The sequence below is a fragment of the Longimicrobium sp. genome, assembly GCA_036387335.1.
GTDB lineage: Bacteria > Gemmatimonadota > Gemmatimonadetes > Longimicrobiales > Longimicrobiaceae > Longimicrobium.
The window spans coordinates 1-47,678 of record DASVTZ010000151.1 but is presented as its reverse complement, the minus strand read 5'-3'; the positions used below and the strand labels follow the sequence as shown (position 1 = coordinate 47,678).

Annotated in this window: 40 protein-coding genes; 2 read left to right on the top strand and 38 right to left on the bottom strand. The window is 71.6% G+C overall.

All coding sequences use genetic code 11. The annotated features are described in order from the left end of the window. Positions 1–135 precede the first annotated feature (135 nt). The 38 genes from VF647_14355 to VF647_14170 form a co-directional block, all read right to left on the bottom strand. A complete protein-coding gene (locus VF647_14355; protein HEX8453281.1) occupies positions 136–1,269 on the bottom strand; it encodes a nucleotidyltransferase family protein in 1,134 nt (377 codons plus the stop codon). 31 nt (positions 1,270–1,300) lie between these two features. Next, positions 1,301–1,672, bottom strand: coding sequence for a cupin domain-containing protein (locus VF647_14350; protein ID HEX8453280.1), 372 nt, complete (start codon positions 1,670–1,672; stop codon positions 1,301–1,303). Positions 1,673–1,710: 38 nt separating this feature from the next. Next, positions 1,711–2,682 carry a GDP-mannose 4,6-dehydratase gene (locus VF647_14345; GenBank protein HEX8453279.1) on the bottom strand — a complete coding sequence of 324 codons (972 nt, stop codon included), beginning with the start codon at positions 2,680–2,682 and terminating at the stop codon, positions 1,711–1,713. Positions 2,683–2,687: 5 nt separating this feature from the next. Then, positions 2,688–3,647 carry a UDP-glucuronic acid decarboxylase family protein gene (locus tag VF647_14340; GenBank protein HEX8453278.1) on the bottom strand — a complete coding sequence of 320 codons (960 nt, stop codon included), beginning with the start codon at positions 3,645–3,647 and terminating at the stop codon, positions 2,688–2,690. Between the two features lie 10 nt (positions 3,648–3,657). Then, positions 3,658–5,022 (bottom strand): UDP-glucose/GDP-mannose dehydrogenase family protein, encoded by a 1,365-nt coding sequence (locus tag VF647_14335; GenBank protein ID HEX8453277.1) that lies wholly within the window; start codon positions 5,020–5,022, stop codon positions 3,658–3,660. 511 nt (positions 5,023–5,533) lie between these two features. Beyond that, a complete protein-coding gene (locus VF647_14330; protein HEX8453276.1) occupies positions 5,534–5,767 on the bottom strand; it encodes a hypothetical protein in 234 nt (77 codons plus the stop codon). A 217-nt stretch (positions 5,768–5,984) separates the two neighbouring features. Further along, a complete protein-coding gene (locus VF647_14325) occupies positions 5,985–6,212 on the bottom strand; it encodes a hypothetical protein (protein HEX8453275.1) in 228 nt (75 codons plus the stop codon). A gap of 294 nt (positions 6,213–6,506) precedes the next feature. Further along, entirely contained in the window at positions 6,507–7,643 is a 1,137-nt protein-coding gene (locus tag VF647_14320; protein HEX8453274.1) for an aminotransferase class I/II-fold pyridoxal phosphate-dependent enzyme, read from the bottom strand. Between the two features lie 38 nt (positions 7,644–7,681). Next, the gene (locus VF647_14315) at positions 7,682–8,752 is read right to left on the bottom strand and encodes a GNAT family N-acetyltransferase (GenBank protein ID HEX8453273.1); all 1,071 of its coding nucleotides are present in this window, start codon (positions 8,750–8,752) and stop codon (positions 7,682–7,684) included. 211 nt (positions 8,753–8,963) lie between these two features. After that, a complete protein-coding gene (locus tag VF647_14310) occupies positions 8,964–9,899 on the bottom strand; it encodes a DegT/DnrJ/EryC1/StrS family aminotransferase (protein ID HEX8453272.1) in 936 nt (311 codons plus the stop codon). Between the two features lie 21 nt (positions 9,900–9,920). Further along, a complete protein-coding gene (locus tag VF647_14305) occupies positions 9,921–10,718 on the bottom strand; it encodes a GNAT family N-acetyltransferase (protein ID HEX8453271.1) in 798 nt (265 codons plus the stop codon). Next, positions 10,715–11,488, bottom strand: a complete 774-nt coding sequence (locus tag VF647_14300; GenBank protein ID HEX8453270.1) for a formyl transferase — start codon at positions 11,486–11,488, stop codon at positions 10,715–10,717. Before VF647_14300 ends, VF647_14305 begins: the two co-directional genes overlap by 4 nt. Next, positions 11,485–12,492 carry a polysaccharide deacetylase family protein gene (locus tag VF647_14295; protein HEX8453269.1) on the bottom strand — a complete coding sequence of 336 codons (1,008 nt, stop codon included), beginning with the start codon at positions 12,490–12,492 and terminating at the stop codon, positions 11,485–11,487. The genes VF647_14300 and VF647_14295 overlap by 4 nt, the downstream gene beginning before the upstream one ends. A 70-nt stretch (positions 12,493–12,562) precedes the next feature. Next, entirely contained in the window at positions 12,563–13,186 is a 624-nt protein-coding gene (locus tag VF647_14290; protein HEX8453268.1) for a sugar transferase, read from the bottom strand. Continuing rightward, positions 13,183–14,340, bottom strand: a complete 1,158-nt coding sequence (locus VF647_14285; protein HEX8453267.1) for a glycosyltransferase family 4 protein — start codon at positions 14,338–14,340, stop codon at positions 13,183–13,185. The genes VF647_14290 and VF647_14285 overlap by 4 nt, the downstream gene beginning before the upstream one ends. Continuing rightward, a complete protein-coding gene (gene asnB / locus VF647_14280; protein ID HEX8453266.1) occupies positions 14,328–16,304 on the bottom strand; it encodes an asparagine synthase (glutamine-hydrolyzing) in 1,977 nt (658 codons plus the stop codon). The genes VF647_14285 and asnB overlap by 13 nt, the downstream gene beginning before the upstream one ends. Positions 16,305–16,514: 210 nt before the next feature. Further along, complete coding sequence (locus VF647_14275; protein ID HEX8453265.1) at positions 16,515–17,537, bottom strand: SDR family oxidoreductase; 1,023 nt, start codon at positions 17,535–17,537, stop codon at positions 16,515–16,517. 44 nt (positions 17,538–17,581) lie between these two features. Continuing rightward, positions 17,582–18,766, bottom strand: coding sequence for a glycosyltransferase family 1 protein (locus tag VF647_14270; protein HEX8453264.1), 1,185 nt, complete (start codon positions 18,764–18,766; stop codon positions 17,582–17,584). Then, positions 18,759–20,018 (bottom strand): O-antigen ligase family protein, encoded by a 1,260-nt coding sequence (locus VF647_14265; protein HEX8453263.1) that lies wholly within the window; start codon positions 20,016–20,018, stop codon positions 18,759–18,761. Before VF647_14265 ends, VF647_14270 begins: the two co-directional genes overlap by 8 nt. Positions 20,019–20,021: 3 nt before the next feature. Beyond that, positions 20,022–21,194 (bottom strand): glycosyltransferase family 4 protein, encoded by a 1,173-nt coding sequence (locus VF647_14260; protein ID HEX8453262.1) that lies wholly within the window; start codon positions 21,192–21,194, stop codon positions 20,022–20,024. 12 nt (positions 21,195–21,206) lie between these two features. Further along, entirely contained in the window at positions 21,207–22,364 is a 1,158-nt protein-coding gene (locus VF647_14255; protein ID HEX8453261.1) for a glycosyltransferase family 1 protein, read from the bottom strand. A gap of 144 nt (positions 22,365–22,508) precedes the next feature. After that, on the bottom strand, positions 22,509–23,801 hold the full coding sequence (locus VF647_14250; GenBank protein ID HEX8453260.1) for a glycosyltransferase family 1 protein: 1,293 nt from the start codon (positions 23,799–23,801) through the stop codon (positions 22,509–22,511). After that, on the bottom strand, positions 23,798–25,009 hold the full coding sequence (locus VF647_14245; protein ID HEX8453259.1) for a glycosyltransferase family 4 protein: 1,212 nt from the start codon (positions 25,007–25,009) through the stop codon (positions 23,798–23,800). Before VF647_14245 ends, VF647_14250 begins: the two co-directional genes overlap by 4 nt. 5 nt (positions 25,010–25,014) lie before the next feature. Continuing rightward, positions 25,015–26,208 (bottom strand): glycosyltransferase family 4 protein, encoded by a 1,194-nt coding sequence (locus VF647_14240; protein HEX8453258.1) that lies wholly within the window; start codon positions 26,206–26,208, stop codon positions 25,015–25,017. A 16-nt stretch (positions 26,209–26,224) separates the two neighbouring features. Further along, complete coding sequence (locus VF647_14235; GenBank protein ID HEX8453257.1) at positions 26,225–26,875, bottom strand: methyltransferase domain-containing protein; 651 nt, start codon at positions 26,873–26,875, stop codon at positions 26,225–26,227. Next, positions 26,872–28,242, bottom strand: a complete 1,371-nt coding sequence (locus tag VF647_14230) for an ABC transporter ATP-binding protein (GenBank protein ID HEX8453256.1) — start codon at positions 28,240–28,242, stop codon at positions 26,872–26,874. The genes VF647_14235 and VF647_14230 overlap by 4 nt, the downstream gene beginning before the upstream one ends. A 23-nt stretch (positions 28,243–28,265) precedes the next feature. Continuing rightward, positions 28,266–29,123 (bottom strand): ABC transporter permease, encoded by an 858-nt coding sequence (locus VF647_14225; protein ID HEX8453255.1) that lies wholly within the window; start codon positions 29,121–29,123, stop codon positions 28,266–28,268. A gap of 169 nt (positions 29,124–29,292) precedes the next feature. After that, entirely contained in the window at positions 29,293–30,024 is a 732-nt protein-coding gene (locus tag VF647_14220; GenBank protein ID HEX8453254.1) for a methyltransferase domain-containing protein, read from the bottom strand. Positions 30,025–30,111: 87 nt separating this feature from the next. Next, positions 30,112–31,338: a GNVR domain-containing protein gene (locus VF647_14215; protein ID HEX8453253.1), complete on the bottom strand. Its 1,227-nt coding sequence runs from the start codon at positions 31,336–31,338 to the stop codon at positions 30,112–30,114. 70 nt (positions 31,339–31,408) lie between these two features. Beyond that, complete coding sequence (locus VF647_14210; GenBank protein HEX8453252.1) at positions 31,409–33,055, bottom strand: SLBB domain-containing protein; 1,647 nt, start codon at positions 33,053–33,055, stop codon at positions 31,409–31,411. 181 nt (positions 33,056–33,236) lie between these two features. Further along, positions 33,237–34,643, bottom strand: coding sequence for a nucleotide sugar dehydrogenase (locus VF647_14205; GenBank protein ID HEX8453251.1), 1,407 nt, complete (start codon positions 34,641–34,643; stop codon positions 33,237–33,239). Positions 34,644–34,755: 112 nt separating this feature from the next. Continuing rightward, positions 34,756–36,642 carry a nucleoside-diphosphate sugar epimerase/dehydratase gene (locus tag VF647_14200; GenBank protein ID HEX8453250.1) on the bottom strand — a complete coding sequence of 629 codons (1,887 nt, stop codon included), beginning with the start codon at positions 36,640–36,642 and terminating at the stop codon, positions 34,756–34,758. Between the two features lie 552 nt (positions 36,643–37,194). Continuing rightward, entirely contained in the window at positions 37,195–38,082 is an 888-nt protein-coding gene (gene rfbD, locus VF647_14195; GenBank protein ID HEX8453249.1) for a dTDP-4-dehydrorhamnose reductase, read from the bottom strand. After that, a complete protein-coding gene (rfbC, locus tag VF647_14190) occupies positions 38,079–38,642 on the bottom strand; it encodes a dTDP-4-dehydrorhamnose 3,5-epimerase (protein ID HEX8453248.1) in 564 nt (187 codons plus the stop codon). Before rfbC ends, rfbD begins: the two co-directional genes overlap by 4 nt. Then, positions 38,639–39,517: a glucose-1-phosphate thymidylyltransferase RfbA gene (gene rfbA / locus VF647_14185; protein HEX8453247.1), complete on the bottom strand. Its 879-nt coding sequence runs from the start codon at positions 39,515–39,517 to the stop codon at positions 38,639–38,641. Before rfbA ends, rfbC begins: the two co-directional genes overlap by 4 nt. Beyond that, the gene (gene rfbB, locus VF647_14180; GenBank protein ID HEX8453246.1) at positions 39,514–40,578 is read right to left on the bottom strand and encodes a dTDP-glucose 4,6-dehydratase; all 1,065 of its coding nucleotides are present in this window, start codon (positions 40,576–40,578) and stop codon (positions 39,514–39,516) included. The genes rfbA and rfbB overlap by 4 nt, the downstream gene beginning before the upstream one ends. Before the next feature lie 41 nt (positions 40,579–40,619). Further along, a complete protein-coding gene (locus tag VF647_14175; protein HEX8453245.1) occupies positions 40,620–41,288 on the bottom strand; it encodes a polysaccharide biosynthesis/export family protein in 669 nt (222 codons plus the stop codon). Positions 41,289–41,324: 36 nt separating this feature from the next. Then, complete coding sequence (locus VF647_14170; GenBank protein ID HEX8453244.1) at positions 41,325–42,929, bottom strand: capsule assembly Wzi family protein; 1,605 nt, start codon at positions 42,927–42,929, stop codon at positions 41,325–41,327. Positions 42,930–43,187: 258 nt separating this feature from the next. Here VF647_14170 and VF647_14165 point away from each other — a divergent pair, with 258 nt between their 5' ends. Then, a complete protein-coding gene (locus VF647_14165) occupies positions 43,188–44,849 on the top strand; it encodes a capsule assembly Wzi family protein (GenBank protein ID HEX8453243.1) in 1,662 nt (553 codons plus the stop codon). Between the two features lie 182 nt (positions 44,850–45,031). Continuing rightward, complete coding sequence (locus VF647_14160; protein HEX8453242.1) at positions 45,032–47,377, top strand: polysaccharide biosynthesis tyrosine autokinase; 2,346 nt, start codon at positions 45,032–45,034, stop codon at positions 47,375–47,377. Positions 47,378–47,678: the final 301 nt, after the last annotated feature.

Sequence of the window (47,678 nt, the reverse complement as noted above, 5' to 3'; positions counted from 1 at the left end):
GAAGAGAGAGCATCATGGGCCGGACGCGGATGTTTACAGCAAAGCCTCACACAGAGAACACGGAGAGAACTACAAGCCACAGAGGAAGCCTTGATCTGTTCTCTCTGCGCCTCCGCGCCTCCGCGTGAGACTTTTTCAGCCCGCGCGCTGCACGGCGCGCGCGGCGGCGCGGGCCGCGGCGGCGCCCACCGGGTACAGCGCCCACTCCGGGCCCATTCGGATGGCGAGGCGCGCGAGCCGCTCGGCCCGGGGCACGCGGCGCCGCATCCAGGCGAGGAGGGGATAGCCGGAGGGGAGGTCCAGCGTGGCGCTTCCCTGGTCGCAGGGAAAGCCGCCGCGGCGCGCGACCCCCGCGATGATGGAGCGCGACAGCACGATGCGCAGCGTCTCGTGCGCCGGCGTGCGCGCCATCCATCCCACGGCCACGTATCTGCCCGCGGCGTCCAGGCGGAACGGGTCCGCGGGGGCGCCCTCGCGGCGGCGGAGCCCGTCGGCCATCCGCAGCACCCGGCGGAAGAGCTCGGGACGCCAGTGCTCGGCCGTCCAGCGGTCTACCTCGCGGCGGTCGTCGGGCGTGCAGGCGTCCATGGCGTCCGCGAGGACCAGGAGGTCGCGGAGGGCGCCGCGCCGCTCCGCGTGCTGCTCGGTGGCGTGGTGGAGAACGTACCAGAGGTGGTCAGCCGGGTGGAGGACGTACAGCCCGGGCAGCGAGGGAGCCGGCACCAGGCGCCGCTCCGGGGCTCCGTGCGTCCCCGGAATGGAGGTGTGGACCTCGACCGGGAGCGAGTCGTCCGTCGCGCGCAGCCGCAGGGCGTGGGCACCCGGCGCGCCCACCGCGCGGTAGCCCAGGCCGTCGATCTCCTCCGCCAGCACCGCGGCCTCGGCGGCGCTCGCGTAGACGTCCACGTCCGACAGGTCGGGGGCGCCGCGCCGCAGCACGGCCACCGCGCCCTTCATCACCGCCACCGTGAGCCCCCGCCGCCGCGCGATGGACCGGATCTGCTGCAGCGCCGCCCGTGCAGAGAGCACGCGCTGGAGCTCGGTCATGCGCGCGCGGCGCAGCACCGCCGCGTGCTCTTCGCCGGGGGACTGCGCATCCAGCGCGTCCGCCAGCGGGATCGCCATCCGCTCCACGCGCAGGAAGAGCTCCCACGCGGCCGGTGAGGCCGGCGGGAGCGGCGGAGGGGCGCCGGGGGACGCGAGCACGTGCAGGGCCCAGCCGCGGAGCCGCAGGGCCCCGTCGATGGCGGACTCGGCGGGTTGTGTCATCGAGGAGCCGGGCAGCGTCCCGGCGGCGCGCTCAGCCCCGGCCGTAGCGGTCTTCCAGGCGGATGACGTCGTCCAGCTCGGGGGTGCTGACCTCGAGGATGACGGCATCCTCCAGCGCCTCGATGCGGTGCACGTCGCCGGGGCGCACCGTGATGCACTGGCCCGGCTCCATCTCGAAGTCGACGCCGTTGAAGTGGTACAGCAGGCGCCCGGACTGCAGGTACATCGTCTCCTGCTTGCGCTCGTGCTTCTGCAGCGAGAGCGCGTGGCCGCGGGTGACCTCCAGGATCTTGCCGGCGTAGCGTTCTTCGTGCGCGTACCACACTTCGCGCCCCCAGGGCTTGTCGACGATCTTGGGCTGCGTGAGGGGAGCTGCGTTGGTGTGCACGTTTGCCTCGGTCATGGAAGTTTCGATCTTGAAATCAGTTGCTTTCGCGCCGGTCAGCTCCCGGCGGCCTGCCCGCTCCGGAACCACTCCACGAAGCGGGGGATCCCCTCCTCGATGGGAACGCGCGGAGTATAACCCAGCAGGGCACGCGCGCGCGAGATGTCCGCGTAGGTCCGCTCCACGTCGCCGGGCTGGGCGGGGAGGCGCTGCAGGGTGGGGCTCACCCCCATGGCGGCGCCCAGCAGCTCCACCAGGCGCGCCAGCGGCACCGTGTCGCTCTCGCCCAGGTTGAAGACCTCGAACGAGGCATCGCGCGCCGCGGCGTAGGCGATGGCGCCCTCGATGCCCTGCACGATGTCGTCTACGTAGGTGTAGTCGCGCCGCGTGGAGCCGTCGCCGAAGAAGGGGATCGGCTCCCCCGCCGCCATCAGCCGCGCGAACTTGTGGATCGCCAGGTCCGGGCGCTGCCGAGGGCCGTACACGGTAAAGAAGCGCAGGCACACCACCGCCAGCCCGTGCAGGTGCGCGTAGGCGTGGCAGAGCAGCTCGCCCGCGCGCTTGCTGGCCGCGTAGGGCGAGATCGGGGTGGCAGCGGGCTCGTCCTCGCGAAAGGGCACGGCCGACGTGTCGCCGTACACGCTGGACGATGAGCCGAAGACGAACGGCTTCACCCCCAGCCGCCGCGCCAGCTCCAGCATGGCGACGGTGCCCTCCACGTTGACCTGCGTGTAGAGGACGGGGTCTTCGATGGAGGGCCGCACCCCCGCGCGCGCGGCCAGGTGCACGATCGCGCCGACGCCTTCGCCCGCGAGCTCGCGCTCCAGCCCGGCGAGGTCGCGGATGTCGCCCTCCACCAGCCGGAAGCGCGGCGACCGGGCCAGCGCGGCCGCGGTCCCGCGCTTGATCGCCGGGTCGTAGAAGCTGTCGAAGCTGTCGACGCACACCACTTCGTCGCCGCGGTCCAGCAGGCGCTGGCAGAGGTGGCCGCCGATGAACCCGGCGCCACCGGTCACGAGCACCTTCACGCGCCCTACAGCGTGCGGGCCGCCATCGCTCCCGCTTCCACCACGCCGCGGAAGTAGGGGATGGTGCGGCGGAGCCCTTCTTCCAGGTCCACCGTGGGCTCCCACCCCAGCACCGCGCGCGCCACCGTGATGTCGGGCTTGCGCACCTTGGGGTCATCCTGCGGCAGCGGGTGCCAGGCGATGGCGGACTCGCTCTCCGTGAGCGCCAGCACCCGATCCGCCAGCTCGCGCACGGTGAACTCGCCGGGGTTGCCGATGTTGGTGGGCTCCGCGCGGTCGCTGTGGAAGAGGCGGTAGATCCCCTCCACCAGGTCGTCCACGTAGGTGAAGGAGCGCGTCTGGTTGCCGTCGCCGTACACGGAGAGCGAGTCGCCGCGCAGCGCCTGCACGATGAAGTTGGAGACGACGCGCCCGTCCTCCGGCCGCATGCGCGGGCCGTAGGTGTTGAAGATGCGCACGATGCGCGTCTCCACCCCGTGGAAGCGGTGGTACGCCATCGTCATCGCCTCGGCGAACCGCTTGGCCTCGTCGTACACGCCGCGCGGCCCCACGGGGTTCACGTTCCCCCAGTACGTCTCCGGCTGCGGGTGCTCCAGCGGGTCGCCGTACACCTCGCTGGTGGATGCAAGGAGGAAGCGCGCCCCCTTGGCCTTGGCCAGCCCCAGCGCCTTGTGCGTCCCCAGCGACCCCACCTTGAGCGTCTGGATCGGCATCTCCAGGTAGTCCACCGGCGACGCGGGCGAGGCGAAGTGCAGCACCCCGTCCAGCGGCCCCTCCACCTCCATGTGCTCGGTGACGTCCTGCCTGATGAAGGAGAAGTCGCCGTTCCCGTCCAGGTGCGCCAGGTTCTCGGGACGCCCGGTGAGGTAGTTGTCCACCCCCACCACCTGGTGTCCCTCGGCCAGGAAGCGGTCGCACAGGTGCGAGCCCAGGAAGCCCGCCGCGCCGGTGATCAGGATGCGCATCGCCGGCTCCTCAGGCGGTGGCGGCGGCCGGCGCCGCCGCGGGGGTGGGCGCCGGGCGGCCGATCGACTGGTAGCGGAAGCCCATGGCGGCCATGCGCGCCGGGTCCCACAGGTTGCGCCCGTCGAAGACCACCGGCTCGCCCAGGGTGGAGCGGATGCGGTCGAAGTCCGGCGTGCGGTACGGGCCCCACTCGGTGAGCACCAGCAGCGCGTCGGCCCCGTTGAGGCAGTCGTAGTTGTGCTCGCACAGGGAGAGCGCGCCGGTCGCGATCAGGTCCGCGAAGTAGCGCCCCGCTTCGTGCCGCGCCTCGGGGTCGTGCGCGCTCACCGTGGCGCCGCGCTCGCACAGCCCGCGAACCACCGTAAGGCTGGGCGCCTCGCGCATGTCGTCCGTCTCGGGCTTGAAGGAGAGCCCCCACACGGCGAAGCGGCGGCCGGTGAGGTCGTCGCCGTACTGGGCCACCACGCGCTCCAGCAGCACCCGCTTCTGCGCCGCGTTCACCTGCTCCACGCCTTCCAGGATCGCGGCGTCCACCCCGGTCTCGCGCAGGGTGTGCACCAGCGCCTTCACGTCCTTGGGAAAGCAGGAGCCGCCGTAGCCGATCCCCGCGAAGAGGAACCCCGGCCCGATGCGCTCGTCCGTGCCGATCCCCTTGCGCACGTGGCTCACGTCCGCGCCCACCGCCTCGCACAGCCCGGCGATGGTGTTCATGAAGGAGATGCGGGTGGCCAGCATGGCGTTGGCCGCGTACTTGGTGATCTCGGCCGACGCGATGTCCATGAAGAGCACCGGGTTGCCCGAGCGCACGTACGGCGCGTACAGTTCCGCCAGGCGGGCGCGCGCGTGCTCCGAGTCCACGCCGACGACCACGCGGTCCGGGCGCATGAAGTCCTGCACCGCGGCGCCTTCCTTGAGGAACTCCGGGTTGGAGCAGACGTGGAAGGGGCGCGCGGTGTGGCGGGCGATCGCCTCCCTCACCTTGTTGGCCGTCCCCACGGGCACGGTGCTCTTGGTGATGACGATCTTCTCCGGCCCGTCGGCCGGCATGTTGCGGCCGATGGTCTCGGCCACGGCCAGCACGTGCTGCAGGTCCGCCGAGCCGTCCTCGCCCGGGGGGGTGCCCACGGCGATGAAGATGACCTCGGCCTCCGCCGCGGCACCCGCCACGTCGGTGGTGAAGGTGAGGCGGCCTTCCTTGAGGTTCCGCTCCACCAGCGGCTCCAGGCCCGGCTCGTAGATGGGGATCTCGCCGTTGTTCAGCCGGTCGATCTTCCCCGCGTCGATGTCGCAGCAGACCACGTCGTTGCCCGTCTCGGCGAGGCACGCGCCGGCCACCAGGCCCACATAACCCGTTCCAACGACTGCGATATGCATGAAGTCCCGAGGTCTTGAGAATTCACCTGTCCGCGGCGCGGCGCTTCGCCTTCGCCGGGGGGAACAGGCCAACTGAACGGATCCGCTCTAGCGGCTCCGCCGCGCGCGCGGATAAGCCGTTAACTCTAGCCATACCCGCGCCCCCTGGCAACTTCGGGGCCGGGTGCCGGGGGTGCCATTCGGCCCGCCGGTGTATTGAATTGCCAGCCAACAGACGGCCGTGGGGCGGCCACTAAGACCGCCCCACTTCAATGGGATCGTTCCTTGATCTCACATCTTAGTCGATCAGGCGCAGGCGGGTCGGGCTTTCCGTGCGCCCCGCCGAAGTAGCGACTCCAACGCTACGAGTATCCTTCACGCTGAGCAAGACGGTCCGCGAACGCCTCCGCATCGCGCACGGTGTTAAAAGGCCCGTGCTCGGGCACGTTCACGATCGTCAGGTAGTCCGGCAAGCTTGGCCGCGCTCTCCGGCCCCGCTTTCGTTTCAATTTGAAATCAGGGTGATCTTGACTCAAGGCTTCTTGTTGGTCCTGGTCTTACCAACGACGAACACTCCCATAAGGGCAGCGAGCGATGCCAGAGCGGTGCTCACGCCCGCCCAATCCGTGATATACCCCTGCGCCGCCGCATAGAGGCCGCCCACAACCCCGCAGATCCCGATCGTGCCCGCGAACATTACGCCCAGCGTCGAATTGAGTCCGCTGAACCAGAGGTGGCGCGACTGGAGATCGAGCGTTCGGTCCATCCTGCCACGTCTAGAATGCGCCTCCTCGGCGGCGAGCTGCTTGAACCAGTCGATCGTGCCCGGACTCAACGCCTCTAGCCGCTCCAGCTCCTCTGCGGGAGGGAGGACACTATCGTACGTGACCTGCTGAGACTCGAATCGGGCGACAAAGCCGCCCGATTGGGTCTGTGAATTCTGGTTCGGGGATGATCCAGCGGCGTTCGTACGCGTGACCTGGTTATGGCGTCTGCCCATCGACGGTTTCGAGCACGCTAGAGTAGGCGTTGAAGCAGTCCTCGCGAAGCGCTTCGCGGTCAGACGCCAACATCTCGGCGTCCGTCGGAAGGCGCACGAAGTCCTCAGCGGAGAGGTCGTACTCGTCGAGCGTGTTACCCAGATCCAGGGCGCGTGCCATTCCCGTAAGGAACGACAGCGGCGTCTGCGTCAGTTGCTTCAACGTGTGCATTCTGTACCGTCCAGGTGTCTGAGGCGTACAATCTACACGGTAACCCGCGTCACGTTCCGACGCCAGACATTCCCGTCTAGGGCCTCGTCCGCCGCAAACTCAGGGCCATGCGCTGGTATTGCGAAACGAACCGCCAGATAAGTAGATGATCTCGCAGTGAGCGATCCAGGCTGCTCGCCTGTGGCGGTAGCGCACCTGAAGACTGCCGAGCACGCCTAGATGGACGGGGTTAACGCGCTGCTGCGTGGGTGCGGCGTAGAGCACCATTCGGCAGGCGAGGTTTTCGACACGGTTTTAGCGCGCCATCCGGCGCACCACGTCGCACACCCGTTCCAGGTCGCTCGTCTCCAGGTTGGAGCCGGAGGGGAGGCAGAGCCCGCGCTCGAAGAGGTCCGCGGCCACTTCGCCGCCCACGCTGTCGTGCGAGGCGAAGATGGGCTGCAGGTGCATGGGCTTCCACACGGGGCGCGCCTCGATGTTCTCGTTCTCGAAGGCGAGCCGCAGCGCCTCGCGGTCCGCGCCGAAGGCCGCGGGGTCGATTGTGAGGCAGGTGAGCCAGCGGCTGTGCGTGCCCCACGGCGCCTCGGGCATGAGCTCCACGCCGGGAAGGCCGCCCAGCTCTCGCGCGTAGAAGTCGAAGTTGCGGCGCCGCGCGGCCACGCGGTCGGCCAGCACGCGTAGCTGCCCGCGCCCGATAGCCGCGAGCACGTTGCTGAGCCGGTAGTTGTAGCCGATCTCGGAGTGCTCGTAGTGCGGAGCCGGGTCGCGCGCCTGCGTGGCGAGCTTGCGCGCCTTGGCGATCAGCGCCGCGTCGTCCGACACCAGCATCCCGCCGCCGGAGGTGGTGATGACCTTGTTCCCGTTGAAGGAAAAGATCCCCGTCTGCCCCAGCGTGCCCGGGCTGCGCCCCCTGTAGCTGGCGCCGAGCGCCTCCGCCGCGTCCTCGATCAGCGTGACGCCGTGCTCGCGGCACGTCTCCACGATGGGGTCCAGGTCCGCGCTCTGCCCGTACAGGTGCACCACGACCACCGCCCTGGGCAGCCGCCCGGCGCGTGCCCGGTCGCGCAGCGCCTGCGCCAGGAGCGCGGGGTCCATGTTCCACGAGGCGCGATCGCAATCGATGAAGACCGGCGTGGCGCCCACGTACAGGATGGGGTTCACGCTCGCGGAGAAGGTGAGCGACGACACAACCACTTCGTCGCCCCTGCCCACCCCCGCCAGGATCAGCGCCAAGTGGATGGCCGCGGTGCCGGAGCTCAGCGCGGCGGCGTGGGGGCTCCCCACGATGTCGGCGAACTCGCGCTCGAATGCGTCCACGTGCGGGCCGAGCGGCGCGATCCAGTTGGTCGCGAACGCGTCCGCGACCAGCTCCTGCTCCGCGCCTCCCATGTGGGGGCTCGACAGATAGATACGCTCTCGCGGTTCGTTCATTCGGTCATGACCTGTAAGAGCCGCCTGGGCGGAAAACGCTAGGCCCGGTACGCGGGAAAGTAGCCGCCGGCGGACGCTTCGGGCACCGGCTCGCCCGGCCGGTTGCGCGACAGGGCGGCGTACAGCTCCGGGTCCAGCACGCGGTATCCCACGTGGTACGGCGTGGCCCCGCCGGGCGCGAACGCCAGCTTGTACCGGTAGATGCCATCATCCTTTTGATAGCCGCCCCCCAGCACGAAGCGCCGCTTTCCCTCGCCCGCCGCCCAGCGGATGATCTCGTGCTTGAGCAGGTCGTTGGGGCGCGTGGCGAACGCCTCCGGATCGGTGCCGCCCAGAAAGGAGTACACGTTCTCCGCGGACACGAGCACCAGCTCGGTGGAGACCACCTCGCCGCCCAGCAGCGCGTGGAAGTACATGTACTGCCCCGCCAGGCCGCGCTGGAGCCGCTCAAAGTAGCTCCGCGGGAAGTAGTAGCGCGAATCGGCCTCCCGCCGGTCCATCGTCGACTGGTAGATGCGGAGGAAGTCGCCGAGCCGCGCGCCGTCCGGGTCCAGCTCCACGGTTACGCCGCTGCGCTGCGCCCGCTTGACGTTCTTGCGAACCTTGTGCTCGAAGTCCATCCACATCCGCTCCTCGTCCAGATCCAGCGAGCGGACGACGTTGTCCTGCCGCTCCTCGCGGGTGCCGGGATAGTCGAGCAGGATCTCCCGGAAGAGCGAGAAGCGGACGAACTCGGACACCACCTTTTCCCCGCGTGCCCATTCGTCGAAGCGCACCCAGAAGTTGGCCGCGAGGTCCGCGGGCGCGTCGCCCCACGCGTAGGCGCCGCCGTAGCCGTAGGGGCTGATCAGGTCGCTCGCGGGCCCCACGGACGGATCCCAGAACTTCTCGCCGCGCAGGTCGCGCTGGACGAACGGGTAGAGCACGGACGCGCCGCCGGAGCGCAGGACGGCGCAGCGCGCGCGCCCGGTGCCCTCTTCCGCGTAGAGCGCCACGTAGTCCGGATGCGCGAACACCTCGCGCAGCGGCCACGCCTCCCACATCCCGAGCCACTCCCGCCGTTCTTCCTCGACCGCCGCGTCCAGAACCGTGAAACCGCTGTCGCTCATCCGATCCCCGCGAAAGATTGCTCTGGCAGCAGAGTAGCGGCGGAAGATAGCGCGGCGCCGCACCTCACACCACCTGCCAGAAAGGTCTCACGCGGAGGCGCGGCGACCCGCGGAGAACGGCAACAGCATGGCTCACACAGAGACACAGAGACACAGAGGAAAATCGATTGAAGTTCTCTCTCTGTGTCTCTGTGTCTCTGTGTGAGACCATTCAGTCCGTCTGGGGGAGCGCCCTCACCTGGCGGCCCAGCTCCTCCATCATCGCCCGGATCTGGTGCGGCTCGGCATCCTGGTGCACGGGAAGGTTCATGATCCGCCGCGCGAGCTGGTGCGATGCGGGAAAGTCGTCCACCGACAGCTCCTTCACCAGCGTGTGGTACAGGCTCACGACGCCGAAGCCCGCCTCGTTCATGCGGAAGTAGAGGTCGTTCCGCGACGCGCGCCGGATCACCACGGGGTAGGTCTGCGGCACCACACCGTCGGGGAGCCCCGGCCAGAGCGGGACCACCTCGTCCGCAAGCTCCGGGAGCAGCTCCTCGACCAATGCCGCGTTGCGCACCCGCCGCCGCGCGATGCCGGCAAAGTCGAAATCGAGGGCACCGGGCGCGGCGGGCGCTCCGATGCGGCCCAGCATCTCGTGCCGTGGTGAGTTGAAGACGAGCGCGCCGCCCGTGGCCACGGGAAACAGCTTGTGGAGCGACACGATGCACGCGTCGCCCTCGCGCCCACAGATGGCGCCCACCCAGTCGCTGAGCATGGCGTGCGCCTCGTCTTCCAGCACCAGCCGAGCGCCGTGCTCGCGCGCCAGCTCAACCAGCACGGGGTAGGCGGGATCGACGTAGCCGAAGTAGTGCACCAGGATCACGACGCCGACTCGCTCCCTGCGCAGCAGCTCCGCGAAGGCATCGACGTCCACGCGCAGGTCGGCCGTGACCGGGTAGAAGCGGTACGCCAGCCCCAGGTTCTGGATGGGATCGAACAGCCCGGACCCCTCGCGCGCCGACCAGCCGATGAACGCCGGAAGGAGGACCACCTCGTCCTCGGCCAGCCGCGCCGCTTCCAGGAACACCTGCTGCGCCTCGCGCGCCGTTCCGTAGGGGAGCACGGGGCGCAGGAACCGCTGCTCACGCGCGAGCTTTTCGATCACCGGGATCACGGGTACGGGGAATCAGCGGGCCTGCCGCAGCCGGCCGAGGAGCTCGGGGATGGCGATGGACATCCGCACGCTCTCCGTCAGCCGGACGGCGCCGGGGGCGGCCTCGGCGGGGAGCTGCCCTTCGGGAAGGATCAGGAGCAGCCCGCGCGCGGGGTCCAGCAGCCGAAGCGTGGCGAGCAGTGCGGGGTCGCGCAGGGCGGCCGCCTGCGACAGGCGGAACCACTTCGCTCCCATGCGGCCCACGGCGTAGCTGCCGTCCGGCGTGGCGACGTCGAGCTGCGAGAAGCCGAAGCGGAGCTGCGACGCCTGCGCCTGTGGGAAGCCGTTCACGACGGCGTGCGGCGCACCGGGGGCGGCGTCCGGCATCGGCACGCTCCACCACGCCGCGCGGTCGGACCCGGCGAGGCCCAGCCGCTGGTACCAGCCCCGCGCCACGTCGTTGTCGGTGAAGACGTCCAGCGCCAGGGTGCCGTAGCGCTCGCCGCCCGCCTGCACGATGGCCTCCAGCAGGAGCCGTCGCGCGACGCCCGACGAGCGCAGCTCCGCGGCCACCGCGATGTAGTTGAGGATGAGCGTGCCCGGCAGGCGGCGCAGCTCCACGCACCCCAGCACGCGCCCGTCCCGCTCCGCCACGGTGTACGTGCGGTCGCAGAGGTCAGCGGGAAGCTCCAGCTCGTCGCGGATGAAGCGGTCCATCCCCGCGCACCCGTAGATCATGGCGTCGAGCAGCTCGGGCGCGAAGCCCTCGCGGATCACCGCCACCATCGCCCCGGCGTCGTCCGCCGTGGCGGGGCGCACCCGCACGCTCACCGCACCCCGCGCAGGCGCGCCGCGGCGTACCCCCAGAGCGTGGGGTGCGTGCGCAGGCGGGAGGCCAGCCCCTCCGGAATGGGGTCGCGCTGGAGGTTGCCGTCCAGAATGCCGCGGACGGTGCGCACCAGGAGCGGGACACCCGCGGCCAGGTGCAGGTAGGGGTACGTGGCGAAGGAGTCCTCCGGCGTCACGCTGAAGCGGCCCTGCGCGATGATGCCGCCGGTGTCGATCCCCTCGTCCACGAAGTGGATCGTTGTGCCCGCCAGCTCGGGGCGCCCCTCCGCCAGCGCCCAGTAGCCGCCGTGCACGCCGCGGTAGGCGGGGGTGATGCCGGCGTGCATGTTCACGAACGGCGCCGCCACGCAGTCCAGCGTCTTGCGGGCGATGATGCGCGTGCCGTTGACCACTACCACCGCCGGGTCCAGCCGCCGCAGCACCTCGCGCGCCTCGTCCGTGTTGACGGAGGGGACGTGGGTGATGGGGCCCTGGATGGGGGAGTCGTCCAGCCCGTGCTCGCGCTTGATCGCCTCGATGCGCCCGGCGCTGGCGCGGCGCAGGAGGGGAACCACCGCCGCCTGGAAGGGGAGCTGCCCCGCCACCGTGGCGAGCCCCAGCTTCTTGACGCGGCGCCGCAGCAGGAACCAGCGCGTGGGCACCGTTTCCATGACGGTGTCGATGGGGCCCAGCTCGCGCGTGAGCGCGTGGTGCACGATGTGGGTGGAGGGGCCGGGGCCGCACAGCAGCACCACCCTGCGCGACGCGGTCACGCGGGGGCTCCGCACGCCAGCGCCTGCTCCGCCACCTCTTCCATGGTGAGCGAGCGCATTCCGTGCGAGTCGCTGCACCGCCGGTAGCACTCCAGGATCCGGCGCAGGATGGCCATGTTCTCTTCCAGGTACGTGCCGAAGTTGTGCGGGTGCCACCAGAGGTGGAAGATCTCCCCTTCGCGGGCGGCGTGCAGCAGCGCGCCCTCGATGCGCCGCAGCCGAAGCGGCTCCAGGGCGCGGCGGCGCGGATTGTAGGGGCGCAGGAAGCGGCTCGCGGGCACGTTGCAGAGCCCGTCCGGCTCCACCACCTCGTCCCACCGCGCCGTGGCGGTGCCCGCCAGGTTCAGGTACGAGTCGGCCAGCCCCGCCATGCGCGCTATGGGGTGCAGCCCGGCGGAGTGGGTGGCCCGGTACATCCGCGCGGGCGGGTTGCCGCGGTAGCAGGTGATCCCGGCGTCGCGCAGCACCCCGGAGTAGGCAGGGTTGTGCTGGTTGCGCGGAAAGATGATGGAGCGCATGCGCACCCCCTGGTGCGCCGCGATCTCCACGGCGCTCCGCATGTCGGCCGCGAACTGCTCGCGCGTCTGCCCCGGCTCCAGGCAGTAGTAGTGCGAAAAGGTGTGGCTGGCCAGCTCCTGCCGGTCCGCACGGCGGATGGCGTCCACCAGGCTGGGCGCATAGTGCAGCGGGTCGTCCGCCTCGCCCTGGCCCAGCGGCTCGCCGTAGGGATCGAGCGCGGCGTCGCGGTAGCCGGGGCGCAGGGCAGGCGAGAAGCGCTCCAGCTCGTCGCGGCTGCGCGCGAAGAGGAAGCCCACGGTGGCCCAGGTGGCCGCCACCCCGAGCTCGCCGAACAGCTCCAGCATGCGGAGCACCGCCTCGCGCGCGCCCAGCAGGTTCGCGCGGTACGGTCCGTCCGCCGTCTTGTGGTCGCGTACACCCCAGTGCAGCTCGAAGTCGAGCGAGATCACCAGAGCCCCGAAGCCGGGGGTGCGCAGAGTGGTCAATCGGCTCCAGAAGCCAGGTTCGGGCGAGCGCCCCCGGAGGGGCCCTTCGCCGCGTATTCATGGGCGCACTTCACCGCGGCTCGCCGCCGGGCCAGCGCTCCTCGTCCAGGTTGAGCATGGCGCTGCGGGGGTCCACCACCACGCCCTTCTGCCCCAGCAGCGAGGCGGCCGTGCGCGCGAGCACCTTGAGGTCGAGCCAGAGGCTCTGGTGCTCCACGTACCACACGTCCATCTCCAGCCGCTCGGCCCAGCGGGCGGTGTTGCGGCCGTTCACCTGCGCCCAGCCGGTGATCCCCGGCCGTACGTCGTGCCGGCGCTGCTCCCGCGGCGTGTAGTACGGCAGGTAGCGCATCAGCAGAGGGCGCGGCCCCACCAGGCTCATGTCGCCGCGGAGCACGTTGATGAGCTCCGGCAGCTCGTCGAGGCTGGTCTTGCGCAGGAAGCGCCCCACCGCCGTCAGCCGCTCGCCGTCGGGCAGCGGGTTCCCGTTCTCGTCGTGCGCGTCGCGCATCGTGCGGAACTTGTACATCGCGAACGGCACCGCGTGCCGCCCGGGGCGCACCTGCCGGAAGAGGACCGGCGAGCCCATCGACCAGCGAACCGCCACCGCCACGGCCAGGAGCACGGGCGAGAGCACCAGCAGCCCCCCCGCCGACGCCAGCACGTCCACCAGGCGCTTGACGGCCGCGCTCACGCCGGCTCCGGGCCCGCCAGACCCATCGTCTCCAGGATGACGCGGTTTACCTTGTGGACGTCGTACTTCTCTTCGGCGATGCGGCGGGACTCGCGCCCCATCCGCTCCACCAGCGCGCGGTCCACCACCAGCGCCTCCATGGCCCGGGCCAGCGCGGCGGCGTCGCGTACGGGCACCAGGAAGCCGTTGACGCCGTCCCGCACCGTCTCGCGGCAGCCGGGTGCGTCGGTGGTCACGATGGGGCGCCCCATCGCCATCGCCTCCAGCACCGAGCGCGGCGTCCCCTCGCCGTAGGAGGGGAGGACGTACACGGTGGTCCCGGCGATGGTGGGACGCACGTCCGGCAGCCAGCCCAGGAACTCGACGATCCCCTCGCGCCCCCACGCGTCCAGCTCCTCCTGCGAGATGCTGGTGGGGTTGTCGTCGTCGCGGAACCCCGCCATGCGGAAGACCGCCTCCGGGTGCCGCGCGCGGACCATGCGCGCGGCCTCCACGAACTCGCGGATCCCCTTGTCCGCCAGGAAGCGCGCCATCAGCAGGAACGAGGCGGGCCCTTCTGGCAGCGGCACCGGCGTGTAGTGGTCGGTCTCCACGCCGCTGCCGTTGACGATCACTCCCTGCCCGGGGTCGCGCACGAGGCGCAGCCGCTCGAATGTGGCGCGGTCGTCCGGGTTCTGGAAGAAGACGCGGTCCGCGCCGCGCAGGCTGAGCCGGTAGAGCCGCCGGGCCAGGGCCCGCACCACCCTTCCCTCGCGCCCCTCGCTCATGAAGGCGTAGCCGAGCCCCGTGATCATGGCGAAGCGCCGCGGCACCCGCGCGATCCGTGCCGCCAGCAGCCCCCAGATCACCGGCTTGATGGTGTAGCCCAGGATCACGTCCGGCCGCACCTCGCGAAAGAGCGCCACCAGCGCGGCCAGGGTGCGCAGGTCCTCGTCCGGCCGCAGCCCGGTGCGGTTGAAGGGGACGTCGCGGTACGTGACCCCCATGCCCGCCAGCGCCTCCACGATCTCCGGCGAGGCCGCGGGGGCGCAGGCGACCACGCGATGCCCCCGCTCGACCATGGCGCGCAGCAGCGACCCGCGAAAGGTGACCAGCGACTGGGCGTATCCACCGAGCACCAGCACCGTGGTGGGTGCGGAGCTCAGGGCGCCCACCGCTCGCGCCACGCCTGGAACATCAGGACGTTCCACAGGTCGTACGCCCAGTTGCGGCGCCCGGCCAGGTGCTCGCTCCACTTGCGGCGGATGGGCTCGGCCGCGAAGAAGCCCTCGTCGCGCAGGCGGTCCTCGGCCAGGAGCGCCTCGGCCCACGGGCGCAGCGGCCCGCGCAGCCACGGGCCGATCGGCACGCCGAAGCCCTGCTTGGGGCGTTCGAACAGCTCGCGCGGCACGTGGCGGGCCAGGAGCTGCCGCAGGATCCACTTTCCCTGCGTCCCCCTGATCTTCATCCCCAGCGGGAGCTTCCAGGCGAACTCCACCACGCGGTGGTCCAGGAGCGGCGCGCGGGCCTCCAGGCTCACCGCCATGCTGGCGCGGTCCACCTTGGTGAGGATGTCGTCCGGCAGGTAGCTGACCGTGTCCAGCACCATCATCACGTGGGCGAAGCTGCGCAGGTCCGGCCGGCGCGCGCGGTCGGTGAGCACGGTGACCGGCTCGCGCCCGCCGCCGCGCACCACGGAGAGCGGTTCCTGCCAGTGCGAGGTCAGGGTGCGGTACGCCGCCTCCATCCCCCGCGCCGGCAGCACCCCGGCGAACTTGTGCACCTTGTCGCCGCTCAGGGCTCGCCGCGCGCGGCCCGGCAGCACCGGCGCCACGGCGTCGAAGAAGCGGTCCCACCCCTCGGGCGAGGGTGCCGTGAGGAGGCGCGCGGCGGCCGAGCGCATCACCGGCGGCACGCGGTTGTAGCGCGCCAGGCGCTCCGCCTGGAAGTGCCGCTGGTAGCCGCCGAACACCTCGTCGCCGCCGTCGCCGGAGAGCACCACCGTCACGTCGCGCCGGGCGAGCTGGCACACCAGAAAGGTGGGGATCTGCGACGAGTCGGCGAACGGCTCGTCGAAGAAGTCGGGGAGGCGCGGGATGACTGCCTGCGCCTCCTCGGGCGTCACGTACAGCTCGGTGTGCTCGGTGCCCAGGTGCTCCGCCACGCGCCGCGCGTCCACCGCCTCGTCCAGCACCGGGTCGAAGAGGCCGATGGTGAAGGTCTTCACCGGGCGCTCCGCCCGCCGCTGCATCAGCGCCACCACGGCGGATGAATCGATGCCGCCCGAGAGGAGCGCGCCGAGCGGCACGTCGGCCAGCATGCGCTCGCCCACGGCGCGGCCCAGCACCTCTTCGAGCTCGTCGACGGCTTCCTCTTCCGTCAGGCCGAGCGGCGAGCGCGCTCCCTGCTCGGCCACCGCCGTGGCGGACCAGTAGGTGCGCACGTGGTCCTGCGCCCCCTCGGTGCTGGAGGCCGGGGCGCCGCCCTCGCGCAGCGTGAGGAGGGTGCCGGGGCGGAGCTTGAAGACGCCGCGAAAGATGGTGTGCGGCGCCGGCACGCAGTTGTGCCGCAGCAGCAGCGCAAGCGCTCCGCGGTCGATCTCCGGCCGGAAGCCGGGAAAGGTGTGGAACGCCTTGAGCTCGGAGGCAAAGAGGAGGGTGTCGCCCGCCCAGCCGTAGTAGAGCGGCTTCTTGCCGAGCCGGTCGCGCACCAGGTGGAGCTGGCGGTCGCGCCGGTCCCAGATCCCCATGGCGAACATCCCCGCCGACCGCTCCAGCGCGCCGTCGATCCCCCACTCCTCGAACGCCGCCAGCAGGATCTCGGTGTCCGAATGGCCGCGGAAGCGGTGCCCGACCGCCTCAAGCTCGCGCCTCAGGTGGGGGAAGTTGTACACCTCCCCGTTGTAGGCGAGCACGAAGCGGCCGCTCTCCGAGGCCATCGGCTGGTGGCCGTCGGGAGAGAGGTCCACGATGGAGAGCCGCCGGTGCCCGAAGGCGACGCCGCAGCCGGCATCGGCCCACACGCCGCCGTCGTCCGGCCCGCGGTGGCGCAGCGAGTCGGCCATCCGCGTCGCCGCCGCGGCCAGCTCATCCGCGGACGAAGCTCCCCTCTGGTCGAATAATCCCGCTATCCCGCACATGGTCCGGACATCTCCTGTTGACTGCGCGCGGGCGAACGCCGCCCCGCACCCCTTCCCTTCGCACTCCCTACCCGCACCCGCCCGCCCTCAAAGCGCAGAGCGCGCCTCGGCCCGGAGCGCGCGTGCGAAGGCGGCATTGAAGGGGCGTCCGATCCCCAAATGGGCCGCCAACTTACCCGCCGGGGCCATCCGCCGCAAGCGAAAACGGCGTCACCCGGCGTGCGCCGCGTACCATTCCAGCGTCTCGCGCAGCCCCTCCTCCGCCGTGTGCGTAGGCTCGTAGCCCAGCCGCTCGCGGGCCTTGGTGATGTCCGCCTGCGAGTGGCGCACGTCGCCGGCGCGAAAGGGCGCGTACTTCGGCTCGGCGCCCGCCACGCCGGGCCGGAAAGCGGCGAGGCCGTCGCGGATCCACTCGAAGAGCTGGTTCAGCGTGGTGCGCCCGCCCAGCGCCACGTTGTACACCTCGTCCGTCACCTTGCCCGTGGCGGTGGCGGCCAGGAGGTTGGCCTGCACCACGTTCTCCACGAAGCAGAAGTCGCGCGAGGTCTCGCCGTCGCCGTTGATGACGCACTCGTGGCCCCGCAGCAGCGTTCCCACCCAGCGCGGGATCACGGCGGCGTAGGCGCCCTCCGGGTCCTGCCTGCGGCCGAAGACGTTGAAGTAGCGCAGCCCCACCGTCTCGATGCCGTAGTTGCGCTCGAAGACGCTGGCGTACAGCTCGTCCACGTACTTGGTGACGGCGTACGGCGACAGCGGCCGGCCGATGCGGTCCTCCACCTTGGGGAGCGCGGGATGGTCGCCGTAGGTGCTGCTGGACGCCGCAAAGACGAACCGGCGCACCTTTGCGTCACGCGCGGCCACCAGGATGTTGAGGAACCCGGTGACGTTGGCCGCGTGCGTGGCGATGGGGTCCTCCAGCGAGCGGGGGACGCTCCCCAGCGCCGCCTGGTGCAGCACGAAGTCCACCCCGCGGCAGGCATCGTGGCAGGTGTCCAGGTCGCGGATGTCGCCGTCGATGAAGCGGAAGCGCTCCCACGCCCCGTCGCCGGCCTGCGCGCGCACGTCGTCCAGGTTGCGGCGGTGGCCGGTGGCGAAGTTGTCCAGCCCCACCACCGTCTGCCCCAGCCCCAGCAGCCCCTCCACCAGGGCGCTGCCGATGAACCCGGCCGCGCCCGTCACCAGCCAGGTGCGGGGCGCGGCGCGCAGCTCTTCCTTCACCGTCTCATATCTCATCGGCACGTAGCCTTGGCTCTCTCGTCAGTCGGACACCGCCGCGCTCACCCGTGGACCGGGTGGTTGGAGGCGCTCAGCACCTCTTCGTATACCTCCACCATCTTGCGCGCGTGCACCCGCCAGCTGAAGAGGGCGCCGTGCTCCACGTTGGCCGCGCGGCGCGCCCGCCACCGCTCCGGCTGCGTGCGGCGCTCCTCCAGCAGCTCCACGACCGCCTCCGTCCAGGCCGGCACGTCGCCCACGGGGCAGTAGCGCGCCAGCGAGCCGCCCACCTCGCGCAGAACGGGGATGTCGCTGGCCACCACGGGGGTGCCGCAGGCCATCGCCTCCGGCACCGGCATCCCGAACCCCTCCACCTCCGAGGGCTGCAGCGCCAGCGCGGCGCGGCGGTACACGGCCGAAAGGACCTCGCGCTCCACGAAGGGGAGCACCAGGATGGAGCCCTCCAGCCCCAGCGAGCGCACCAGCTCCAGGTGCTCGGGCAGGAAGCCGCCCCCCGCGCGGATGAGCCGCACCCCCGGCACCCGCTCGCGCAGCGCGGCGAAGACGCGCAGGAGCACGTCGATGCGCTTGCGCGGCATCAGGCTCCCCACGTGCAGCAGGTCCACCGTGAGTCCCGCCGGGCCGAGCAACGCCTCCGCCTTCGCGTCCGCCACGGGATCGGGGTCAGGCGACGACGCGGGGTGCGTGCCGATGTGCACCACCGTCACCCGCTCCGGCTTCGCCAGGCCGAACGCCAGCAGCTCGTCGCGCACGGCGTGGGTGTCGCACACGACGCGGGCTGCGGAGCGCACCGCGTGCATCTGCTGCCGCGCCATGGCGCGGTACATCCACGAGCGCGGCGCCTTTTCCGGCTCCAACAGGCAGCGGAACGCTTCCAGGTCGTGGCAGGTGACGATGGTGCGCCTGGCCGGAAGGACGTGCGCGAGCTGGCCGTAGCTGTGCTCCGTCAGGTGGAACAGGTCGAAGCGCTTGCGGCTGCGCAGCAGGTGGCCCGGAAAGTCGCCGAAGCGGTTCAGCAGCCGGTCCGCGCGCACGGCGATGCGGTGACGCCCCGCGCGCGGCAGGCGCTCGAAGCGGCGCACCAGCCGCGGCACCACCCGCTCCGCGCGGATGTGCGGCTCGTGGTGCCGGCGCAGCGTGTCCAGCAGCATCTCCGCGCACAGGTCCATGCTGTGCCACTGCTCCTCGGCCAGCGGCGAGATGAGCGCCACCCGCACGCTACGCATGGGCCGCCTCCGCCAGCCGCTCCGCGCGCCGTGCCGCCGGCGCGCGGGCGGGCCTGCTCCCCGCGGGCGCCACGGCCACCACCAGCAGCGTGAACCAGAAGGTGGGCTGGCGCAGCACGTAGTGGAAGGTGCTGAACAGCATCAGCGAGAGGAGAAGGATCAGCCGGAAGTGCGCGCGGTCGCGCAGCGCCAGCCAGCCGGCCCACGCGAGCAGCGCCAGGTACGCGACGAGCCCCACGATCCCCGTGCTGGTGCTCCAGTCCAGGTAGGTGTTGTGCGACTCGAACCCCTCGTAAGGCCTGTCGTGGCCGGCGTGCGACCCCGGCCCCAGCCCCACCACGGGCGAGCTCTGGAACGCCTCGAAGCCGTGCCCCCACAGGGTGAACCGGTCGGAGCCCTGGTCGGAGCCGGAGAGGTCGGTGGCCTCCTCCACCACCTTGCCGACGATGCGCGGCACCGCCACGCCGGCCGCCCCCAGCAGCATCAGCGGGATCACCACGCGCACGATCCCCTCGCGCACCACGTTGCCGGTGTTCACGGACGCCGCGCGCATGAAGGCGACGCAGACCAGCAGCGCGCCCCCGAGCTGCCACGCCAGGATCAGGCTGTCGCTGAGCGTGCCCACGCCCATCACCGTGGCCACGAGCGCCACCGCCAGCCACGCCATCCTGCGCCTGGCGGTCCCGCTCTCGGCGCGCAGCTGGAGCGCGATCAGCGGCATGGCCAGCATCAGCAGGGCGAGCTGGTTGGGGTTGACCGCCCAGCCGGTGAAGCGCGCTCCGTACCAGGGGTCCACCGGCCCCGTTCCGATCCCCCCCAGGCTGACCACCGCCAGCAGCGCGTTGGGGATCACCGCCATCAGCAGCATCCCCGCCGCCGCACCGCGCACCCGCTCGCGCAGGTCGCCCTCCAGCAGAAAGGTGATGATGGTGACGGCGGTGAAGGTGAAGGCGAAGGTGTCGTACAGCGCCGCGTTCTTTTGCGGCACGCCGATGAAGATCTTGGCGAGCCACCCGGCCGCGAAGAACGCGGGCACGAGGCACCAGAACCAGAGGAGCGGGCGCGCCTCGCGCGGAACGACCACGGTGCGCTGCACCGCCAGCGTGGCGAAGCGGAACGCCAGCCAAAGCACCAGCATCACCTCGCCGGGGCCGGCGGGGCCCAGGCGCAGCTGCGTGGCGGTGGTGGCCGCGAGCGCGACCCCGAACCACGCCGCCGAAAAGCGGTGCCCGTTGGCGGAACGGCCGGCCACGCGCTACTCCCTCTCCCCGCGCAGGAGCGCGGCGAAGCGGTCCTTGTAGCGCGTCTGGGCGAAGACGTCCAGGCACCGCTCGCGCGCCCTGGCACCCAGCCGGGCGCGGAGGCCGGCGTCGTCCATCAGCATGCGCAGCCGCCCGGCGAGCGCTTCGGGGTCGTCCGGCTGCACGATCAGTCCGCTCTCGCCGTCCACCACCGTCTCCTCGCTGCCGCCCGCGTAGGTCACGATGACGGGCAGGTGGGTGGCCATCGCCTCCAGCGTCACGATCCCCAGCCCCTCCTCGCGCGAGGCGAGGACGAAGATGTCGCTGGCGGAAAGGAGCGCCGGCAGGTCGTCGCGCCACCCCAAAAAGGTGACGGGAAGGCGCTTCTCCTCCACCTGGCGCCGCAGCGCGGCCATGTACTCCGCGTCCGTCTCGCGCGCCAGGTCGCCCGCGATGGCCAGGTGCACCGCGGGGCCGCCGGGCACCACGCGCTCCAGCGCCGAGAGCAGGGTGTCGTACCCCTTGCGATGGCAGATCGACCCGGCGGTGGCGATCAGCAGCCCCTCTTCCGGAAGCCCGAAGCGGCGGCGGAGCTCGCGGCGCGCCTCGTCGCTGGGGGCGGGCGCGTACCCCGACGCGTCGATCCCCGCGTAGTTGACGGAGAGCTTGGCGCGCGCGCGCTCCCTGGCCCGGGGCGGGAGGGCCTTGGCCGCCGCCCTGGACACCATCATCATCTCGTCCGCTGCCCACGCGCCCAGCGCGGATAGCCCGCGGAACGACGGCCCGCCGTGGATCGTCCAGAAGAGCCGCTTGCGCAGGAGCAGCTTGCTGGGCGTGAGGAAGAAGACGCTGCGCAGCTCGTTGGCGTACAGGATGTCGGCCCCCACCCGCCGGGCGTGGCGCAGCACGCGCATGGCGTACATCAGCAGCGAAAAGGAGATCAGCACCTTGCGGGGCGCCGACGCGGCGAGCGCGGCCCCGCCGAAGATGTCCAGGGTGGCGGGTACGGGGATGACTTCCACGCGCAGCCCCGCTTCACGGGCGATCCGCGTGAGCATCCCCTCCTTGCCGGTGGCGATGATCGGCTCGAAGCCACGCTCGCGGATCCCTTCCGCCAGCGTGATCATGGCACGCTGCGCCCCGAAGGCACAGTCGTGATACGGATCGTACATCAGTACGCGCTTCATTCCCACCCTGGTTCACGAACACGCGGCGCGGTACAGGATCTCCATCGTCCGCTGCGTGGTGCTCTCCCATGTGAAGCGGGCCGCCTGCTCCCGCCCCTTTCGTATCCACTCGGCGCGCAGGCCGGGGTCCCGCTCCAGCCGCGCCACCGCGTCCGCCATGGCCTGGCTGTCGCCGGGGTCCACGGAGAGCCCGCCCTCGCCCATCACCTCCGGAACCGACGTGCGGTTGGAGGCGATCACCGGCGCGCCGCACGCCATCGCCTCCAGCACGGGGAGCCCGAACCCCTCATAGAGCGAGGGAAAGAGGAAGGCCGTGCAGTGCGCGTACAGGCAGCGGAGCTCCGTCTCGCTCACCTTGCCCAGGTCCACCACGGCGTCCGCCACCCCGAGCGCCTCGGCGTGGCGCATCACCTGGGGCCAGTGGGCGTTGGCCGTGCCCCCGGCCACCACCAGCCGCATGGCGCTCCCCCCCGCCCGCACCCGCGCCAGCGTGTCCACGGCGGCCACGTGGTTCTTGTGCGGAAAGCGGTTCCCCACGCAGAACAGGTACGGCCGCAGCCCCTGCGCGCGCGCGCAGTGCGCGGCCTCGGCGGGCTCCAGCGGGCGGAACGAGGGGCCCACGCCCAGCGGCACCACCTCCACCTTCTTCGCCGCGCCCGGCACGTACGACACGATGTCGCGCCGCGTGGACTCCGAGTCGGCGATCATCCGCCAGGCGAGCCGGGCCCCCGCGTGCAGGATGATGGTGGAGGCGATCCGCTCGCGCCTGCGCACCAGCCCCGGCAGCTTGATGGGGATCAGGTCGTGCACCGTCACCACGCTGCGGCGCGGGTGCAGCAGCAGGGGCACGTCCGAAAACGGGAAGTGCCACACGTCCGCGCGGGTCTGGCCGCGGGCCGCCATCCGGGCCCAGGCGAGCTGCGACTGGTGGCTGCTCCAGCTGCGCGGAAAGGGGAGGACGGTGGCCTGGTCTTCCGCGCCCCAGTCCGCCAGCAGCGCGTGGAGCTCGTCCGGCTCGCCCAGCAGCACCAGGCGGCCGAAGCGCGGGTCCGCGAAGAGGGCGGCGAGCACCTCCCGCACGTAGCGCCCCACGCCGGTGCTGTGGACCGCGCGCGCGTCCATCCCCAGCGTCATGCGGCGCCCCGGGCCTGCCGTGCCATCCGCCGCCATCGTCATCCCTCCGCCCCGTCTGGCTCCGCGCGCCGGCCGAGGGCGCCCCGTTCCGTTGGAATCCCGAATTTAGAGCAACCCGCGCACCTTTGCAATGGCCCCGCGAGGCCGCACGGAGCACCCAAGTTCCACCCGCGCAACGTGTTACGACGCACTGGCGGCGCGGTAGGCGGCGATGGTGTCGCGGGTGCACCGCTCCCAGCTGAAGTGCCGCGCGCGCGCCAGCGACCGCTCGCGCAGCGTCTCTCGCAGCGCGGGGGTGCGGTAGACGTCGAGCATCGCCTGGCAGAGCGCGTCCCCGTCGCGCGGGTCGAGCAAGATGCCCGCGTCGCCCACGACCTCAGGGAGCGAGGAGGTGTTGGAGGTGATGACGGGGACGCCGCACTGCATGGCCTCCAGCGGCGGCAGCCCGAATCCCTCGTAGAGCGACGGGTAGACGAACGCGGTGGCGCCGCTGTAGAGCGCGGCCAGGTTCTCGTCCGCCACGAAGCCGGGAAGGATGATGCGCCCGCGCAAGTCGCCGGCGCCGGAGATCGCCTCGAAGATCCCGTCGTGGTGCCACCCCTTCGTCCCCGCGAGCACGAAGTACAGGTCACGCACCCCCTCGTCGCGCACCAGCCGGACGAACGAGCGGATCGCGTGATCCATGTTCTTTCGCGGCTCCAGCGTGTTGAGGCTCAGCAGGTACGGCGCGTCGGGGATCCCGTAGCGCGCCTTCACCTCCGCGATCCGCTCCGCGTCCGTCACGGGGTGGAAGAGGTCCGGCGCGGCGGCCAGCGGGGTGACGAAGACCCGCGCCGGGTCGATTCCCGTGTGCTCGCACAGGTCGTCGCGCCCGGAGGCGGAGATGCAGATCGCCCACGCGTCGCGGTCCAGGCTGGCGAGCACGGCCCGGAAGCGGCGCAGCACGTGGACGTCGAACAGCTCGGGGAAGAGCACCGGGATCAGGTCGAGCACGGTGAGCAGGCGCGCGGGCGGCCTTCCCCGCCCCGCCCAGCGCGGCAGCGGCGCGGAGGGGGAGTGGAAGACGTCGGCGTCCACCCAGTCGCCCAGCCGGCGGTGCCCCAGCGCGGCCTCGGCGGCCTTGACCCCGCGCGCCATCACGCCGCGCGCGACGCGCACGTGCTTCGCGTCTGACGGGCGCAGGTCCATACGCAGCAGCGGGTGCGCGAGCGCGTCCACCAGCCCCGCGCGCGGCGGCGCCACCAGCGGCACGTGCCGCAGCGACGCATCCTCGGCGACGTGCGCCCGCGCCAGCCCGCGCACCCGCGCCGATTCCACCGCCGCGAAGCGCAGCTCGCATTCCGGCGCGGCGGCCAGCCCGTGCGCGAGCCGCTCCGTCACGCGGTAGGTGCCCGTGCGGCTGAGCTGCGACCGGTGCCCAGCGCCCAGGATTGACACGTCGTACACCACCCGCAGCGGCGCGCCCGGCGTCACGCCGCGCTCCCGGCCGCGACGGCCGCGCGCAGCCCTTCCTCGATCTGCTCGATCGTGCGCTCGAGGGTGAAGTGGCGCTCCACCGACTCGCGCGCGTTGCGCCGGACGCGCTCGAACAGCGCGTCATCCTCCATCAGCCGTCCGACCTGCCGCGCGCACGCCGCCGCGTCGCCGGGCGCGAAGACGAGCGCGTTCTCGCCGTCGCGCACGATCTCGCCGCTGCCGCCGGTGCCGGTCGCGACGACGGGGAGGCCGCACGCCATCGCCTCCAGGATCGTGATGCCGAACGGCTCGTTCCACACGGAGGGAAAGACGAGCACGTCGTGGTCGTGGTACAGCGCCACGATCTCCGCGCGTGGCACCCGGCCGCGAAAGCTCACCGCCTCCTCCAGCCCCAGCTCGCCCACGCGCCGCCGCAGCTCGTGCCCGTACGGATTGTCCGCGTCGCCCGCGATGGTGAGGGTGGCCGGCGCTTCGAGCAGGGCGAGCGCCTCGATCACCGTGTGCACCCCCTTGTGCGGCAGCACCTGCCCGACGAAGAGCAGCCTGCGCACCTCGGGACGGGGCTCGGCGCGAAAGGGAAAGGTGGCCGGATCGATCCCCCAGTGGATGGTGCGGGCGCCCTCGGTGCGCACGCCGGCGGCGCGCACGGCCTCGGCCAGGTACGCGCTGCCGAATTGCACGTTGCGAAAGGCCACCCCGCCGCTCACGGCCGGCATCCCCGCCGCCGCCGCCACGCGCGCCGGGACGCCGCCGCCCTTCCAGAAGCGGAGGACCAGGTCGTCGCCACGCGCCATCCACTCGTCGAACACGTAGAAGGCCGTGGGCATTCCCAGCGCCGGCAGCGCCGCGGCCAGCGAGACGGAGGTGCCCACCGGGTTCCACACGTACACCACGTCCGGGCGGAACTCCGCCGCCAGCCGGCGCAGCGCCGCCCAGTTCCCCCGCTCCTTGCGCACCAGCCGCGCCAGCGTGGCCAGGCGCCGCACGGGGGCCGGGCGCCACGCGCGGGCGGGCTCGGGGCCCACGCCCGTCATCCAGCGGTGCACCTCGCCCTCGCTGCGCGGCCCGCTCCCGCCGTACGTGCTGGTGAGCACCGCCACCTGGTGCCCGCGCAGGCGCAGCGCCTCCACCGCCGTGGCGCAGCCCAGCTCGTAGCCGCCGATGAAGTGGGGTGGATAGAAGTTGGAGACCACCAGGATGCGCATCGGCGTCAACCGCCGTACGCCCGCAGGCAGCGCTCCGCCACCGCGCGCCAGGTGAAGCGCCGCGCGACCGTCTCGCGCCCGCGCTGCCCCATGGCCGCCGCCTCCGCCGGGTTGTCCAGCAGGAAGGCGATCCGCTCGCGGAGCGCATCGGGCGAGTTGGGCGGCACCACGAAGCCGGTCACGCCCTCGTCCACGAACTCCGGCATCCCCCCCACGTCGGTGCAGATGGCCGGCGTGCCGCACGCCATGCTCTCCAGCAGCACCAGCCCCAGGAGCTCGGGGATCTCGTGGTGCACGCCGTACGTGTCGCGGTACACGGAGGGGAGCACCGTGACGGCGGCTTCGCGGTAGGCGCGCACCAGCTCCTCGTCGCTCGCGTCGGTCACGAAGCGCACGTTCTTCCCCGCCGCCAGCTCCTGGAGGAGGGCAAAGTACTCCGGGCTGTACGGCCTTCCCATCACCACCAGCTCCCACCCCGGCTCCACCGCGCGGACCAGGTCGTCGATCCCCTTGTGCGGCAGCAGGCGGCCCACGAAGAGCACCCGGGGCGGCTTGGGGCCGGCGGCGGGGGGGATCTCCAGGAAGCTGTCGTCCACGCCGCCGTGGATCACCGTCCCGTGCTCCCCGTCCGGCAGCACGCGCGCGCCGAACTCGGAGATGGGCAGGAAGCCGGTCACCACGCGCGCCACCGGCAGCACGTGCGTGAAGTGGCGCCCCGTGCCGCCCAGGTCGGTCACGAACACCCGCTTCCCCAGCGCCGCGCCCGCCAGCGCCGCGAAGTTCGTGACGATGGTGCGGTACTGGTGGCAGTGCACCACGTCGAAGCCGCGCAGCATCGGCAGAAAGGAGAACGACACCGGGTCGAACGGCACCCCGTCCTTGAGCTCCAGGATGGGAAAGATCTCCACCCGCAGCGCACCGTGCTGCTCCGTGCGGCGCTCCGGCCCGAAGCTCAGGAAGACGGTCTCCACCAGCCCGGCCATCGCCTGCGCCAGGCTCACGGCGTAGCGCTCGCCCCCGCCGATGATGGACCCGCCGCCGAAGAAGGCGGGAGAGACGTGCACCACCCGGCGCACGCTCCCCCGCCCCGCTCCCCCCAGCCGGCGGTTGGCCGCGGCGGCGCCGTACAGTGCCACGGCGGCCGCGCGCAGCGAGGTCCAGCTCGCCAGCGCCCGCCGCACGCCCGCGCTCTCCGTCATCTGCCCGGCCCCCGGCTCAGGCGGCCAGCGGCTTCCGGCACTCGCCCGCGATGCAGATCGACTTGGTGGCGGAGTAGGGGCGCACGCGGTTCACCAGCCGCCAGAACCACGACGTGCGGCGCTGCTTCTTCGTCGCCAGCTCGTGCACCAGCTTCGCGTTCTCGCCCACCAGGTCGCCCGCGTCGTTGAAGCGCACGTCGTACTCGTCCAGCAGCGGCGCGATGGCGCGGCAGTAGGCGTACGCCTCGGGCGCGTACCACACGCGGCTGAGGTCGTAGTAGCGCTTGATGAGGCTCAGCGTCTCCTCGGGCGGCACGCAGAACTGGTGCTGCGTGTCCACCACGCTCTGCTGGTAGTTGCGCGAGCGCCGCCCCAGCTCCTGCTCTATGTGCAGCATGGGAGTGGTGAGCGTCAGCTTGGCCCCCGGCTTGGAGACGCGGTGGAACTCGCTGAGCGCCTTCTCCTTGTCCTCGATGTGCTCCAGCACCTCCCAGCACACCAGCTCGTCCACCGAGTCGTCCTCGAAGGGAAGGTTCGTGGCGTCGCCGTAGAACACTTCCGTGGATGGAGAGATCTCCCGGGCCCTGCGCAGGTAGTCCTCGTTCACGTCGACCCCAACCCACCCCTCGGGCACGGGCTTGGGACCACACCCTACGATCAGCTTCATGCGGTGAAAACTCCATCCGGGGAATCAACCTGCTCGATCAGCCCGACCGCGGCGCCGTCCGCGGGCGGGGCGGGGCGCAGCTCCCACTCGCCGTCCAGGTACACCACGCCGTGCTCCGCCTTGATGGCCACGCCGCTGCCGTACACGTCGAACTCGGCCACCACCATGCGCACCGCGTGGTCCACGTAGTCCAGCCGCCGCACCCCCGCGTCGTCCACGCCGATGTCGATCCAGTACGTGCCCGGGGTAAAGGGGACGCGGGGGATCTCCAGCACCAGCTCCTCGCGTCCCTGCCGCCGGCCGCGGATCACGGGCGGGCGCATGGCGGTGTTGAAGCCCAGCATGTTCTGGTCGTTGTACGACTTGAAGAGCACGCCCACCACGGGGTTGGGGTACTCCGACAGCCCGTCCACCTCGATCACCATGCGCGCCGGGCGGCTCACGGGGAGCGTGTCGGTCACGCGCCCCATCTCGTCCTGCAGCATCACCTTGCGGATGATCGGCTTGCCGGCCGGTATGCTCGCCGGGCTGCGGCCGGAGTAGTCCCACTCGCCGCGCGGGCCGTCCTCGTCGCTCCCGTGCGCGGCGGTCTGGTACTCCAGGATCGCTTCCTCGGTGTCGCCGTCGAACTTCACGCGCCCCTCCTGGATCACCACGCAGCGGGTGCACAGCGAGTGCACCGCCGTCATGTTGTGGCTCACGAAGAGCACCGTGCGCCCCTCGCGGGCCACGGTGCCCATGCGGGCCACGCACTTCTCCTGGAAGGCGGTGTCGCCCACGGCGAGCACCTCGTCCACGATCAGGATCTCCGGCTCCAGGTGCGCCGCCACGGCGAAGGCCAGGCGCAGGTACATCCCGCTGGAGTAGCGCTTGACCGGGGTGTCCAGGAACTTCCCCACCCCGCTGAACTCCACGATCTCTTCCATGCGGCGCGTGATGTACGCGCGGTCCATCCCCAGGAAGGCGCCGTTCAGGAAGATGTTCTCGCGCCCCGTGAGCTCGGGGTGGAAGCCGGTGCCCACCTCCAGCAGCGAGCCGATGCGGCCGTGCACTTCGGCGCGCCCCACGCTGGGCGGCGTGATGCGGGAGAGGATCTTGAGCAGCGTGCTCTTGCCCGCCCCGTTGCGGCCGATGACGCCCAGCACCTCGCCGTGCTTCACGTCGAACGAGACGTCGCGCAGCGCCCACACCAGCTCGCCCTCGGACTCGCGCGCCCACTTCCCCGTGCGCAGCAGCCCCGCCGCGCGCCTCGCCGGCGTGGTGACGGCGCGCTGCAGCGACTCGCGGACCGTCTTGTACGGCTCGGCGCGGGCCCCGATCCGGTACTGCTTGCCGAGGTGCTCGGCGCGTATGGCGGTGTTCGACATCCAGGATCAGCGGTTCCGATGGCTCACGCCACGTCAGCGAAGGTGCGCTCCACGCGCCGGAAGTAGAGGACCCCGCCCACGAAGAGCAGCAACCCCATCCCCAGGGAGACCCCGATGGTGGACCACCCCACCTGGCCGGTGTTCAGGAAGGCGGCGCGCAGCCCCTCGATGACGCCCACCATGGGGTTGAGCGCGTACACCAGCCGGAACCGCTCCGGCACCACCGAGGCGGGGTACACCACCGGCGACGCGTACATCCACACCTGCACCAGGAAGGGCACCACGTAGCGGATGTCGCGGTACTGGATGTTGAGCGCGGCCAGCCACGACCCCACCCCCGCCGCGGTGAGCGCCATCACCACCACCACGATGGGGACGATGACCAGCGCCAGCGGCGACGGGGTGATGCCGTAGAACACCACCATCGCCAGGATGATGACCATGCCGATGAAGAAGTCCAGCAGCCCGGCCAGCACCGGCGCGGCGGGGATCACCAGGCGCGGAAAGTACACCTTGGTGATCAGGTTGGTGCTCGCCACCAGGCTGGTGCTCGCCCCGGTGAGCGCCGTGGAGAAGTAGGTCCACGGCACCAGCGCCGTGATGGCGAAGGCGGCGTACGGCACCCCGTCGGACGGGATCTTGGCGAAGGTGCCAAAGATGACGGTGAAGAGCAGCGTGGTGAGCAGGGGCTGCAGCACCGCCCACCCCGCGCCCAGCACGGTCTGCGCGTAGCGCACCTTGATGTCGCGCCACACCAGGAACCAGAAGAGCCCCCGGTACGCCCAGAGCTCGCGAAAGTCGATCGCGGCGAAGCGCCCCGCCGGCTGTATGACCAGCGTGGGAATGGAGCCCTGGGTGCCCAGGGCTCCGCCCATCGCCATCGTGCTGCTCTCCGTTTGCATCCTCTTATATGATCCCTGCGGGCCGGCCCGGGGCCGCCCGCCGATTTACGATGGCCTCACACGGAGCCACGGAGCGGGCACTGGAAGAACGACGGAAACGGTTCTCCGTGCTCCTGCCGGCTGTTCTCCGTGCGTCTGCGTGAGGCTTTCAGCGCCGCAGGCGGTTCACCGCGCGGCGGCCGAGCTGCGCCACCTCGAACAGCGCGTCGTCCACCTTGCCCGGAAGGGCGGACGGCGGCGACACCCTGTTCACGTACCCTTCCAGCTCCGCCGCGATGTTCTCCACGCCGTGGATCGTCCGCTCCGCGAAGGTGAACGAGTCCGTCCAGAAGAGCCACTGCACCTGCCGCTCCTCCGGCAGACCGTGCAGGTACGACCTGGGGAGCGAGAAGCGGGGCGACGAGTGGATCATGTGGTACTTCATCAGGAAGTCCACGTGCGCGTCGCCGATGTCGATCAGCCAGCGGTGGTGCGTCCACCCCACGATCCCCGGCTCGGTGCCGCGGCAGCTCTCGGCCACGCGCGACGGCACCTCCAGGTACCCCGCCTTCGCCACGCGCACCATCTCCGCGCACACCCACAGCGGGTCGCGGATGTCTTCCAGCGTGTGCGAGCAGATGACGTAGTCCAGCTCCTTGTCGCCGAACGGAAAGGGCGTGTGCTCGCAGATGTCGCGCGCGTGCCACGTGTCGCGGGTGAAGTGCTCCCGCTCGCCCCCCTGCGGCGGCCGCGACGCGCCGTAGTAGCCGCGCGTCTCGTACGGCTCGGCGTCCAGCACGTAGTCGGCGCGGTTGAAGGGCCGCGCCCATCCGCCGATGTCGAGGACCCGGTCGCCGGGTTTGATGCGGTCGAGCACCGCCTGCACGTTCGGTTCGAACATCTTGTGGCCAGTCGGGACGTCTAAAGGTTCATGGGCCGGGGAGAGCTCGTCTCCATCCGTCCGCCATATGCGCGTGCCGCGGGCGAGCTACCGCCTGCCCGCGGTCTGGGTGGAGCGCCGCCGCAGCGGCACCACGTCGTGCTTGAATTCTTCCCACGCCACGAAGAACGAGCCGGCGGCCGGGTCCTGCCGCGCGCGGGCGAAGTGCTCCACCACGAACGCCGCCACCAGCCCCAGCACCAGCCCCAGCACCGCGGCCACCAGCACGATCAGCTTGACGCCGATGCCGCTGGGCGCGCCCGGCACGGTGGCCTGGTCCAGCACGCTCACCACGGGCAGGTTGTTGTTGACGTCGATCTGCGACTGCGCGATCGCGTTCGTCAGCGAGATGTACACCTGCTCGTCGCGCGCGTAGTCGCGCTTGAGCCGCGTGAGCGTGGCCGCCAGGTCCGGCGACTCGTTGAAGGGCACGAAGAGCCCGCCCCCGCCCCCGGCGGTCAGCCGCCGGAGCTGCGCGCGCAGGGTGCCCAGCCTGGCCTCGGCCGACTGCAGCTGCGCGTTGCTGGGCGTCACGGTGCGGCGCAGCTCGCTGACCCGCACCTCCTGCTCCGTGATCTGGCTCTGCAGCTGCGCGGCGGCGTCCACCGTGCGGGTGGCCTGGTCGTTCAGCTCGGGAGCGTTCCGCTGCTTCTGGAAGTTGACGAGCCGCTGCTCCGACTGGTCCAGCGCGGCGCGTGCCCGGCGCAGCTGCGTCTCCAGGAAGTGCTGCTTCTGCACCGCCGCCTCCACCCCCACCCGCGCGGACATCTCGTTGAGGAGCACCGGGATGGTGTTGGCCACCCTGGCCGCCAGCCGCGGGTCCTCGCCCTCCACCTGGATGGCGATGGAGCCGTCGGGCCGGGGGTTCACCTCGGTGTCCGCCGCCAGCATCCGCCGGAGCTTGCCCTGCATGGCGCCCCCCGCGCGCGGCCCCGCCAGCCGGGCGACCATGGAGTCCGCGAAGGAGCGGCTGCGCGCCAGCACCCCGATGAGCCGCTGGTTGGGGTTGCTGACGTTGCCGATCCCGGGGATCCCCGCGCCGGCCAGCTGGCGCGCCAGCATGTCCGACGAGCGGCCGCCCCCCTGCTCCTGCGGGGCGAGCAGCACCACGCTGGCCTGGTACTTCTTGGTGCGGAGCATGGCCACCCCGCCGGCCACGAGCATCGCCGCGAGCGTGGTGAACACGATCAGCCGCCAGCGCCGCAGCAGCACCGCCCCCAGGTCGAGGATGCGGACCTCATCCCCCGGAGGGGAACCGCCGTTCTCAATGCTCATCTGCTTCCATCCATGGCTCTTCGGGGGCGGCGGGCGGCCGGGGCGCGCTCCGCCGGCCGTGGCGGGGAGATCACTTTCCGATCTGTGTGATGGCGACGACGGTGAGGATCAGCCCGGAAACGATGCTCGCGACCGTCTGAACGCTGGCGAGCCGCTCGATGACGGTGCGGCGCTGGCGGAAGGGCACCACGATGACGTCGCCCGCCTCCAGCGCCCGCACCTCCTCGGCCTGGAGCGGCGTGCCCAGCTTGGCGCGCAGCACCACCGCGCCGCGGAAGTCCGCGCGGCGCGTGTACCACCCGGCCAGGCGGATGTAGTGCTCCGGCTTCTGCCCCGGCGTGAACTGCACCAGCCCGGGCGTGCGCACCGCGCCCAGCACGGCCACGTCGTTGCGGCGCTCCGGCACGTTCAGCACGTCGCCGCCGCGCACCGTCTGGTCGAAGGCGTCCTGCCCGCTGGCGAAGAGCTGCTGGAAGTCGACCACCACGTTGGTCTCGTCGCCCTGCGCGCGGATGCGCCGGATCTCGCGCTCCTCGAAGCGCGCGGTGCTGTCCGCCGGTGCTCCGCGCAGATCGGTGGGCACGCCCCCTAGCCCCTGGGTCTCCGCGCCGGCGGGAACACGGCGGAGCGTGGCACTGGTGAGCGAGGCCTGCTCCGTGAAGCCGCCCGCCATCGCGACCAGCTCGCGGACGGTGGTGGTGTCGTTCCGCACCGGGTACGTTCCCGGGTATCTCACCTGCCCCGTCACCACCGCCCTGCGCTGCCGCTGGAAGTTCGCCACCTCCGACACGTAGATGGCGTCCGTCGGCTGCAGGATCAGGGCACGTCCGCGCTCGCCGATCGCCTCCGCCCGTGAGAGAGTGATGAACTCCCGCTGCTGGGGCGTCACGAAGCGCGCGACGCGGACGGAGTCGGCGGCGTTGGACGGAAAGCCGGCTCCGCCGTTGACGAGGTCCAGGAACTCGGCGAGCGACTCACCCCGCCTGAACTGGAACGACCCCGGATAGAAGACGCGCCCGTACGCCTCCACCGTCTGGTCCACCACGGGGATCACCAGCACGTCGCCTGCGCGCAGCGTGGGGTTGGCGCGCAGGTCGCCGGAGATGTAGAAGGGCGCCATGTCCACCCGGACGGAATCGCCCTCCGCGCGGCGCAGCAGGAGGTTGCGCTGCAGCGTGCGCGAGCCGCGGGGCGCCGGCAGCACCTCGCTCAGCCGCGTGACCGAGGTGGCCAGCCGCATCCCGGGGTTCGGCACGTCGCCCAGCAGGTACACCTTGAACGAGCGCACCTGCGCCAGCGAAAGGGTGACCTCCACGTTGCGGTAGAGCCGCAGCACGGCGGCGCGCGCGCGCGCCTGCGCCTGGTCCAGGTTCAGCCCCAGCACCCGCACCACCCCGATGGCGGGGATCACCACCGTCCCTTCCGGCGTGACCACCAGCGAGTGGGTGACGTTCACGTCGCCGAACAGCGACACGTCCACCAGGTCGCCCGGCCCCAGCGCGTACTCGGTGCGGCGGATGGGGGCGTCCAGCGGCTGCGCCGCCGGAAACCAGCCCATGCCGTTGAGGTTGTTGTTCCCCTGGTTGGGGTTCGCGCCCGGGATGCCGGTGACCACCCGCACGCTGTCGCGCACGGGGTCCTGCGCCAACACCGGGGCCACCCCGCCGGCGAGCAGGGCTCCCGAGAGGGCGGCGGCCAACAAACGAAACTGATTCATGGAGTGAACCGTGCCACCTGTGTATGCATGAAAGCGGACATCGGCGGCCCGTGGTGGCGAATCTCCGCCGCCGGGGCCCGCACCGTGTCTTCCGCTGGTCGTCCTGAAATACGGCGAGCCGGGAAACGTTTGACGTGTCCCGGTACCCGCCCGTCACACCCGCTGTCGTGGAGAGCGGCGCCTACGCCTGCCTGGCCAGCGGCTCCGCGTGGGCGAAGCCGAGCGGCTCTCCGAACTCCTCCTGGCGGGCGGAGGTGGAGAGCCCCAGCACCCGCGCCGGCCCGCGCACGCTGCGCATGATGCCGCGGGTGTCCACCACCAGCGGCGCCTCGCGGGCCACGAGCGCATAGTCCACCGAGCTGTGGTCCGTCACCACCACCACCGCGTCGGCCGAGCGCAGCAGCTCGGCGGTGAGCGCCGCGCTGCGCATGGGCAGCCCGGCCAGGCCGGTGTGCCCGTCGTCGCGGATCTCGGGGCAGAAGGGGTCATGGTACACCACCTCTGCGCCGCGCGCCTGCAGCAGCCCGATCACGTCCAGCGCCGGGCTCTCGCGCAGGTCGTCGATGTCGCGCTTGTAGGCGACGCCAAGGACCAGCACGCGGCTCCCGTTCACCGCCTTGCGCGCCCCGTTCAGGGCATCCGCCACCTTGCGCACCACGTACTCCGGCATCTCCGCGTTGATCTCGCTGGCCAGCTCGATCATGCGCGTCTTGTACTCCAGCGTGCGCATCTTCCACGACAGGTAGTGCGGGTCCAGCGGAATGCAGTGGCCGCCCAGCCCCGGGCCGGGGGTGAACTTCATGAAGCCGAACGGCTTGGTGGCCGCGGCGTCGATCACCCCCCACACGTCCACGCCCAGCTTGTCGCACGCCTGCGCCAGCTCGTTGGCCAGCGCGATGTTGATCATGCGAAAGGTGTTCTCGTACACCTTTACCAGCTCGGCCGCCTCGGCGCTCTCCACCTTGACCAGCGTGTCGAACACGTTGCCGTACAGCGCCGTGCCGGCCTCCATGCACGCCGCGGTCACGCCGCCGATCACCTTGGGCGTGTTGCGGGTGTGCCACACGGGGTTCCCCGGATCCACCCGCTCGGGCGAGAAGCAGAGGAAGAAGTCCTCGCCCACCGCCAGCCCGCTCTGCTCCAGGATGGGGAGCAGCACGTCGCGGGTGGTGCCCGGGTACGTGGTGCTCTCCAGGATCACCAGCTGCCCGGGCCGCAGCGTCTTGAGCACCGCCTGCGCGGCGGAGACGACGTAGCTGAGGTCCGGCTCCTTGGTCTTGTTGAGCGGCGTGGGAACGCAGATGGAGATGGCGTCGCACTCCGCCAGCCGCGCAAGGTCGGTGGTGGCCGAGAGGAGCCCCTCGCCCACGAACGCCGCCAGCACCTCGCTGGGCACGTCCTGCACGTGGCTGCGGCGCGCGTTCACGCCCTCCACCACCCGCTCCGCCACGTCCACGCCCAGGGTGCGGTAGCCGTTGCGCGCGAGCTCCACCGCCAGCGGCAGCCCCACGTACCCCAGCCCCACCACTCCCACCACCGCCGTATTGTCGCCGATCCTCGCAAGGATCTGGTCTTTCGCCGCGCTCATATTGCTGTATTCATACCGATAGAGGCGCCGGGAGCCCCCCGCCGGTGCACGTTCCTGGAGCCGCGAGGAAACCTCAAATTTAGCGGCGCGGCCAATTTACGGCAACCCGAGCTCAGCGGGCCCGCATGGCGCCCTGCCTGCGCGCCGCCAGCGGCGGAACGCATTCGGGCACCAGGGCCAGCAGCCCTTCCAGCGAATCGGCGGTGCTCCCCAGCGCCGCCGCCGCGCCCAGGCGGTCGAGCCCCTGGGTGAGGGCGTCCACGTCCGGCTCGGTGCTCTGCACGATGCGGATCTTCTCCACCTCGGTGGGGATGGTCGCCTCGTAGTCCGACATCAGCTCCTCGTGGAGCTTCTCGCCGGGGCGCAGGCCGGTGAAGACGATCTGCACGTCGTGGTACGGCACCAGCCCGCTGAGGCGGATCAGGTTCTCCGCCAGCTCCACGATGCGCACCGGCTCGCCCATCTCCAGCATGCATATCCGCTCGGCGGCGTCGGGGAGCGCCGCGGCCTGCAGCACCAGCTGCACCGCCTCGGGGATCGTCATGAAGTAGCGCGTGACGTCCGGATGCGTCACCGTGAGCGGCACCTGCGCCGCCAGCTGGCGCTTGAAGAGCGGGATCACGCTGCCGTCAGACCCCAGCACGTTTCCGAAGCGCACCGCCCGGAAGTCGCAGTTGGAGCTGCGCAGCGCCGGCCACCCCAGCACCAGGTGCTCGGCCACGCGCTTGGTGGCGCCCATCACGCTGGAGGGGTTGACCGCCTTGTCGGTGGAGATCAGTACGAAGCGCTCCGCGCCGAAGCGGGCGGCGCACTGGGCCACGTACAGGGTGCCGAAGATGTTGTTGCGCACCGCCTCCACCACGTTGCTCTCCATGAGCGGCACGTGCTTGTAGGCGGCGGCGTGAAAGACGAACTCCGGGCGGTAGCGGTTGAAGATCCGCTCCATCCGCACCTGGTCCGTGACGTCGGCCACCACGGGGATCACCGTGAGGGTGGGGTGGGTGGCCGCGAGCTCGTTGTGGATGAAGTAGAGCGGGCTCTCCGCCTGGTCCAGCACGATGAGGCGCGCGGGCTGCAGCCGCGCGATTTGCCGCGCCAGCTCCGAGCCGATGGAGCCGGCGCCGCCGGTCACCATCACGGTGCGCCCTTCCAGGTCGGGGTTGCGGCCGTCCAGCGGCAGGTCCACCGTCTCGCGCCCCAGCAGGTCCTCGATCTGTACGTCGCGCACCTGCGTGACGCGGGCGTGCCCCTCGATCATCTCGCGCATGGACGGGATGATCTTGAACTCAACCCCGGCGTCAAGGCACACGTTGACGATCCGCCGGATCTCGTCGCCCGTGGCGGAGGGGATGGCGATCACCAGGAGCTGCGCGTCCACCTTGAGCGCCAGGTCCTTGATGTCGCGGGTGGAGCCCAGCACCGGCACGCCGTGCAGCCGCATTCCGCGCTTGGCCAGGTCGTCGTCGGCAAGGGCAACGGGAAAGATGTCGATGCCGCCCTCGCGCTGGCACTCGCGCACGAAGCGCTCGCCGCCCACGCCGGCGCCGATGATGAGGGCGCGCTTGCCGTGGCGCGGGCGCCAGGGGATCAGCCGCTCCTCTCGGAAGGCGCGCACCCCGAACCGCACTCCGCCGAACATCAGGATGGCGCTGATCCAGTCCAGCGCGACCACGGAGCGCGGGTACCCGTCCAGCATGCCGGTGAAGAAGAGCGAAGCGAGCAGGAGGGCGGAGCTGAGGGTGACGGCCTGCACCAGGTCGATCAGGTCGCGCATCCCCACGTGGCGCCACCACCCGCGGAAAAGCCCAAAGACCCCGAACGCGGCGAAGCGCCCGGCCAGCACGAACGGCAGGGTGTTCCAGAATATTACTTCCATTTCCTTCGGCACCCCCAGGTCGAAGCGGAGGCCGAAGGCAAACCGGTACGCGATGGGAATGAGCAGCAGGTGCAGCGCGAAGATCAGCGGACGCCGGAACCGGATGAGGATTGTCGGGAGCATTCAGCCATCGCCTAAGGGACGTTCCACCGGGGCCGGGCAGCCGCAGGGGGGCATCCTCGTCAAACCAGAACTCAAAGAACGAATCACGTCCGCCGATGTGCACGGAGGGCACGGAACCCTGCCAGGCAGGGCAGGCGCGGGGCGATGCGTCCAGACCACATGACGCGTGCGCGGGGCCGGGGGTCACACTGTCCAGGTGCCCGCCCGGCGCGGCGCGGGGGTGCTGCACGTACCGCGCCGTGCCGTGTCCGTCTCCCTCGGCGCCGGGGGGGCCCGGGCTGGGGGAGCGCTCGGCCCGCCGCGAAGGTGCACAAGATAAGCGGTTTGCACCCCAGCGAACAGCCCGTTGCGCTGTGCCGGAGAACAGCTGGTCTCACGCGGAGGCGCGGAGGACGCGGAGGGGAAAGCAAGAGGGATGTCACGCGAAGGCGCGAAGACGCGAAGAAAAGGACGGAAACACTTTCTTTGCGCCTTCGCGCCTTTGCGTGAGACCATTTCCTTCGATGCCACGCCCTCGTTCTCCCCCTCCGCGTGAGGCATCCGTGGCGGCCCTCACTCCATGCAGAGCCGAAGCTGCTCCCGCCAGTGGGGGAGCGCCACGTGGAGCTCGCGGGCGGCGCGGCCGCTGTCCAGCACGGAGTAGCGGGGGCGCGGGGCCGGCGTGGGGTACTCCGCCGTGGCGATGGGCACCACGCGGCGGGCCCGCTGCCGCTCGCGGGCGGGGTCGGCGGCCAGGATCGCTTCCGCGAAGCCGTGCCAGCTCGTCTCGCCCGCGGCCGCCAGGTGGTATATGCCGCCCGCGGCTTCCTGGATCTCCCACCCGCGCCCGGCGCGAAAGGGCGCCAGGATGGCGGCCGTCGCCTCGGCCAGCATGCGGCTCCAGGTGGGGGCGCCCACCTGGTCCGCCACCACGCGCAGCTCGTCGCGCTCGTGCGCCAGGCGCAGCATGGTGCGCAGGAAGTTGTGGCCGCGCGTTCCGTACACCCAGCTCGTGCGCAGCACCAGGTGCGCCCCGCCGGCCGCCGCCACCGCCTCCTCGCCCTCGCGCTTGGTGCGTCCGTACACTCCCAACGGCGCGGCGGGGTCGTCTTCCGTGTACGGAGCGCCCTTGGAGCCGTCGAAGACGTAGTCCGTGGAGAAGTGCACCAGCGGCACGCCGGCCCGCGCGGCCTCCTCGGCCAGGATCCCGGGGGCCACCGCGTTCAGGGCGCGCGCCAGCTCCGGTTCCTCCTCGGCGCGGTCCACCGCCGTGTGGGCGCCGGCGTTCACCACCAGCGCGGGCGCCGCGTGGCGGAAGCCGCGGCGGATGGAGTCCGGGTCCGCCAGGTCCAGCGCGCTCCGTGGCGGCGCCACAACCTCGGCCACCGGGGCCAGCGCGCGGGCCAGCTCCCACCCGACCTGCCCCGTGCCGCCGGTGAGGAGGATGCGCGGCCGGATCACCCCCCCTCCCCCCAGCGCGGAAGCCGCTCGCGCGGCAGGTCGCGGAGCCGCGCCCCGCCCTCGTCCTTGGCCGAAACCAGCGGCGCCGCGCCGGGCCACTCGATCGCCAGGTCGGGGTCGTTCCACAGCAGGGTCGACTCGGCCTCGGGGCGGTACACGTCGGTGCACTTGTACGAGAAGAGCGCCTCGGCCGAGGTCACCAGGAAACCGTGCGCGAACCCCGCGGGCACCCAGAGCTGCCAACCGTTCTCGTCGCTCAGCGTGTACCCCGCCCAGCGCCCGAACGTCGGGGAGCCCACCCGCACGTCCACCGCCACGTCCCACACCTCCCCGCGGAGCACGGACACCAGCTTTCCCTGCGGGCTGGGCTCCTGAAAGTGGAGCCCCCGCAGCACTCCGCGCGTGGAAAGGGAGACGTTGTCCTGCACGAAGCGGTCGGGGATCCCCGCCGCCGCGTAGCGCTCCGCCCGCCACGTCTCGCGAAAGTAGCCGCGCTCGTCGCGAAAGACGGGGGGCTTCAGCAGGAGCACGCCGGGAAGCGCCGTTTCCTCGGCGGTCATCCGTGCGGCCGCCCGTCCAGCAGGCTCAGCAGGTACTCGCCGTAGCCGCTCTTGAGCAGCGGCGCGGCCAGGCGGCGGAGCTGCGGCTCGTCGATGAAGCCGGACCGGTAGGCGATCTCCTCGGGCGCCGCCACCTTGAGCCCCTGCCGCTTCTCGATGGTCTCGATGAAGTTGCTGGCCTGCTGCAGCGACTCGTGCGTCCCCGTGTCCAGCCACGCCATCCCCCGCCCCAGCAGCTCCATGTGCAGCTGACCGCGGCGCAGGTACTCCAGGTTCACGTCGGTGATCTCGTACTCGCCGCGCTTCGACGGCCGCAGCGCCGCGGCGATCTCCAGCACCTCGTTGTCGAAGAAGTAGAGCCCCGTCACCGCGTACGGCGACTTCGGGTCGAGCGGCTTCTCCTCGATGGAGACCACCCGCCCGCCCGCGTCCACTTCGGCCACTCCGTAGCGCTCGGGATCGCGCACGTGGTAGCCGAAGACGGTGGCCCCCTCCGGCCGCTCCGCCGCCGCGTGCAGCAGCTCGGTGAGGCCGTGGCCGTAGAAGATGTTGTCGCCCAGGATCAGCGCCACCCGGTCGCCGCCCACGAAGCCGCGCCCGATGGTGAACGCCTGCGCCAGCCCCTCGGGGCGCGGCTGTTCGGCGTACTCGAAGCGCACTCCCCACTGCTCGCCGTCGCCCAGGAGCTCGCGGAAGCGCGGGATGTCGGCGGGGGTGGAGATCACCAGGATCTCGCGGATCCCCGCCAGCATCAGGGTGGAGAGCGGGTAGTAGATCATCGGCTTGTCGAACACGGGCAGGAGCTGCTTGCTCACCACCCGCGTGATCGGGTACAGCCGCGTGCCGGAGCCGCCGGCCAGGATGATCCCCTTCATGCCCCCGCCCCCACCACGCCCAGCCGCTCCAGCTGGTACGAGCCGTCCATCACCCGCCTGCACCACTCGCCGTTCTCCAGGTACCACGCCACCGTCCTCCGCAGCCCGCTCTCGAACGTCTCCGCCGGCGCCCATCCCAGCTCGGCGGAGATCTTTGCCGTGTCCACCGCGTAGCGCCAGTCGTGCCCCGGCCGGTCCTGCACGAAGGTGATGAGTGATTCGTACGGCGCCGCGCCGGGCGCCAGCTCGTCCAGGATGGCGCAGATGGCGCGCACCACCTGCAGGTTGCTTCGCTCGCTGCCGCCGCCCACGTTGTACGTCTCGCCCGGGCGCCCGCGCTCCAGCACGGCCAGCAGCGCCCGCACGTGGTCTTCCACGTACAGCCAGTCGCGCACGTTGCCGCCGGTGCCGTACACGGGAATGGGGCGCCCCGCCAGCGCGCTGAGCACCACCACGGGGATCAGCTTCTCCGGAAACTGGTACGGCCCGTAGTTGTTGGAGCAGTTGGTCACCAGCACGGGAAGCCCGTACGTGTGGTGCCAGGCGCGCGCCAGGTGGTCGGACGACGCCTTGCTGGCCGAGTAGGGCGAATTGGGCTGGTACGGGGTCGCCTCGGTGAACTTCCCCTCCTCTCCGAGAGACCCGAACACCTCGTCGGTGGAGACGTGCAGGAAGCGGAAGCGCTCGCGCTCCTCCCCGGCAAGCGAGTCGCGGTGCCGGCGGGCCGCCTCCAGCAGCACGTACGTCCCCACCACGTTGGTCTGGATGAAGGGCGCCGCGCCCTCGATGGACCGGTCCACGTGCGACTCGGCCGCCAGGTGCATCACGGCGTCGGGACGGTGCTCCGCGAATACCCGCGCCACCTCGTCCGCGTCGCGGATGTCCACCCGCTCCAGCACGTGGCGCGGGTGGGGGAGCACGGGGGCGAGCGAATCCAGGTTCCCGGCGTAGGTGAGGCTGTCCACGTTCACCACCCGGTGCTCCGTGCGGGCCAGGAGGTGGCGCACCAGGGCCGAGCCGATGAAGCCGGCGCCGCCGGTCACGAGAATGCCGCGGGTCATCGAATGGGGGCTGGGGTGCCGCTCGTGCGCGCTCGCCGCGCTCAGAGCCTGGAGACGATCGTGACCGCGATCGTGGTGGCGGTGGAGATGAGGGCGGCCACCAGCACACCGCTGTTGCGGTCGGCCCAGGAGCGCTCGCCCACGTAGAGCTGGTCGCCGGAGCGCACGTCCAGCGTCACCAGCGTGGAGCCCGCGGTCACCCGCTCGTACAGCACGCGCCCCTCGCGCACCAGGCGGATGCGGCGCAGGTTGCCGTTGACGTTGGCGCCGCCGGCCAGCGCCAGCACCCCGTTGAGGGTGAGCGTGGGGTCCACGTTGAAGATCCCCGGCCGGTTTACGAAGCCCAGCACCTGCACCCGCCGCAGCGGCGTGATGCTGATGGACGGGTTGCGCAGGCTCACCCGGTACAGGGCCAGGAGCTGCTCGCGCAGCGCGTCCAGCGGCATCCCCGTCACGAAGCGCTGGCCGATCTTGGGGAGCGTCACGGTGCCGTCGGTGCCCACCAGGAACTCGCCGCTCAGGTCGGGCTCCCTCCAGATGCGCACCTGCAGCAGGTCGCCCGGCATCAGCGGGGGAAGGCCGGCCGGCAGCGCCGCGACGGGCGGGGGAAGGGTGTCCGCCGGCACGGTGGTCTGAGCGCGCGCCGGCGCCTGAACGGCCGCCAGGGCCAGCAGGACCGCCAGGAGCCGGAATCGGATGGGGTTCGTCACGGGAGTCCCTTTCTGATTCATGCGAGCCGCGCCGCGTCACATGCCCAGCCGCACGCGGAATACGGTGTTCAGGTTGAACGCGCTGCCGCCCTCCCGGCGGTTCATCTGGTACGCGCCGGTGAGGCCGGCGGTCACGTCGAAGCGCCCCATGAAGCGCAGTGCCTCCACCCCCACGCCGTTCGTCACCTCGGGATCGGGGGTCAGGCGGTCGCGCACGGTGCGGGTGTACGTGAGCGTGGTGCGCCCGCCAGGGGTGTAGCGGTCGAGCGCCACCACCGCCCCGCCGCCGGCGTAGCCGCTGCTGGCGCCCAGGATCTGCCCCCGCTGCGTGTGCCCCTGCCGCGCGCCCGTGTGCCGGTAGAACGCGCTCTGCGGGCGCACCAGGTTCAGGTGCGAGATGCGCGTGTTCAGCACCTCGCCGCGCAGCGAGACCAGCGAGCCGTCGGTCCGCGACCACACCCTCCGCAGCCCCAGGGTGTACCCGGCGTTGTGGTCCGGCTCCAGCAGCACGTCGCGGCGGTCGGCGTTGTGGTCGTCGCGCGCGTACTCGGCGTAGGCCTCCACCCCGTTGCGGGGGTGGTACCAGCGGAAGAAGACGGAGGCGAGCTGGTTGTCCACGTCGCCGCCCTCCACCCCGGTGCCGCCGTTCTCGAGCCCCACCTTGATGAACCCCTCCAGCGGCTTGGTGAAGTTGGCCGCGGTCAGCCCGCCTTCCGGCCACGGGGTGTGGAAGAAGCGCGTGCCCCCCACCTCCAGCGTCGGCAGCCCGCGCGGCACGAACACCGCCACCGCTCCGGACATGAAGCGCCGCGGCTCCACGATCACGGTGTAGGCGGACTGGTCCAGCCTTCCCCACACCAGGCGTCCGTGGAGCCGTCCGATCCCCACGTTCACCGGGCGTGAGGTGCCGGCGAAGGCGTGCGCGAAGCCGCCCGCGTTGTGGCCCAGGATCAGCGGAAGGTCGGCCGCGGGGCCCCAGTGCTGGTTGGCGGCGGAGACCCCGGCGGCGAAGATCGACGCGTCCAGCCGCAGCGAGCTCTGCCCCGGATCCACCCGGCCGTAGGCGCCGTCGCCGAAGCGCTGGGGGAGGTCGATGCTCCCGGGGAAGTCGGGGTCGTTGAACGCGAGCACGCCCCCCTCGCCGGTCTCCTCCAGGTCGAAGTCCGCGTTCTGGGCGATGAACGCCATGGGGGCGACCGTCAGCGAGAGCGCCCCCCACTCCAGCGACGCGCCCCCGTCCGCCGCCACCGTCAGCCCCCGCCCGGCCCACACCGCGCCGTCCTCGGCGCCGTACGGCATGGTGGTGTTGACGATGGCCTGGGCGCCGGGCCTCACCCAGCGCACCCGGGCGCGGCCGGCGCTGTCCGGCGCGAAGCGGTAGCGCCCCTTCCACGGGTGCGCCGAATCGGCGGGCGCCAGGCGCGTCACCTCGCGGGGCGAGAAGCCGCGGATGGCCCACGGGTAGCGCCCGCCCCGGCCGGCCACCTGCAGCACGCGCAGGTAGCTTTCCGCCTCCGATCCCACGAAGACCTCGCCGCGCACGTCGAGCGGGGCCTGCGCGGCCGCGGGCGCAGCCGCCAGCAGGGCGGCGGCCAGCGGCGCGGCCAGGCCGCGGGGCGTGCGAGGGGTGACACGTGCCATCAAGCGCTTCCGTCCTTCTTGGAGAACCGGAGCAGCCACGCCGCCGCCCAGGCGCGGGAGCATGACTGCCCGTACGGTTTTTTGACGATGGGTCGCCCGCGGCGTCACTCCGCCCGGGGGCCGGGCCGCGCCGTCGCGCTGATCCTGCTTGTGCTTACGCGGCCCGCCGTGGTGGACCGCGGCAGGCCGGAATGTTATCCTCTATCGTCCAACAATTCCAGAGGGCTCGGCCCCCGCCCGCGCCCCAACCCCATGGCAATGAAGAAATCGACCGTCTGGCCCGCGTGCTCCGCTCTCGCCTTTGCGCTCGCCGCGGCGCCGCGCACCCTGGGCGCCCAGCTCCCCGCCGGCCCGCCCGCGGACTCCCTGCGCGCCGCGCCCGCCGCGGACACGGCCGCGCCCCCGCGCCAGGCCGCGGAGTGGGTCCCCATCGGCACCCCGGCGGAGGACCGCCTGCGCACGGCGCAGCTGCTGGGCGAGGCGCCCACCGCGGGCTTCCTGATCCGCTCCGTGTCGTCCGCCGCGCCGCCGGAGGGTGAGCAGGGCGCACGGCTCCTGCGGCCGCACGTGCGCGGGGTGTGGAACTCGTACCTTCCCATGGGCGCCAACGACGGCCTGGCGTGGAACGGGCGCGGGGGCACGCTCTACGTCACCACGGGCATCCGCGCCCGCTTCGGCCGGGTGACGGTGATCGCGGCGCCGGAGCTGGCGTACGCGCAGAACCGCGAGTTCCAGCGCATCTACCCGTCCGCGGACCGCAGTTCGTTCGCCCACCCCTTCCACGGACCCGCCTCGCCGCTGGACGCGCCGCTCCGCTTCGGCCCGCGCTCGTACACGCAGGTCTCGCTGGGGCAGAGCTCCGTGACGGCGCGCTTCGGGTCGTTCGCCGCCGGCGGGGCCACCGAGAACCTGTGGTGGGGGCCGGGGATCCGGAACGCGCTGGTGATGAGCAACAACGCGTCCGGCTTTCCGCACCTCTTCGTGCGCACCCGGCCGGAGGGGATCGGCACGCGCTTCGGCACGCTGCAGGGGGAGTGGGTGGCGGGCGCGCTGGGCGAGTCGGCGTACTCGGACGCGGACGACGACGGGCGCACGCTGGCCGGGGTGGCGCTGGCCTTTACGCCGCGCGGCGACCCGGGGCTCACGCTGGGCCTCACCCGCGCCGTGTACCGCACGGGGAGCGGGTGGGGGGCGCCGCTGCGCTTCCTCGACGTCTTCGCCATCGTGAGCCACCCCGAGGCCGCGCGCCCCCCGCGCCTGGAGCAGGCGGCCGCGCGGGCGGACCAGCTCTTTTCGCTCTTCGGCCGCTGGGTGTTCCCGGCGAGCGGCTTCGAGGTGTACGGCGAATGGGCGCGGCAGCAGGGCTTCGGCTCGCTGGGCGAGGTGGTGAGCCGCCCGGGCGCCACCGCCGGCTACACCCTGGGGATGCAGTGGGTGGCCACCGGCGAGCGGCGGGGGCGGATGCGCCTGCAGGCCGAGCTCACCAGCCTGGAGCAGAACGACGCTGTCCGAGGAAGGCGCCAACAGTCGTTCTACACCAGCCTCAACGTGCCGCAGGGGTACACGCACCGCGGCCAGGTGCTGGGCGCCGCCATCGGGCCCGGCTCGTCCGCGCAGTGGCTGGCGGCGGACTACCTGCGGCCGGACTGGCGGCTGGGCGTCTTCCTGGAGCGCACGCGCTGGGACGAGGACGCGCTGGAGCGCATCTATACGCGCAACCCGCGCGGGCACGACGCGCAGGGGCTGGCCGGGCTGCGGGCGGGGCGCCGCATCGGCGGATGGGAGCTGGCGGGCGAGTACTCGTTCGGGCGCCGGCTCAACTGGCTCTTCCAGAACACCGCCCGCTCCTTCTTCGACTTCGAGGCGGTGGACCTGAACGTCTCGTCCTTTTCCCTCTCGGTGAGCCCCGCCCTCCGCTGATCCCGTCCGGCCCCAACCACCCACGGCGATGACCGCGGAGGGGGCACCGTGCTCCCTCCGCGCCCTTGTGCCCGCGCCAGAAACGGCCGTACGGCGGGCCGCGCGGGGTTGCCGCCCCGCCGGAACTCTCCTATCTTTGTTGGTTGCAATTACATGCGCCACCCGACACGCGCAGGGAATCCATGATCGAACCGACGCACGCGCCCCCCCGTGCCGCCGCGGACACCAGCTTGCGAGACCTGTGGAGCACGCTCCGCAGGCGGCGCGGCCTGGTGGCGGCGATCACCCTGGCGGTGGTGGCGCTCACGATGGCGGCCAGCTTCTACATGATGCCCGTGTACGAGTCCGAGGCCGCGGTACGCGTCGTTCCCGAGGAGAGCGCCTCCGGCGGAATGCTGGAGAAGCTGGGCGAGCTGGAGGACCTGGGCGCCCTCACCGGCCTGGGGAGCGACGACCTGGACACGGACCTGGGCATCATGCGCAGCCGCCGCATCGCCGATCCGGTGGCCGAATCGGTCGGACTGCAGGTGGAGCTGCTCTCGCCTCGCCGCGAGCGCAGCGACGTGCTGCGCGTGATCTCCGCGCCGCGCGACCGGGCCGTGGGCGTCTACCGCCTGGACCGGCAGGACGACGGCAGCTACACGATGAAGGTGGAGAAGAGCAAGCAGCACGTCGCGCTTCCGGCGCGCGTGCGGATCGGCGCCCCCTTTACGATGGGCGGCGTGACGCTGGCGCTCAATCCTTCGCTCCGCGCCAAGCCGCCGGCGCGCGTGCGCTTCGAGATCCTGCAGTTCCGCGAGGCGGTGGACGACCTGCAGGACGAGCTCCAGGTGGACCGGCAGGAGAGCGGCTCGCGCCTGGTGGAGCTGGTGTACCGCAACCGCGACCCGCGCGTGGCCGCGGCCGTCGTCAACGGCCTGGCGGACGGCTTCATCGCCTACAAGCGCGCCACCAGCACCACCGAGTCCAAGACCAGCGCCACCGTGCTGCGCGAGCAGGTGGCGACCTACCGCACCCAGCTGGCCGAGGCGGAGGAGCGCCTGCGCAACTTCCGCGAGAGCTCGCGCGTGCTGGCGCCCGAGGCGGAGGCGGAGGCGGAGATCAAGCGCTCCACCGAGATGCAGACGCGCTTCGACGACATGCGCGTGGAGCGGGCCTCGCTCCAGCAGCTGCTGGCCGAGGTCCGCAGCGCCCCGCCCGGAGCCGGCACCGCCGCGTACCGCAAGCTCAGCACCTACCCGTCGTTCCTGGGCAACCACAACGTGCTGGCGCTCATGAACACGCTCAACGCGCTCGACAACGAGCGCGCGGCGCTCCTGGCGCGGCGCACGGAGGCGGACGACGACGTACGCATCCTCACCTCGCGCATCGCGGCCACCGAGCGGCAGATCCTGCGCATCGCCGAGGACTACCTGCGCTCCATCGAGCTCCGCCTGGCCTCGGCCGACCAGGCGCTCGCCAAGGTGGGCGAGGGGATGGCCGCCATGCCCGCGCAGGACATGCAGTTCGTCCGCCTGGTGCGCGACGTCAAGATGCTGAACGACGTGTACCTCCTGCTCCAGGCGCGCCTCAAGGAGGCGGAGATCACCGAGGCCACCACCAAGGACGCCGCGCACGTGGTGGACTACGGCCTGGTGGCGTACGAGCCGGAGTACCCCAAGCCGCTGCTGAACCTGGCGCTGGCGGTGGCGCTGGGGCTGCTGGTGGGCGTGGCGGGCGCCATCATGCGCGACATCGCCGACCCCACCGTGCGCTCCTCGCGCGATGCGTCGGAGGCCACGGGCGGGCTGGCGGTGCTGGGCTCCATCCCGCGCATCCGCACCATCCCGCGGCGGCCGGTGAGCGTGGGGATGCCGCGCGCGCTCGTCTCCGCGGTGCCGGACCGGCTGATCGCCCGCTCCGATCCGCGCCACCCCGCCTCCGAGGCGTACCGCGCCCTGCGCACCTCGCTCGCCCACGGGGCGACGGACGAGACGCCGCGCACGGTGGTGGTCACCAGCGCCCGCGCGGGCGAGGGAAAGAGCACCAGCGCCGCGAACCTGGCGGTGACGCTGGCGCAGCAGGGCACGCGCACGCTGCTGGTGGACGCGGACCTGCGCACCGGGCGCCTGAACGCGCTCTTCGGCGCGCGCCCCGAGCCGGGCTTCGCCGAGGCGCTGCTGGGCCGCACTCCGCTTTCGGAGGCGGTGCTGGAGGTGGCGCTCGACGAATCCGACGTGCCGCTCTACCTCCTTCCCTCCGGCGCCCCGCCGCGCAACCCGGCCGAGCTGCTGGGCTCGGTGCGCATGCAGGCGCTAGTGGAGGAGATGCGTGCCCTGTACGACGTGGTGATCTTTGACGCCCCCGCGCTCTCGGGCCTCACGGATGCCGCGGTGCTGGGCAAGGCCGTCGACGCCACCGTCCTGGTGGTGCGCCCCGGCATGACGGACCGCGACGCGCTGGAGCAGGCCCTCGCGCAGCTCCGCCTCTCGCGCGCTCCCGTCGCCGGCGTGCTCCTCAACGACGTGCTGAACGGCCGCCTCGTCTAGCCGCCATCCGTCGTACAAAAAGGCCTCCCCGCCAACACCGGCGGGGAGGCATTTTTATTTGTGCAAAGCCGTTGACCGAAGTCTCACGCAAAGGCGCAAAGACGCGAAGCAAAGACACGGAAACCCTTTCTTTGCGCCTTCGCGCCTTTGCGTGAGACCTTTTCCTCTGTGTCTCTGTGTAGGGGTTCGACAGTGGTCGCTGACACAGATCGGTAACCAGTTGCCCTACATGAAGATGCAACAAAGCCGCCCCGAAAGCGTGTACAACGCGCCCGGAGCGGCCATAGATGGGTTAAGTCGT

Coding starts and splice junctions, on each gene's coding strand:
- VF647_14320 (HEX8453274.1), bottom strand. CDS start 7,643: ATGAACGAACCGCGAGAGCGTATCTATCTGTCGAGCCCCCACATGGGA.
- VF647_14240 (HEX8453258.1), bottom strand. CDS start 26,208: ATGACGGAGAGCGCGGGCGTGCGGCGGGCGCTGGCGAGCTGGACCTCG.
- VF647_14225 (HEX8453255.1), bottom strand. CDS start 29,123: ATGGCGATGGGCGGAGCCCTGGGCACCCAGGGCTCCATTCCCACGCTG.
- VF647_14350 (HEX8453280.1), bottom strand. CDS start 1,672: ATGACCGAGGCAAACGTGCACACCAACGCAGCTCCCCTCACGCAGCCC.
- VF647_14210 (HEX8453252.1), bottom strand. CDS start 33,055: ATGAATCAGTTTCGTTTGTTGGCCGCCGCCCTCTCGGGAGCCCTGCTC.
- VF647_14220 (HEX8453254.1), bottom strand. CDS start 30,024: ATGTTCGAACCGAACGTGCAGGCGGTGCTCGACCGCATCAAACCCGGC.
- VF647_14270 (HEX8453264.1), bottom strand. CDS start 18,766: ATGCGTAGCGTGCGGGTGGCGCTCATCTCGCCGCTGGCCGAGGAGCAG.
- VF647_14215 (HEX8453253.1), bottom strand. CDS start 31,338: ATGAGCATTGAGAACGGCGGTTCCCCTCCGGGGGATGAGGTCCGCATC.
- VF647_14160 (HEX8453242.1), top strand. CDS start 45,032: ATGATCGAACCGACGCACGCGCCCCCCCGTGCCGCCGCGGACACCAGC.
- VF647_14260 (HEX8453262.1), bottom strand. CDS start 21,194: ATGAAGCGCGTACTGATGTACGATCCGTATCACGACTGTGCCTTCGGG.
- asnB (HEX8453266.1), bottom strand. CDS start 16,304: ATGTGCGGGATAGCGGGATTATTCGACCAGAGGGGAGCTTCGTCCGCG.
- VF647_14165 (HEX8453243.1), top strand. CDS start 43,188: ATGAAGAAATCGACCGTCTGGCCCGCGTGCTCCGCTCTCGCCTTTGCG.
- VF647_14245 (HEX8453259.1), bottom strand. CDS start 25,009: ATGCGCATCCTGGTGGTCTCCAACTTCTATCCACCCCACTTCATCGGC.
- VF647_14200 (HEX8453250.1), bottom strand. CDS start 36,642: ATGCTCCCGACAATCCTCATCCGGTTCCGGCGTCCGCTGATCTTCGCG.
- VF647_14335 (HEX8453277.1), bottom strand. CDS start 5,022: ATGCATATCGCAGTCGTTGGAACGGGTTATGTGGGCCTGGTGGCCGGC.
- rfbC (HEX8453248.1), bottom strand. CDS start 38,642: ATGACCGCCGAGGAAACGGCGCTTCCCGGCGTGCTCCTGCTGAAGCCC.
- rfbB (HEX8453246.1), bottom strand. CDS start 40,578: ATGACCCGCGGCATTCTCGTGACCGGCGGCGCCGGCTTCATCGGCTCG.
- VF647_14205 (HEX8453251.1), bottom strand. CDS start 34,643: ATGAGCGCGGCGAAAGACCAGATCCTTGCGAGGATCGGCGACAATACG.
- VF647_14275 (HEX8453265.1), bottom strand. CDS start 17,537: ATGAGATATGAGACGGTGAAGGAAGAGCTGCGCGCCGCGCCCCGCACC.
- VF647_14230 (HEX8453256.1), bottom strand. CDS start 28,242: ATGTCGAACACCGCCATACGCGCCGAGCACCTCGGCAAGCAGTACCGG.
- VF647_14235 (HEX8453257.1), bottom strand. CDS start 26,875: ATGAAGCTGATCGTAGGGTGTGGTCCCAAGCCCGTGCCCGAGGGGTGG.
- VF647_14330 (HEX8453276.1), bottom strand. CDS start 5,767: ATGGACCGAACGCTCGATCTCCAGTCGCGCCACCTCTGGTTCAGCGGA.
- VF647_14355 (HEX8453281.1), bottom strand. CDS start 1,269: ATGACACAACCCGCCGAGTCCGCCATCGACGGGGCCCTGCGGCTCCGC.
- VF647_14315 (HEX8453273.1), bottom strand. CDS start 8,752: ATGAGCGACAGCGGTTTCACGGTTCTGGACGCGGCGGTCGAGGAAGAA.
- VF647_14325 (HEX8453275.1), bottom strand. CDS start 6,212: ATGCACACGTTGAAGCAACTGACGCAGACGCCGCTGTCGTTCCTTACG.
- rfbA (HEX8453247.1), bottom strand. CDS start 39,517: ATGAAGGGGATCATCCTGGCCGGCGGCTCCGGCACGCGGCTGTACCCG.
- VF647_14255 (HEX8453261.1), bottom strand. CDS start 22,364: ATGGCGGCGGATGGCACGGCAGGCCCGGGGCGCCGCATGACGCTGGGG.
- VF647_14170 (HEX8453244.1), bottom strand. CDS start 42,929: ATGGCACGTGTCACCCCTCGCACGCCCCGCGGCCTGGCCGCGCCGCTG.
- VF647_14340 (HEX8453278.1), bottom strand. CDS start 3,647: ATGCGCATCCTGATCACCGGCGCGGCGGGCTTCCTGGGCTCGCACCTG.